This window comes from uncultured Paracoccus sp. (genome assembly GCF_937873615.1).
Taxonomy (GTDB): domain Bacteria; phylum Pseudomonadota; class Alphaproteobacteria; order Rhodobacterales; family Rhodobacteraceae; genus Paracoccus.
This window is the reverse complement of sequence record NZ_CALMYP010000067.1, coordinates 113,091-168,578: the sequence shown is the minus strand read 5'-3', so window position 1 is coordinate 168,578 and position 55,488 is coordinate 113,091. Positions and strand designations below refer to the sequence as shown.

The window sequence follows — 55,488 nt, the reverse complement described above, 5'->3', positions numbered from 1 at the left end:
GTGGCGCCCGAGGCGCTTGTCTCGATGATGTCGCGGCTGGGATCGTCGCAGCCGGTGGAACTCTTGAGCCTCGACGAGATCGCCGAGAGTTTCGATCTGTCGCATTTCGGGGCCTCGCCGACGAAATTCGACGCCGAAGACCTGTGGCCGCTGACGAGGCACCAGAACCAGTCGCTGCCCTTCGCGGCGGTGAAGGATCGCATTGCCGCACTTGGCGTGCCGGCGGATCTGGCCGAACGCTTCTGGCGGGTGGCGAGCCAGAACATCACCAAGCTGGACGATCTGGCCGAGTGGTGGGAGATTTTCAGCAAGGGGGCCGAGCCTGACATCGCCCCCGAGGATGCGGATTTCATCGCCCAGGCCATGACCCTGCTGCCCGCGCCGCCCTATTCGGATGCGAGTTGGGGCGAATGGACCAATGCCGTGAAAGAGGCCACCGGCCGCAAGGGCAAGGGGCTGTTCATGCCGCTGAGGAAAGCCGTGACCGGGCAGGCGCATGGGCCCGACATGTCCGATGTGATGCCGCTGCTGCAGGTGGTGAAGGCGCGGGGGTAGGGGGCTGTTTGGCCCCTTCAGGGTGCGCCTTGCGGGCTTGTGCCCCTGTTTGCCTCCTTGCGCGCTTTATCGCTTCGATCCAGACTGAGGCGGTTCTTCCTTGCCCGGTTTTTTCTCATGCGTATTTCACTTGCCGTCCTCTGCGCCGCGTTCTTGCCGGTGGCGGGCCTTGCCCAACAGACCGACTGGACCGAGATCATGAAGGATGGCGAGGCTGCCTGGGACTGGCAGCCGGGCGATCTGATCTTTCGCAACGGGCTGAGCGCGTTCGACGACTTGATCCGGCAGGCCGAGGGTGGCGAATGGGCCTCGGTCGGGATTCTGCGTGCGGCCAGCGGCGATCCGCGCGTGGTCTTCGTCGACGAGGCGGAGGGTGTGACCGAGCGGATGCTTTACGAATACACCGACGACCTGCCGCCGCAGGATTATGCCGTCTATCGGATAGATGCCCTGCCGGGGGTGCCGGTCGGCGAACAAATGCAGATGGGACCGGTGGCGAGCTTTGCCTTATTCACAGCATATGGTGCGCCCTATGACAGGCTGCGGGTTTTCGGCAATGGCGCCTATTACAATGCCGAATTGCCGTTCGAGGCGGCGCTGAGCGCTGGTGTGACCCTCGGCAAACCGCTGCGCTTGCGGGAACTCGGCAGTGCGGAACCGGCCCTTCGCGAAAAGCTGCTGGAGAATTGGAACGACTATCGCTTTTGCCGCTCTGCCGCTTCGGCAGAGGAATGCTGGAGCATCATGGGCGATATGGCGATCATCACGCCCGGTGCGCTGATCGCGTCGGACGAATTGCGGCAGGTCTGGCCCCAATAGGGGCCGAGCATTTGTGCCCACGGGCTTGAGCCTCGGCCAAGGTCGGTTCGGTGCCGCCGAAGAAGCGGCATATTCCCGCTGAGCGTGACAATGGGGGTGCCACATGGCGCGACCCGTCCACGCGGCGCCGGCGCTGGTTTTTCCGCCAGAATCGGCTTGACGACCTGCGCGCGCTCACTTACATCGCCTGCACCCGAAGCGGGTTGCTTGGGGCGGAGTAGCTCAGCTGGTTAGAGCAGCGGAATCATAATCCGCGTGTCGGGGGTTCAAGTCCCTCCTCCGCTACCAGATTTCCGAATGATTTCAGAATGTTTCTTCTGGTTCTCCAGGGGGCCGGGGGCAGTCGCGTCTTTTGCGTAAACCGGCTGGTGGCTGGAACCTGTCGATCTCAGCAGAAAGCGACCGCCGGGTTCTGCGCCCGAATTTGCGGCCTTTCAGGTCCGGCTAACCGAATCTTAACCTCTGCCGCGCATAACGGACTCGAATGAGGCGGAGAGGTTCCCAGATTTGTCTTCCTTCGGCAGCCCAGCCAACCCCTCCACTGCGACGGATGACGATCTGGCCATCCTCCGCCTCATTCGCTCTCGCCGGGTGGGTCCCGCGACTTTTTATCGCATGATCGCCGAACATGGCAGCGCAGGTGCCGCGCTGGAGGCGCTGCCCGAGGTCGCGCGCCGCGCCGGGGTCACGGATTATGCGGCCTGCACCGAAGCGGCGGCACAGGCGGAATTGAGTGCCGGCAGGCGTGCGGGCGCCCGGCTGATCCGCTGCGATTCGGCTGACTATCCGTTGCTGCTGGGGCAGATCGCGGATGCGCCGCCGGTGATCTGGGTCAAGGGCAATGCGGCGGCGCTGCATCACCCCCCGGTCGCGGTGATCGGGGCGCGCAACGCGTCGTCGCTGGGGCTGCGCATGGCGCGGGGCCTGGCCGGCGGGCTTGCGGAGATGGGGGTTGCGACGGTGGCGGGCCTTGCGCGCGGCATCGACACGGCCACGCATGAGGCCAGCCAGGGCTTCGGCACGATTGCGGTGATGGCGGGCGGGATCGACCAGATCTATCCGACCGAGAACCGGCATTTGGCGGCGACGATCTGCGATCGCGGCTGCCTGGTTTCGGAACAGCCGCCGGGGCTGGCGCCGGTGGCGCGGCATTTCCCGTTGCGCAACCGCATCATCTCGGGCCTTGCCCATGGGGTCGTCGTGGTCGAGGCGGCGGTGAAATCGGGCAGCCTGATCACCGCGCGCAACGCGCTCGATCAGGGGCGGGAGGTGATGGCCGTGCCCGGGCATCCGGTGGATGGCCGCGCCGGAGGCTGCAACCAGCTGCTGCGTGACGGTGCGATTCTGGTGCGCAATTCGGAAGACGTGATCGAGGCCTTGCCGGCGCTGGCCGAAGCTCTGGCCACCCGAATTGCAGAGGCAGCGCCCCCGGGAAACGATTCGGCCCCGCGACCGGGCCGCGATCCGGGCAAGGTGCCTGCGCCGCAAAAGCCCGGCCTGTCGCTTGTGCAGGGCGGCGCGCGGGGTGATGCCATGCTGCAATCGCGGGTTCTGGACCGGCTATCCCCCAACCCGGTCGAGGAGGACAGCCTGATCCGGGATCTGGACGTGCCGGCGGCGGCGCTGTCGCCGGTGCTGCTGCAACTCGAACTCGCCGGAAAGCTGCTGCGCATGGCCGGGGGGCGCGTCGCGCGGCAATAGGGGGATCGTTCGATCCACCCTGCGGAGCTTGCGCCGAAACGGGCCGGGCCGGGGGATTCTGTCCAAGCGGCACCTGCGGCGTTTGATCGCCGCCCGTTGACACCACCGGCAAGCGCCCCCATGTTCCCGGCCCAAATCCGCCATGAGGTCCCACATGCCAGTTGTCGTCGTCGAATCGCCGGCCAAAGCCAAGACGATCAACAAATATCTGGGCGACGACTATACCGTTCTCGCGTCCTTCGGCCATGTCCGCGACCTGCCGCCGAAAGACGGTTCCGTCGATCCCGATGCCGATTTCGACATGAAATGGGAGGTGGCGAGCGATTCGAAAAAGCACCTCAAGGCGATCCGGGACGCGCTGGCCGATGACAATGCGCTGATCCTCGCCACCGACCCCGACCGCGAGGGCGAGGCGATTTCCTGGCACCTGTTGGAGGCGCTGGCGCCCGCCCTGAAGAAGGGCAAGCCGGTCAGCCGGGTGACCTTCAACGCCATCACCAGGAATGCCGTGACCGAGGCCATGGCCAACCCGCGCGAGATCGACCGCGATCTGGTCGATGCCTATCTGGCGCGCCGGGCGCTGGATTATCTGGTCGGCTTCAACCTCTCGCCGGTTCTGTGGCGCAAGCTGCCGGGCGCGAAATCGGCGGGCCGGGGGCAATCGGTCACGCTGCGCCTGATCGTCGAGCGCGAGATGGAGATCGAGGCCTTCAAGCCGCGCGAATACTGGTCGGTCCATGCGCGCCTCGCGACGCCCTCGGGCGATGAATATGATGCCACGCTGGTCAGCCTCGCCGGCGACAGGCTGGAACGCTTCGATATTCCGACCGCCGAAAAGGCGCGTCTGGCGCTGTCGGCCATCGATGCGCGCGACCTGACCGTCGGCAGCGTCAGTTCCAAGCCCGCGACCCGCAACCCCTGGCCGCCCTTCATGACCTCGACCCTGCAACAGGAGGCGTCGCGCAAGCTGGGTCTTGGCGCGCGGGCCTGCATGTCGACGGCGCAGCGGCTCTATGAGGCCGGGCTGATCACCTATATGCGGACCGATGGCATCGACATGGCGCCCGAGGCGGTGATGGCGGCGCGCGACGCGATCAAGGCGCGCTTCGGGGCGAATTACGTGCCGAAAAGCCCGCGCATGTACAAGAACAAGGCCAAGAACGCGCAGGAAGCCCATGAATGTATCCGCCCGACGGATATGTCGCTGTCGCCCGACAAGCTGCGGATCTCCGAAAAGGATCAGCGCGCGCTTTACGACCTGATCTGGAAGCGCACCATCGCCAGCCAGATGGAAGCCGCGCGGATGGAACGCACCACGGTCGAGATCGGCAGCAGTGACGGCCAGGTCGGCCTGCGCGCCACCGGTCAGGTCATGGTCTTCGACGGTTTCCTGGCGGTCTATGACCAGGGCCGCGACGACGAGGATGGCGAGGACGGCGCCCGCCTGCCGGTCATCGCCCAGGGCGAGCCGGCGAAGAAGATCGCGGCCTTCGCCGCCGAGGATGGCGTGCTGGTCGATGCCCACCGGACCGCCGCCGCGCGCCAGCATTTCACCCAGCCCCCGCCGCGCTATACCGAGGCGACGCTGGTCAAGCGGATGGAGGAACTCGGCATTGGCCGGCCCTCGACCTATGCCAGCATCGTGACCACGATCCAGGACCGCGATTATGTCAGGAAGGACAAGAACCGGCTGATCCCCGAGGATAAGGGCCGCCTCGTGACCGCCTTCCTGAGCAAGTATTTCCCGCGCTACGTCTCCTATGACTTCACCGCGAATATGGAGACCGAGCTGGACGACATCTCGTCGGGCAACCGCGCCTATCGCGAGGTGCTGCGGCGGTTCTGGCGCGATTTTTCCGAGGCGCTCAGCGGGACATCCGATCTGCGCATCGGCGAGGTGCTGACCGCCATCGACGAGGCGCTGGCGCCGCATCTTTACCCGCCGCGCGCCGATGGCGGCGATCCGCGCGAATGCCCGCTCTGCCATCAGGGCCGGCTGAATCTGAAGACCGCGCGTTCGGGCGGGGCCTTCATCGGCTGCGATCGCTATCCCGAATGCCGCTTCACCCGCCCGCTGTCCGCACCGGATGGCGAGGAGGCCGTGGGCGACCGGGTGCTGGGCGAAGACGCGGGCGAGGAGATCAGCCTGAAGAATGGCCGCTTCGGCCCCTATGTGCAGCGCGGCGAGGCAACCGAGGACGTGCCGAAGCCGCCCCGCGCCAGCATTCCGAAGGGCTGGGACGCGGCGGCGCTTGATCTGGAAAAGGCATTGGCGCTGCTGGCCCTGCCGCGCCCCATCGGCAACCATCCCGAGGATGGCGAGCTGGTCGAGGCCGGGATCGGTCGCTATGGCCCCTATGTCAAGCATGGCAAGAAATACGCCAACCTGCCCGATGTGGACGAGGTCTTCACCATCGGCATGAACCGCGCGGTCGAGGTGCTGGCCTCGAAACCCACGCGCGGGCGGGCGGCGGCGGCCGCGCCCTTGAAGGAGCTGGGCGACCACCCGGACGGCGGCAAGATCGCGGTGATGAACGGTCGTTTCGGGCCTTACGTGAAATGGGAAAAGATCAACGCGACCCTGCCGCGCGATCTGGAACCGGCTGATATCACGCTGGAAAAGGCGCTGGAACTGATCGCCGCCAAGGCCGCGAAATCGCCGAAGAAAACCGCGAAGAAAGCGGCTGCGAAGCCTGCGGCGAAGAAAGCGACGACCAAGGCTGCGGCGAAAAAGCCGGCAGCCAAGAAAGCCGCTGCGAAGAAGCCGGCGAAGAAGGACACAGCCTAATAAGCCAGTGGATAGGCGTTGGACGGGGCGCGGCGATTGTGCTGCGCCCTTTCGCATTTTCCGGCATGGCTTATGATCGAGCGACCGGCTTGCAGGAGGTGCCATGATCCGTGTGCGCGTGACACAGACCTGGGGATCGACCCCACGCGAGACCGGGGCCGAGATGATCGTGACCGTGAGCGACAGCACCGGCACGATCGGCGGCGGGCGGCTGGAACATGACGCCATCGCGCGGGCCCGGGCGATGCTGGCCTCGGGCGAGGGGGAGGCGGAAATGTCCGTGACCCTTGGCCCCGAAAGTGGGCAATGCTGCGGCGGGCGGGTGGAACTGGTGCTTGACCGGTTGCCGCCGACGCCCTTGCCGCCGCCGCCTCAGGTGCTGATCTTCGGCGCCGGCCATGTCGGGCGGGCACTGGCGCGGATGCTGCGCGAACTTCCGTTCGAGACAGTGCTGGTCGACAGCCGCGAGGACGAGTTGGCGCGCGCCCGGGGCTGCGAGGCCCTGCTGACAGCCTTGCCCGAATCGGCCATCCGCAGCGCCCGGCCCGGTTCTGCCTTCGTCGTCATGACCCATGACCACGGTCTCGATTTCCTGCTGACCACCGAGGCGCTGCGTCGTGGCGATGCCGCCTATGTCGGATTGATCGGCAGCGCCACCAAACGCGCGCGGTTCGAGCGCGAGGCCCGCGCCGCTGGCCTCGATCCCGCGCCGCTTGTCTGCCCCATCGGCGCGGGCTTTTCACCCGACAAGCGCCCCGCCATCATCGCCGCCTTCGCCGCCGCCGAGATCGCCGCCGCGCTGACCGTTAACGCTACCGCCGATTGACAGCACCCGCCCCCCTTGCGACAAACCCTGCAACCATCTCGGAGGAAGTGATGAAGAAAGTCTATCCCGACGCGGATGCGGCCCTCGACGGATTGCTGTTCGATGGCATGCATATCGCCGCCGGCGGCTTCGGCCTGTGCGGCATCCCGGAACTCCTGATCGACGCGCTGGTGAAAAGCGGCGTGAAGGACCTGACCATTGCCTCGAACAATTGCGGCGTCGATGGCTTCGGGCTGGGGAAACTGCTGGACACCAAGCAGATCAGGAAGATGCAATCCTCCTATGTCGGCGAAAACGCGGAATTCATGCGCCAGTATCTGAGCGGAGAGCTGGAGCTGGAATTCAACCCGCAAGGCACCCTGGCCGAACGGATGCGCGCCGGTGGCGCCGGCATTCCCGGCTTCTACACCAAGACCGGCGTCGGCACGGTGATCGCCGATGGCAAGGAGGTGAAGGTGTTCAGGGGCGAGGAATATATCCTCGAAGAAGGGATTTTCGCCGATCTTTCCATCGTCAAGGCCTGGAAAGCGGATGACACCGGCAACCTGATCTTCCGCAAGACCGCGCGCAACTTCAACCCGCCCGCCGCCATGTGTGGCAAGGTCTGCGTGGCCGAGGTCGAGGAAATCGTGCCGCGCGGCTCCATCGACCCCGACCTGATCCACCTGCCCGGCATCTATGTCCACCGGATCGTGCAGGGCGAGCATGAAAAGCGCATCGAACAGCGCACCACCCGCAAGCGTGAGGAGGCCTGAACCATGGCATGGGACCGTAACCAGATGGCCGAACGCGCCGCGCAGGAGCTTGAGGACGGCATGTATGTGAACCTCGGCATCGGGATTCCGACGCTGGTGGCGAATTATGTCGGCGACAAGGACATCACCCTGCAATCGGAAAACGGGATGCTCGGCATGGGCCCCTTCCCCTTCGAGGGAGAGGAAGACCCGGACCTGATCAATGCCGGCAAGCAGACCATCACCGAACTGTCACGCACCAGCTATTTCGACAGCGCCACCAGCTTCGGCATGATCCGGGGCGGCAAGATCGCGGCGGCGATCCTGGGCGCGATGGAAGTGGCCGAGAACGGCGATCTGGCGAACTGGATGATCCCCGGCAAGCTCGTCAAGGGCATGGGCGGAGCGATGGACCTGGTGGCCGGGGTCGGTCGTGTCGTCGTGGTCATGGATCACACCAACAAGCACGGCGAATCGAAGGTGCTGAAGGCCTGCACCCTGCCCTTGACCGGCAAGAGCGTGGTCGACCGGATCATCACCAATCTGGGTGTGCTCGATGTGGTGCCGGGCGGTCTGAAGATCGTCGAGACCGCCGAGGGCGTGACCGAGGACGAACTTCGCGCCGCGACCGAGGCCACCATCGTCTGATCCAACGGACCGAAGACGGATCAGAAAAGGGGGCCAAACGGCCCCCTTTTTCATGCCGGGGGCAAATTTCTGCCTCGCAGCCGCCTTGATCCGGCGCGGTTTTCCCCAATTCGCGTGGCGGTCCAGATGCACCGTTGCCTTGCCACCGCCCAGTTTCTAGGCAGGCCGCCGAATGCGCGAGGCATGAATGCAGATCCTGACGACCCTGATGGGCCATCTTCACATCCGTTCGCTCGGCCCCGTCGCCTCTGTCCCCGGACATGAGGCGCTCCGGGCCGGTTGCGGGGCTTTTCTTGGCCTTCTGAGCACCGCCATTTTGGCCAGGCTTCTGGTCGGCGATGCCGGGCTGAGCCTTTATCTGATCGCGCCTTTCGGGGCCAGTTCGGTTCTGCTGTTCGCGGCGCCGAACAGCCCGCTGGCGCAACCATGGCCGGCGATCATCGGCAATACCGCCTCGGCCACCGTCGCGATTCTGGTCTGTCGCGCCCTGCCCGAGACGGCGCTGAACGTGCCGCTTTCGGTCGGCATGGCGATTCTGGTCATGGCGCTGTTGCGCGCCACCCATCCGCCGGGCGGGGCAGTGGCGATGACGGTCGCGCTCGGGGCCGACAAGATCCTGCCGCTCGGCCTTGGCTTCGCGCTTCTGCCGGTGGCAACGGGCACGCTGACGCTGGTGATCGCGGCGGCTGCCTATGCCCGGCTGACCGGTCGCCGCTATCCCTTCCGCCAGTTCGGCGAACCGAATGGCCATGGCACCCAGGACCCCGCCGCCGCCGAGCGTCTGGGCCTGACCGAGGTCGAACTGAGCGATATCCTTTCGCGCTACCGGCAGTCGCTGAACCTCGGGGTCGAGGACCTGGCCCGGCTGATCGGCGCGGCCGAGTTGCAGGCGGCAAGTCATATGGCCGGCCCCGAAACCGCCGCCGCGATCATGTCGCGCGATCTGGTCACGGTCGCGCCCGAGACCCAGCTTGCCGATATCGCCGCGCTGTTCCTGCGCCACGACTTCACCTCGCTGCCGGTGATCGACGCCGAGGGCCGGTTCATGGGCCTGATCTTCCAGTTGCAGATGATCCGTGCCGCCTATCGGGGCGATGCGCCCGCCATCGCCGCCGAAATCGTGCAGGCCCCAGCGACCGAGGCCGGCCCCGATACGCCGGTTGCAGCGCTTCTGCCGCAGCTTGCGGCCGAAGGCATGGACGCGATCCCGATCGTCGAGGGCGAGCGCATCGTCGGCGTGGTCACCCAGACCGACCTGATCGCCGCACTCGCGCGTCACAGCCTGCGCGGGACCGAGGCGGATGCCACCTTACCCGCCGCCATCCCGGCCTAGCTGTTCAGAAACCGCAGCCGATCCAGCGCGCCTTGCAGGATATAGCCCGCCGCCACCTGGTCGATGACCTCGGCCCGGCGCTTGCGCGAGGTGTCGGCCTCCAGCAGCGCGCGCTCGGCGGCGACGGTGGACAGGCGTTCGTCCCAGAAGCCGATGGGCAGATCCGTCAGCCGGGTCAGGTTGCGCGCGAAGGCCCGCGTCGATTGCGCGCGCGGGCCTTCCGAGCCGTCCATGTTGCGCGGCAGGCCCACGACCAGCCCGACCAGCCCGCGATCCGCCACGATCTTCATCAGCGCCTGCGCGTCGAGGGTGAATTTCTCGCGCCGGATCACGGTGATCGGCGAGGCCACCTGACGCAAGCCGTCGCTGACCGCGACACCGATGGTCTTGGTGCCCAGGTCCAGCCCGGCAATGGCCCCGGCGCGCGGCAGGGCGGCGGCGAAATCGGCGATATCCTCATGGATCATTGGGCCACCCCGGCCTGACGCGCGGCGGCCTCGATGGCCGCCAGTGCATCGGGCTGATCGGTGAAACGCCCCTGCGCCTCGGCATAGATCTCGCGCGCATGATCGGTCTCGCCCAGCACCCCGAGCGACGAGATCAGCCGCGCCCATTCCTCGGGCCCGCCGCCTTCATCGGCCAGTCGCGCCTCAAGCTGGCCGACCATGCTGCGAATGAAGTCCTGACGTTCCTCGGGCGACATGTCGGCGGCGGCGGCCATGGCGCCGGCATCGGGTGCGGGCATGGCATCCGCGCCGGGCGGGCGATAATCCGGCTGTCCGGCCAGCCAGGCCAGATCCTCGATCACGCCCCGGATCGCCCGGTTCCAGGGCGAATCGGGCGGCGTGTCTTCCAGCAGCGCGGCCCAGACCGGAAAGGCGCGATCCGGCCTGCCATTCTGCGCCTGCAACAGCCCGACCATATAGCGTGCCTGCGCATTGCCCGGATCGAGCGCCAGCGCCCGGCCGATCTCGGCCTCGGCTTCGGCGGTGATCAGGCCGCCGGCCGCCTCGGTCATGACCCCGGCGAGGAAGGCGTGATCCTCGGCGCTTGCGCTGTCGCCCCGGACCTCGATCAGGTGGGTCTGCGCCTCCTTCGCGGCAAGCGCATTGCCCAGCCGGGCCTCGTTGCGGGCCAGGAGCGCCAGCCCCTGCGGGTCGTCGGGATTGCGGGTGACGGCATCGCGCAACTGCGTCATCAGCTTGGCGAATTCGGGATCGGGTTCGGGCCGGGGAACCGGATTGCTTTCGGCATTGCGGGCCTCGGCCTCGGCCTGGCTCGGGCGGGCGGCATAGCGCGCCTCGGCGGCGGCGATGCGCGATTTCAGGCCCATATCCGGCTCGTCCGGGGTGCCGATCCGGGCATAAAGGCCCCAGCCCGCGCCGATCAGCAGGATCAGCGCAAGGCCAGCCACGATGGCGTGGCGATTGCGGGCTTTCGGTGTCGCGCTGTCCTGCTGCAACTGGCGGTCGGCGTCCAGCACCTTGCGACCGATCTCGACCCGCAGCCTTTCGGCATCGGCGTCCGCGATGATCCCGCGCGCAAGGTCGCGCTCGACCTCGGCCAGTTGATCGCGATAGACGCGCAGGTCATAGGCGGCGGCGGGTTCGGCGGCGGCGGAATGGGCGCGCCAGAACGGCCACAGGATCGCCAGAGCGACGGTCAGGGTCAAGGCAATGGCCAGAAGCCAGAACATGGGCGCTCCTTTTCGACTGGCCCCTAGTTAAGCGGTTTCGTGGACCGGCAAAACCCCGCCGAGCCGGGCGCTATCCGAAGTTTGATGCATCTTCGTGCGACAGATTGCTGCATCAAGGGATCTGCATGCAGAGTTGCGCATTGTAGATTCACACTGGCAAACCATAGCGGAGCATATCCATGTCGAACGGAGCCCAGAGTAAAAATCTTTACTACATCATTGGTGCGATCATTGTCGTCGTGCTGGTTGTTTTCTGGTTGATGAGCGGCGGTGACGACACCACGGCCGCGACGGGTGGCGGCGAAGAGGCTGTCGTGACCGTCGAACCCGCGGCCGATGCCCCGGCCGACCCCGCAGCCGCACCTGCCGCCGATGCGCCGGCTGATGCACCCGCCGATGCGCCTGCCGATGCACCGGCCGCAACCGAGACCGCGCCGGCCAACTGATCGCCGGACTGCTCAAGGCAAAGCCCCGAAGCATCGCTTCGGGGCTTTTGTCTTCTCTCTGCCGCATGTTAAGTCTACCCCGGAACCTGTGCAAACCAGCCTGCGTTGCATGGGTGATCGCAGCAGGGCGGGCCGATGCCCCGCCCCCGACAAAAGGATGAACACATGGCCTTCACGCTTCCCGATCTTCCCTATGCCCATGACGCCCTGGCCGCGAGCGGCATGTCCAAGGAAACGCTGGAATATCACCACGACATTCACCACAAGGCCTATGTCGACAACCTGAACAAGCTGATCGAGGGCACCGAATGGGCCGGAAAATCGCTTGAGGATATCGTCACCGGCACCTTCCAGAAGGGCGCCGTGGCCCAGAACGGCATCTTCAACAATGCCAGCCAGCACTGGAACCACAGCCAGTTCTGGGAAATGATGGCGCCGAATTCCGGCGCGATTCCGGCGGCGCTGGAAAAGGCCATCGTGGACAGCTTCGGCTCGGTCGAGAAATTCAAGGAAGATTTCGCCGCCGCTGGCGCGGGCCAGTTCGGCTCGGGCTGGGTCTGGCTGGTGAAGAATGCCGACGGCTCGCTGGCCGTGACCAAGACCGAGAACGGCGTCAACCCGCTCTGCTACGGTCAGACCGCGCTTCTGGGCTGCGATGTGTGGGAACATTCCTATTACATCGACTTCCGCAACAAGCGCCCCGGCTATCTGTCGAACTTCCTCGACAAGCTGGTCAATTGGGACAATGTCGCCTCGCGCCTCTGATCCGCAGGCTTCAAGTCGAGACCGGACCCGCCGGCATTCCGGCGGGTCTTTTCATGTTCGGCCCAGGGCGGGGCGCTTTCGGGCCGCTCAGGCCTTGCGCTCGAACCGGGCGCGGCGCAGCACCTTGCCGGAGGCGTCGACGGTCAGGCGCAGCACCTTCCTGCCGTGAAAGAAGGACAGGCGGAAGCGGCCTTCGTCGGCGCCCTCGCCGCGTTCCATGCGCGAGGTGATGGCGCCCGTGGACATGGCCCGGGCGATGGCATGTTCGGGCAGGCCCAGCCCTTCGGCGATCACCTTGGCCTCGACGGCGAAATCCTCGCCCTGTCGTGTCACGTCGCTCATTCTGCCGCTCCCCCTTGTCAAACGCGCCCTGGGAGGCGCAGCATTGCAGCGAAAGCCCTTTGCCTCAAGCCCAAGCCCGAAACCCCATGTCCGACGACGATCCCCCGCGCGATTACGCCTCGCCCGCCTGCCTCGCAGGCGAGATTGCGCCGGGCTATTTCGACCCGCTGGCCGTGGATGAGGGTGCCGCGCGCGACGCCGCCCGCTGGCGCAAGGCCGAACGCGCGCGGCTTCTGGCCGAACGTGCGGCGCTGAGCGAAGCCACCCGCCACGCCGCCGATCAATCCATCGCCACACATCTGGACCGGGTCCTGGCCGAGCGTTTCGGCAGTGCCGAAGCCCTGACCATCGCCGCCTTCTGGCCGATCCGGGCCGAGCCCGACCTGCGCGACTGGATGGCCCGCCAATCGGCGCGCGGCACGAGGATCGCGCTGCCGGTGGTCACCGCCCCCGACCGGCCGCTGATCTTTCGCCCGTGGAGCGCCGAGGCCCCCATGCGCCCGGGCCGCTGGAACATCCCCGAACCGGCAACAAGCGCGACGGTTCTGCCGCAACTGGTGCTGGCGCCTCTGGTCGGCTGGGACGGGGCGCGCTTCCGCATGGGTTATGGCGGCGGCTTCTATGACCGCACGCTGGCCGCTATGACGCCGCGCCCCTATGCGATCGGCATCGGGCTGGAGGCGGGGCGCCTGCCAACGATCTATCCGCAGCCGCATGATGAGGCGCTCGACCTGATCGTGACCGAGGGCGGGGTGTATTGAGTCCCGTCACCCCCGGAAATGGTCATAGATCTTCTGCGCCAACCCCTCGCTGATGCCATCGACCGCCATCAGGTCGGCGACCGCCGCCCCGCTGACCGCCTTGGCAGAGCCGAAATGCGCCAGCAGCGCCCGCTTGCGCGCGGCACCGACGCCGGCGATCTCGTCCAGTGGCGTGGCTGAAATGGCCTTGGCCCGCTTGGCGCGATGGGTGCCAATGGCCCATCTATGGGCCTCGTCGCGCAGGCGCTGGATGAAATACAGGACCGGGTCATTCATCCGCAGCGCGAAGGGCCGCTGGCCGATACGGTGAAATTCCTCCTTGCCGTGATCGCGGTCCTGACCCTTGGCGACGCCGATCATGGGAATATCCTCGACCCCCAGATCGGCCATGATCTCGTGCACCGCACCGACCTGCCCGGCGCCGCCGTCGATCAACAGCAGGTCCGGCCAGGCCTCGCTTTCGCGGTCCGGGTCCTCTTTCAGCAGCCGGGTGAAGCGCCGCGTCAGCACCTCTTTCATCATCCCGAAATCGTCGCCGGGCGTGATCTCGGTCCCCTTGATGTTGAACTTGCGATACTGGCTTTTCACCCAGCCCTCGGGCCCGGCCACGACCATGCCGCCGACCGCGTTCGAGCCCATGATGTGACTGTTGTCATAGACCTCGATCCGGCGCGGTGGGCCGGGCAGATCGAAGGCCTCGGCCAGCCCTTCCAGCAGGCGCAGTTGTGTGGCGCTTTCCGACATCCGCCGGGCCAGGCTTTCGCGGGCATTGCGCAGGGCATTTCCGACCATTTCGGCCTTCTCGCCCCGCTGTGGCATACCCAGCACCACCCGCCGCCCGGCTTTCGCGGACAGTGCGTCCCGCATCAGGTCCATATCCTCGACCCCATGCGACAGCAGCACCATGCGCGGCGGCACCTTGTTGTCGTAGAACTGCACCAGAAAGGCCTGCATGATCTCGTCCGCCGATTCGGCGCCACCGAGCCGCGGATAGAAATCGCGGTTCCCCCAGCTTTGATTGCCGCGGATGAAGAAGACCTGAACGCAGGCCTGCCCGCCATCCATGTGCAGCGCGACAAGATCGGCCTCGGCAATGCGGCGCGGGTTGATCGCCTGCACCGACTGCACCGCGGTCAGCGCCTTGATGCGGTCACGCAGGGCCGCCGCGCGTTCATATTCCATCGCCTCCGAGGCCGCCGCCATTTCCGCCGCCAGATCGGCCTGAATCCTGGTGCTGCGCCCCTTCAGGAACAGTTCGGCATCATGCACCAGCCCGTTGTAATCCGCCTCGGAAACCTTGCCGACGCAGGGCCCGCTGCAACGCTTGATCTGATAGAGAAGACAGGGCCGGGTCCGGCTTTCGAAGACCGCATCGGTGCAGTTGCGCAAAAGGAAGACCCGCTGCAACTGGTTCAGCGTCCGGTTCACCGCGCCCGCACCGGCGAAGGGACCGTAATAGTCGCCCTTCTCGGATTTCGCGCCGCGATGCTTCTTGATCTGCGGGAAGGGATGCGACTTGGCCACGAGGATATTCGGGAAGCTCTTGTCGTCGCGCAGCAGCACATTGTAGCGCGGCTTCAGCTGCTTGATGAGGTTCTGTTCCAGCAGCAGCGCCTCGGTCTCGGTGCGCGTGGTCAGGAACATCATCGAATGGGTCTCGCTGACCATCCGGGGGATGCGGGCGCTGTGGAACTGCCCGCGCGCATAGCTCGACACCCGCGCCTTCAGGTTGCGGGCCTTGCCGACGTAAAGCACATCGCCCTTCTCGCCCAGCATCCGGTAAACGCCGGGCGAGGCGTCCAGCGTCTTCACATAATCGGCGATCAGCGCCTGTCCGGTCAGTTTGGGCGGGGATTCGGTCATGGGCTTACAGATGGGTGATTCTGGGGGCGGGCTGCAAGTTCCGGATGCCAAAGGCAAGGAAAAGAATATCCACGGAATCTGTGGATAACTCTGTGGGCGGGCTGTGGCCCCGGGCGGATTCCTTTACATTTCATGGAGATTATCAATTCTGCCTATATTTTAGGCATATAGGTAATGGTCTGATTTTACTTATTATTTTATCTCATCCGGGCAAATGACTGAAAAACAACGGGGAATCATGACGGTTTCGTGACCTGATGGCGAAAGGTGGACAAATTGCCGCGTGAAGCTGCGTTCCACCCTTATTCCCGAACCGAAAGATCGGCAGTTCGCCAGGCGAGATGCTGGCCACCATCGACACAGATCAGTTGCCCGGTGACGGCCCGCGCGGCCAGCAGATAGCGCAGCGCCGCAACCACGTCGCCCGGATCGGCGCCACGTTCCAGAATGGTGGCGCGGCGCTGACGGGCGAAATCTTCGACCGTCTGGCGGGCACCCTGCAGGGTCGGGCCGGGACCGATGGCATTGACGCGGATCGCCGGCGCCAGCGCCTGGGCCAGCATCCGCGTCATCTCCCACAGCCCGGCCTTGGCGATGGAATAGGTGATGAATTCCGGCGTCGGTTTCAGCACCCGCTGATCGACCATATTGACGATCAGCCCCGTCGCCCGTGCCTCCGTGCCCGAAAGATCGGCAGGCGCGGCCTGCGCGGCAAAGGCCTGCGACAGGATGAAGGGCGCGCGCAGGTTCGAGCCCAGATGCCGGTCCCAACTGTCGCGGCTGGCGCTGAGAATATCGTCATATTCGAAGATCGAGGCATTGTTGACCAGAACCGACAGCCGCCCCATGCGCCGCGCCACCTCGGGCACAAGCGCCTCGGCCTGATCGAGATCCAGAAGATCGGCGGCAAAGACCTCGGCCCGGCCGCCTTTGGCGCGGATCTCTTCGGCCAGTGCCCCGGCCTCGGCATCCGAGCCATGGCAATGGATCGCCACCGCCAGCCCGTCCTCGGCCAAGGCCAGTGCCATGGCCCGGCCCAGCCGGCGCGCGGCCCCGGTGACCAGTGCCACGCTCATGCCAGAAGCCAAAGCGTATAGGCCGCATAGACCGACAGCAGCGCCGTCCCCGTGAGCCGGCCGATGGCGATATGGCGGATCAGGAACGGCCCGACCAGAAGCGTTGTCGCCAGCATGAACCACAGGTCGACGCGCAGCATTTCCGCCGGCACCGGCAGCGGGCCGAAAAAGGCGGTGATGCCCATGATGGCCAGAATATTGAAGATGTTCGAGCCGATGACATTGCCAAGCGCCATATCCGCCCGTCCGCGCAGCGCCGAGGCGAGCGAGGCCGCCAGTTCCGGCAGCGAGGTGCCGATGGCGACCAGCGTCAGCCCGATCACCGCCTCGCTGATGCCGAAGCTGCGGGCGATGTCGCTGGCCCCGGCGACCAGAATCTTGGCCCCGATCGGCAGCGCCACCAGCCCGATGACCAGCCAGAGCGCGATCTTGCGCGGCCCCGCTGCGCCGACCTCAAGCTCTGGCGCCTCGCCCTTGCCCTGCCTGGCGCGGCGCAGCTGCCCGCTCAGCAGCACCGCCAGCGCCGCCAGCAGGATGGCGCCATGCCACCACATCAACGGCCCGGCGAAGCAGAGCGCGATCAGCAGAAGCTCGGCCCCGACCGCCCAGAGCCAGCTTCGCTTCAATTCGGCATCGCTGCTCAGCACTGGGGCGATGACTGCCGTGGCGCCAAGGATCAGCAGCACATTGGCGATGTTCGAGCCGACGACATTGCCCAGCGCGATCCCCGGCTGCCCGCCAAGTGCGGCGGCGACCGATACGATCAACTCGGGCGCCGAGGTGCCGAAGGCCAGCACCGTCAGCCCGACGATGACCGGGGCGATCCCCAGCCGCAAGGCCAGCGCCACCGCGCCGCGCACCAAGAAATCGCCGCCGACAACCAGCAGCGCCAGACCGCCAAGGATCAGAAGCAGATCAGCGGTCACGATCGGGCAGCCCCAGCATCTTGGCGATGAAGCGACGCATCCCCGGCCCGGACACAAGGCCGAGCACGACGAAAAGCAGCAGGATGATGATGACGCCCTTGATCATGCGCCGAACCTCTGGAAGGCGGCGCGTTCCTCGGCCACGGCCAGCGCGTCCGAGGCGAGATCGGCCCCCGACAGTCCGACACGGCGCAGAAGCGAACGCCGCTGCCCGAAGTTCTGGAAGCGCGTCTTTTCACCGAACAGCGCCCGCATCTGCGGCACCAGATGGGCGATGCCGTCGATCAGCCCCAGTTCCTGCGCCCGCCGCGCCAGCCAGAACGCGCCGGTGAAGATGTCCTCGCTTTCCGCCAGCCGCGCCCCGCGCCGGGTCCTGACCTGGGCGATGAAAATGCCGTGCATCTCGTCCAGAAGTTTCTGCAGCCGGGCCACGTCCTCGGGGTTTTCGGGCCGGAACATGTCCAGCTGCGATTTCGAGCGTCCGGCGGTGTGCACACGCCGCTCGATCCCGTGGCGGGCGATGAAATCCTGCAACCCGAACCCGCCCGAGATCACCCCGATGGAGCCGACGACAGAACATTCGTCGGCCCAGATCTGGTCGGCCGCCGTGGCCAGCCAATAGCCGCCCGAGGCCGCCACATCCTCGACAAAGGCATGGACCGGCACTTCGTGCTTCTCGGCCAGCCGCCGGATCCGCGCCGCGATCAGCGAGGATTGCACCGGAGAGCCACCGGGCGAATTGATCGCCAGCGCCACGGCCTTGGGCTTGCCCTTGGTGAAGGCGCGTTCCAGCAGCGGGGCAAGGCCCGCATCGCTCAGCCCGGCGCCGCCGCGACCGGAGATACCGATGGCACCCTGCAGACGCAGGACATTCACACGCGGGGCGGGGTTCACGAATGGAATTCTCATGCCCCATCAGATATGCGCAAGCACCGCGCCCGGCAAGCGTCGCGCGTTGCAATCCGCGCCGACCCGCCGCATATAGGGGCCGACATGACGGGGGTGCCGGATGACCTATCTCGATTTCGAAAAGCCGCTTGCCGATATCGAAGGCAAGGCCGAGGAATTGCGCAACATGGCCGAGAAGGACAAGGCCGTGGATGTCGAGAAAGAGGCAGCCGCCCTCGACAAGAAGGCCGGCGCCCTGCTGAAAGAACTTTACGGCAGCCTCGATCCCTGGCGGAAGGCCCAGGTCGCCCGCCATCCCGAACGCCCGCATTGTTCCGATTATATCGCGGCGCTGTTCACCGAGTACACGCCGCTGGCCGGCGACCGCGCCTTTGGCGACGATCATGCCGTGATGGGCGGGCTCGCCCGCTTCAACGACCGGCCCTGTGTGGTCATCGGCCACGAGAAGGGCAACGACACCAAGTCCCGGATCGAGCGTAATTTCGGCATGGCCCGCCCCGAAGGCTATCGCAAGGCGATCCGGCTGATGGATATGGCCGACCGCTTCAACCTGCCGGTCATCACCCTTGTCGACACCCCCGGCGCCTATCCCGGCAAGGGTGCCGAGGAACGCGGCCAGTCCGAAGCCATCGCCCGTTCGACCGAGAAATGCCTGCAGATCGGTGTGCCGCTGATCTCGGTCATCATCGGCGAGGGCGGCTCGGGCGGGGCCGTGGCCTTCGCCACCGCGAACCGCATCCTGATGCTGGAACATTCGATCTATTCGGTGATCTCGCCCGAGGGCTGCGCCTCGATCCTGTGGAAGGATGCCGAGAAGATGCGCGAGGCCGCCGAGGCGCTGCGCCTGACCGCGCAGGACCTGAAGAAACTGGGCATCATCGACGGCATCGTCGCTGAACCTGTCGGCGGCGCCCAGCGCGACCCGCGGAAAGCCATGGAGGCGGTCGGCAAGGACATTGCCGCTGCGCTGAAAGACATGGAATCGAAGGACCGCAAGGCACTGATCGCGGATCGTCGCCGGAAATTCCTCGACATGGGCAAGAAGGGGCTGAGCTGAGCCGCGCCCCGGACCCGGCTTAGCCGTCACGCCGCAGCGCGGCCTGTCGAGGCGGCCCAGGCCACGCTTCAACCACCCCTCCGGGCGTCGGCACGCCGGACGCGCTGGCGGACATCAGAAGCGACGGGCAGGCTCAGCCCGCCGCCGAGCCGCCCACGGTCAGCCCGCCGATCATCAGCGTCGGCAGACCGACGCCCACCGGCACCCATTGGCCCTGCTTGCCGCAGGTGCCCATGCCGGGATCCAGCGCCATGTCATTGCCGATGGCGCGGATATGCTGCAACGCCGTCGCCCCGTCGCCGATCAGCGTGGCGCCCCGGATCGGGTCGCCGACCACGCCGTTCTTCACCCGGTAAGCCTCGGTGCAGGAGAAGACGAACTTGCCATTGGTGATATCGACCTGCCCGCCGCCGAAGCCCACGGCATGGATGCCGTCCTTCAGATCCGCGACCATGGCCTCGGGGGCGGTATCGCCGCCCAGCATGAAGGTATTGGTCATACGCGGCATCGGCGCATGGGCATAGCTTTCGCGCCGGCCATTGCCGGTCGGGTCGACCCCCATCAGCCGGGCGTTCTGGCGGTCCTGAAGATAGCCCACCAGCACGCCATCCTCGATCAGCACGTTGCGGCCCGGCGGCGTGCCCTCGTCATCGACCGAGATCGAGCCGCGCCGGTCGGGAATGGTGCCGTCGTCGATCACCGTGACACCCGGCGCCGCGACGCGCTGGCCCATCAGCCCGGCAAAGGCGGAATGGCCCTTGCGGTTGAAATCGCCCTCAAGCCCGTGGCCCACGGCCTCGTGCAGCAGGATGCCCGGCCAGCCAGGGCCGAGCACGATATCCATGACCCCTGCCGGCGCAGGCTGGGCGCGCAGGTTCACAAGCGCGATGCGCAGCGCCTCGTGGACCTGGGCCTTCCAGTGCTCGGGTTCGATCAGGCTGGCCAGCGGAATGCGCCCGCCGCCGCCGGTGCCGCCGCTTTCGCGGCGGGCATTATCCTCGACGATGACTGCGACATTCAGTCGCGCCATCGGCCTGACATCGGTCACGAGGCCGCCTTCGGGGCGCAGGATCGCGACTTCCTGCAGGCTGGTCGCCATCGAGACGCTGACCTGCACCACGCGCGGGTCGAGGGCGCGGGCATAGGCGTCGATTTCCCGCAAAAGCTCGATTCTGGTGGCGATGGCGATGCCCTCGGCCGGGTCGACGGGGGTGTAAAGCGGCGTCACCTGGCCACGCGATGGCGGGGCCAGCACATGGCCGCCATTGCCGACGGCCAGCCGCACCGTCTCGGCCGCGCGGCGAAGCGAGGGGAGGGTCAGTTCGGTCGAATGGGCATAGCCGGTGACCTCGCCCGCCACGGCGCGCAGGCCGAAGCCCTGACTGGCGGTATAGCTCGATCCGCGCAGCCGGCCATCGTCGAAAACCAGGCTTTCGGCATGGGCGCGCTCGACGAAAATCTCGCCATCATCGGCGCCGTTTGTGGCCTCGCGCAGGATGGAAAGCGCCGCCTCGCGGTCGAACTCGGTATCGAAGGGGCGGAAGGTCTCTTGGGTCATGCGCGGTCCGGCTTGTGCAATTCGTTCAAAACGATGCTGGGTTATCTGCTTACTGTGGTGACTTGTCGCAAGGGAGGTTTTATGGTTGTAAACGGAAAAAGCATGACTCGGAAGGGTGACCGGCGGGCAGCGCATCAGCGTGGCAGGCGGTCGCCATAGGCAAGGGATACTCGGATGGTGGCTCCAGCGATGATGCGCCGCATGTTTGCGGCAGGGATGGGTGCGGCGCTGCTGCTTTCGGCGGGCGTGGCGCGCGCGCAGGATGCGGCGGCGGATGTGCTGGGCGATCTGCCGGTGATCGGCACGCCACACGCGGGCGGCATCGGCTTCCAGCCGGCGTCGAGCCCCGAGGCCGTGGACCAGCAATGGCTGGATCATTATGTGCTGGTCATCATCACCGCCGTCACCATCTTCGTCTGCGGCCTGCTGCTGTGGTGCATCCTGCGCTATAACCGCCGCGTCCACCCGACGCCGGCACGTTTCAGCCACAACACCCCGATCGAGGTGACCTGGACGCTGGTGCCGATCCTGATTCTGGTCTCGATCGGCGTCTTCTCGCTGCCGATCCTGTTCCGCCAGCTGGCCATCCCGGAAAATCCGGCCGTGGTCATCAAGGCCATCGGGCACCAGTGGTACTGGTCCTATGAATATCCGAACGAAGGGCTGGCCTTCGACGCGCTGATGCTGGCCGAGGAAGACCTCGAAGCCAATGGCTACAAGCCCGAGGAATATCTGCTGGCTGCCGATAACGCGGTCGTGGTCCCGGTCGGCCAGGAAGTGCTGATGCAGTTCACCGCCACCGACGTGATCCATTCCTGGACCATCCCGGCCTTCGCCGTGAAGCAGGATGCCGTGCCGGGCCGCATCGCCCAGATGGCCTTCACCGCCACCCAGGAAGGCGTCTATTTCGGCCAGTGCTCGGAACTCTGCGGGATCAACCACGCCTATATGCCCATCGTCGTGAAGGCGGTCTCGCCCGAGATCTATGCCGCCTGGCTTGAAGGCGCGAAGGTCGAATTCGCCGCCGCCGAACTGCTGAACGCCAAGCCCATCCAACTGGCCGCGAAGTAAGCGCCGGTGGCCGATACAAGCGCATATCAGGCACCTCAGGAGGCCGAATTCCGCGATTATGTCGCGCTGCTGAAGCCGCGCGTCATGTCGCTGGTGGTCTTCACCGCCTTTGTCGGGCTGATCGTGGCCCCGAACGGGCTGCATCCGCTGGTCGCCTTCTGCTCGGTCCTGTTCATCGCCATAGGCGGCGGTGCCTCGGGGGCGCTGAACATGTGGTATGACGCCGATATCGACGCGGTGATGAAGCGCACCCAGAGCCGTCCGATCCCCGCGGGCCGGGTGGCCGGGGGCGAGGCGCTCGGTCTCGGGCTGACGCTTTCGGGGCTTGCGGTGATGATGCTGGGCCTGTCGGCGAACTGGTTTGCGGCGGGCTTTCTGGCCTTCACCATCTTCTTCTATGCCGTCATCTATACGATGTGGCTGAAACGCTCGACGCCGCAGAATATCGTCATCGGCGGTGCCGCCGGGGCCTTCCCACCGATGATCGGCTGGGCCTGCGCCACGGGCGGGATTGCCGTCGAATCGCTGCTGATGTTCGCGCTGATCTTCTTCTGGACCCCGCCGCATTTCTGGGCGCTGGCGCTGTTCATGAAGGAAGATTACCACAATGCCGGCGTGCCGATGCTGACCGTGACCCATGGCCGGCAGGTTACCCGCCGCCATATCTTCGCCTATACGCTGGTGCTGGCCCCCTTCGCCATCTGGCTGGGCCTGACCTCGATCGGCGGGCCGATCTATCTGGCTGTCGCCCTGCTGCTGAACGCGCTTTTCATCTGGCGCGGCTGGCAGGTCATGCAGCGCACGGATGAACAATCCTATGGCGATCACCACAAGGCCGAGAAGCGCTTCTTCAAGCTGTCGCTCTATTACTTGTTCGGTCATTTCGCTGCGCTGCTGGTTCAGCATTGGGTGGGCGCATGATGGCGCTTCGCACCGAACATGAACTGCATGGCCGCCGCCGGTCGCGCAATATCGGCCTGCTGGTCGTGCTGCTGAGCTTTGTCGCGCTGATTTTCGGCCTGTCGGTGGTGAAGGTGCAGAACGGCAATTCGGCCTCGTTGCAGGGCTTCGACCATCAGGTTCGCCCGCAGCTTCTGCCGCGCGAGGATGGCGTCGATATCCAGCCGAGCGACGACCCCGTCGCCGCCCCCGGCACGCCCGCCGCCGCCGCCGGCGCGAGGACCGCGCCATGAGCCTTCTGCCGAAGGACAAGAACCAGCGGGTGCTCGTCTCGCTTCTGGGCGTGGTTGTGACCATGGGCGCGCTCGCCTGGGCGGCGGTGCCGTTCTATAACTGGTTCTGCCGGGTCACCGGCTATGCTGGCACCACCCAGGTCGCGACTGCCGAGGAGGCCGCCGAGCAGGTGATCCTCGACGAGACCATCACCATCCGTTTCGACGCCAATACCGACCCGAACCTGCCCTGGACCTTCCGGCCCCTGCAGACCGAGCTGGAACTGCCCATCGGCGCGACCGGCATGGCCTTCTACGAGGCGGTGAACAATTCCGATCACCCGATCATCGGTCGCGCCAGCTATAACGTGGCACCCGAGATCGCCGGATCCTTCTTCTACAAGATCGAATGCTTCTGCTTTACCGAGCAGCTTCTGCAGCCCGGTGAACGCATCGAGATGCCGGTGTCCTTCGAGGTCGACCCGGATATCGTGACCGATCGCGACGCCTACAAGGTGCGCGACATCACCTTGAGCTACACTTTCCATCAATATGGCACGCCTGAACCGGTGGCGGGCGCGGACAATCAGGCCGCGTTGACGACCGGACCGGACGCGACCAGAATAAACTGACAAGAGAATAGCGGGGACAGCCAATGGCGCATGCTAAGAACCACGATTACCACATCCTGCCGCCCTCGCTCTGGCCGCTTCTGGGCGCGATCTCGGCCTTCGTGATGCTGACCGGCGCTGTCGCCTGGATGCATAATTCCGGCCCCTGGGCCTTCCTGATCGGCTTCGTCGGCGTGCTTTACGTCATGTTCGGCTGGTGGGCCGATGTCATCAACGAGGGCGAGACCGGCGATCATACCCCGGTGGTGCGCATCGGCCTGCAATATGGCGTGATCCTGTTCATCATGTCCGAGGTGATGTTCTTCGTTGCCTGGTTCTGGGCCTTCTTCAAGAACGCGCTTTACCCGATGGGGCCGGACAGCCCGCTGAAGGACGGCGTCTGGCCGCCCGAGGGCATCGTCACCTTCGATCCCTGGCACCTGCCGCTGATCAACACGCTGATCCTGCTTCTGTCGGGCGTGGCGGTGACCTGGGCGCATTACGCGCTCGTCCATGAAAACGACCGCAAGACCGCGATCAACGGCATCGCCGTGGCGGTTGTGCTGGGCCTCTGCTTCACGGCGCTGCAGGCCTATGAATACAGCCACGCCGCCTTCGGCCTGTCGGATACCGTCTATGGCGGCGTCTTCTACATGGCGACCGGCTTCCACGGCTTCCACGTCATCATCGGAACCATCTTCCTGTTCATCTGCCTGATCCGGCTGATGAGAGGCCAGATGAGCCAGGAACAGCATATCGGCTTCGAGGCCGCCGCCTGGTACTGGCACTTCGTCGATGTGGTCTGGCTGTTCCTGTTCTTCGCGATCTACATCTGGGGTCGCTGAGGGGGATCACCACCCGATTTGAATGCTTCGAACGGCGCAGCGACCCTGCGCCGTTTTTCCGTTTGTTTCGGTGCCGCGCGGAAAACCCGTTCGCGGCCCCTTGGTCCCGGCGGCGCGGCGCGCTATCGCAGGGCGAAGACATCAGGACATGACATGACCGCCCGCCGCTCCATCATCCCGCCGCTGATCTTCGGCATCATCACCACGGCCATCCTGATCGGCCTCGGCATCTGGCAATTGCAGAGGCTGGAATGGAAGAATGCCATGCTGGCCGAGATACAGGCCGGGATCGAGGCCGCGCCGGTCGCGCTGCCCGATCCGGTCGGTCCGGCGATGAAATACCTGCCGGTGATCGTCAGCGGCACCACCACGGGCGAGGAGATTCTGGTCCTCTCGGGGACGAAGGAAAGCGGCGGCGGCTATAATGTCATTTCCGGCTTCGTCACCGACGATGGTCGCCGCATCCTGCTGGATCGCGGTTTCATAGATCAGGATCACCGCCGCGACCCGCGCCCGGCCACCGCGCTGCGTGTCGCCGGCAACCTGCACTGGCCGCAGGACAAGGGCAGCGCCACGCCAGAGCCGGATCTTGACGCCGGGATCTGGTTCGCCCGCGACGTGCCGGCCATGGCAAGGATGCTGAAAACCCAGCCGGTGCTGGTGGTCGCCGCCGAGGTGCAGGGCGATGCGCAGGGCGTGGCACCGATCCCCGTCGCCATCGAGGGGATACCGAACAGCCATCTGTCCTATGCGGTGCAATGGTTCCTGTTTGCGGCCACCTGCGCAGGGATGACAGCATGGTTCATCTGGCGTATCAGGCAGCGGACATATTAGGGATAGGGCATGCGTTACATCTCGACGCGGGGCGAGGCCCCGGTGCTGAACTTCGAACAGGCAATGCTGACCGGGCTGGCCCGCGACGGCGGGCTGTACCTGCCCGAGACCATTCCGCAACTGCCGGATATCGCGGCGCTTGAAAGCCTTCCTTACGCCGAGGCCGCCTTGCGCGTGATCAAGCCCTTCCTTGGCGAAAGCTTCTCAGACGCGGAACTGCGGCAGGCGCTGGATGCGGCTTATGCGCATTTCGGCCATGTCGCCCGCGCGCCGCTGCGCCAGCTCGCGCCGGGTCATCACCTGCTGGAACTGTTCCACGGCCCGACCCTGGCCTTCAAGGACTTCGCCATGCAGCTGATCGGTCAGCTGTTCCAGATCGCGCTCAAGCGCTCTGGCCAGCGGATCACCATCGTCGGCGCGACTTCGGGCGATACCGGCTCGGCCGCGATCGAGGCGTTCCGGGGGCTCGACAATGTCGATGTCTTCATCCTGTTCCCGCATGGCCGGGTCAGCGAAGTGCAACGCCGCCAGATGACTACGCCCGGGGACGCCAATGTCCACGCCCTCGCGCTGGAAGGGAATTTCGACGATTGTCAGGCCCGGCTGAAGGATTTGTTCAACGACCACGCCTTCCGCGACGAGGTTGGGCTGGCCGGCGTCAACAGCATCAACTGGGCGCGGGTGCTGGCGCAGGTGGTCTATTATTTCACCTCTGCCGTGTCGTTGGGCGCGCCGGGGCGCGAGGTCGATTTCACCGTCCCGACCGGGAATTTCGGCGATATTCTGGCGGGTCTGGTGGCCAAGCGCATGGGCCTGCCCATCGGCCAGCTGGTCATCGCCACCAACCAGAACGATATCCTGCACCGCGCGCTCACGACCGGCGAATACCGGGTCGGGCAGGTGGCGCCCTCGATCTCGCCCTCGATGGATATTCAGGTCAGCAGCAACTTCGAACGGGCACTGTTCTGGGCCCATGGCAGCGATGCCGGGGCCATCCGTCAGATCATGGACGAGTTGAAAGCCGGCGGCTTCACCATCAGCCAGGGCGCGCTGCAGGCGCTGCACGAGGATTTCACCTCGGGCCGGGCCTCCGAGGCCGAAACCCTCGACATGATCCGCCTGATCCGCGACGAGACCGGCGAAATCCTCTGCCCGCATTCCGCCGTCGGCGTGAAGGTGGCGCGCGAACATCTGCGCGCGGGCACGCCCATGATCACGCTGGCCACCGCCCATCCGGCGAAATTCCCCGATGCGGTCGAACAGGCCGTGGGCCTCCGTCCGGCGCTGCCGCCGCATATGGCGGGGTTGTTCGACAGGCCCGAACGCCAGACCCGTATTGAAAATGATGTCGATGCGCTTAAATCGCTGATCCTTGAACGGAGGACTGCGTGAGCGATACCAATATCACCACCTTGCCGAACGGGTTGCGCATCGTGACCCGGAACATGCCCGGGCTGCATTCGGCGACGCTCGGCCTTTGGGTCACGGCCGGGGGCCGGGACGAGCGGGCCGAGCAGAACGGCATTGCCCATTTCCTTGAACACATGGCCTTCAAGGGCACGGCGCGCCGCACGGCCCTGCAGATCGCCGAGGAAATCGAGGATGTCGGCGGCTATATCAACGCCTATACCTCGCGCGACACGACCGCTTACTATGCCCGCGTGCTGGAGGCCGATACGGCGCTGGCGCTGGATGTGATTTCCGATATCGTGCTGAACCCGTCCTTCGATGCGCGCGAGATCGAGGTCGAGCGCGGCGTGATCCTGCAGGAGATCGGGCAGGCACTGGATACGCCCGACGACATCATCTTCGACTGGCTGCAGGAGGCCGCCTATCCCGATCAGGCCATCGGCCGCACCATCCTCGGCCCGGCCGAGCGGGTGTCGAGCTTCGGGCGCAGCGATCTGTCGGGCTTCGTGACCGAGCATTACGGGCCGGGCCAGATGATCCTCGCGGCCGCAGGCGCGGTCGATCACGATGCCATTGTTCGTCAGGCCGAGGGGATTTTCGGTCACCTGACCGGCCGTACCGCGCCCGCGCGCGACGGTGCCCGCTGGCGGGGGGCCGAGACGCGGCGGATCAAGGATCTCGAACAGGCGCATTTCACGCTGGCCTTCGAAGGGCCGGGCTATCTCTCGCCCGATTACCACGCCGCCCAGATCTGGACCGTGGCGATGGGCGGCGGCATGTCCTCGCGCCTGTTCCAGAAGATCCGCGAGGAACGCGGGCTGTGCTATACCATCTTCGCGCAATCGGGGTTCCACGACGATACCGGCATGATGACCGTCTATGCCGGCACCGCCGCCGAGGATATCGCCGAGCTTGCCACCCTGACCGTGGACGAGTTGAAGCGCTCGGCCGAGGATCTGTCGGATGCCGAAATCGCGCGGGCCAAGGCGCAGCTGAAGGCTGGAACGCTGATGGGGCTGGAAAGCAGCTCTGGCCAGGCCGAACGCATCGCGCGCTCGCTGGCGATCTGGGGCCGGGTGCCCGAACCCGCCGAGACCGCGGCACGGCTGGACGCGGTGACCCGCGCCGATATCGCCCGCTATACCGAGGCGCTGATCGCCCGGCAGCCGGCCATGGCGCTTTACGGCCCCGTCGACCGCGCGCCGACGCTGGATGCGCTGATCGAAAGGCTCGCTGCCTGATGTTCGGGCGGCGTCGTCCGATCCGGCTGGAGACCGAACGGATGGCGCTGCGCCTGCCGCAGCATTCCGATTTCAATGCCTGGACTGCCCTGCGAGAGGAAAGCCGCGACTTCCTGACCCCGTGGGAGCCGTCCTGGTCCGCCGATCACCTGTCGCGCAAGGCCTTCACCAATCGGGTCTACTGGGCGCAGCGCGCCAGCCGCAACAGCAGCGCCATTCCCTTCTTCATGGAACGGCTGGTCGATGGTGCGCTTCTCGGCGCGATCACGCTGGACAATATCCGGCGCGGCCCGGCGCAGATGGCCACCATCGGCTATTGGATCGGCGCGCGCCATGCCCGTCAGGGCTATATGGCCGAGGCCATCGGCGCGGTGGTGCGCCATGCCTTCACGGTGCTGGAACTGTCGCGGATCGAGGCCGCCTGCCTGCCCGACAACGCCGCCTCGCGCGCGGCGCTGGAACGGGCCGGCTTCAAATATGAGGGCGTGGCGCAAAGCTATCTGCAGATCAATGGCCGGTGGCGCACCCATGTGCTTTATGCCAACCTGCGCAATGACAGGCGCGGCAGGACGGATGCGGGATAGCTGAAATGGCGAATGGTGCGGAACTGAACCCGGCAGATGCGGCATTGGCAGACGCGCTGCCGGCAGGCGTGCTGCGCGAAATCGAGCCGCGCCATCTGGAAGAACCCCGTGGCCGCTATCACGGCCATGCCGGCCTGCTGGCCGCGCCGCGCAATGTCGAGGAAACCGCCGCCGTGGTCCGCGCCTGTGCCGCGCGGCGGGTGGGGATCGTCCCCCTTGGCGGCGGCACCGGGCTGGTCGGCGGGCAGGTCATGCAGGGCGGTCCGGCGCCGCTGATCCTGTCGCTGGAACGGATGCAGTCGGTCCGCGAGGTCCGCGCTGAGGAAAACGTCATGCTGGCCGAGGCCGGCGTGACCCTGCAGGCCGCCCGCGATGCGGCCGAGGCGGCGGGGCGGCTGTTCCCCTTGTCGCTCGCCTCGCAGGGGACGGCGCAGATCGGTGGGGTCATGGCGACCAATGCCGGCGGGGTGAACGCGTTGCGTTACGGCACCGCCCGCGCGCTTTGTCTGGGGGTCGAGGCGGTGATGCCCGACGGCAGCATTCTGCGCGACCTCAAGCGGCTTCGGAAGGACAATACCGGCTATGATATCCGCGACCTGCTGATCGGGGCCGAGGGCAGTCTTGGCATCATCACCGCCGCCAGCCTGAAGCTGGTGCCGCCGCCTGCCGCCAATGGCGTGGCGCTGATGGTGGTGCCGGACCCGGCGGCGGCGCTGGAACTGCTGGCGCTGGCAGGCCGGCAGCTTGGCGATTGCGTGACTGCGTTCGAGCTGATCTCGGCGCAGGGGCCGCGCTTCCAGATCGAAAACATGCCCGGCCTGCGCCAGCCCTTCGACACGCCCCCCGACTGGATGGTGCTGATCGAGATCGGCCTGCCCTCCGGCCTTGCCCCCGACACGGCGCTGGAAACCCTGTTCGAAGCCGCTGCCGAGGCGGGCCTGGTCGAGGACGGTCTGATCGCCCAATCCGGCCAGCAGGCCACCGAATTCTGGCGCCTGCGCGAGGAAATCCCCGAGGCGAACCGGCTGATCGGCTCCATCTCCAGCCACGATATTTCGCTGCCCTTGTCGGAAGTGCCGCGTTTTATCACCGATGCAGGCGCGATGCTGGCGGCGATGGGCGACATGCGCATCAACTGCTTCGGCCATCTGGGCGACGGCAACCTGCATTACAACGTCTTCCCCGCGCGGGGCCGCAACCGCGCCGAATACGACCATATCCGCAAGCGCGTGCAGGAGGCCGTGCACGAGATGGTCGTGGCGCGCGGCGGCTCTTTTTCGGCGGAACACGGGGTCGGGCGGTTGAAGGTCGCCGATCTGGAACGCTGGGGCGATCCGGCGCGGCTGGCGGCGATGCGGGCGATCAAGGCGGCGCTTGATCCGCTTGGCATCATGAATCCCGGCGCGGTGCTGGCGTGAGGGGACTTGCCCGACCGGCAGGCCGGCCCTAGCCTTCCGCCCATGCTGCGTTACCTCGCCCGCCGTATCGTCTCGCTTGCGCTCAGTCTGCTGGTCGCCTCGATGGCGATCTTCCTGCTGGTCGAGATGGTGCCGGGCGATCCGGCGACCTTCATGCTGGGGACCGGCGCGCAGCCCGACACGCTGGCCGCCCTGCGTGACCAGCTGGGCCTGAACCAGCCCTTGCCGATCCGCTATGCCGATTGGCTGGGCGCGGTGCTGAGCGGCGATCTGGGGGTGAGCTTCACCTACAAGACCCCGGTCGCCGGGATGATCGCGGATCGGATGCAGGTCTCCTTGCCGCTGGCGGTCATGGCGCTGGCGCTGGCGGTGGCGATTGCCTTTCCGGTCGGCATCTTCGCCGCCTCGCGCCGGGGGCGGGTGGGCGATACTACGGTAATGGGCCTGACCCAGATCGGCATCGCGCTGCCGAATTTCTGGTTCGCCATGCTGCTGGTGCTGCTGTTCGCGGTCAGGCTGCGCCTGCTGCCGGCGGGCGGCTTTGCCGGCTGGGATCACCCCGTCGCGGCGCTGCGTTCGCTGCTTCTACCGGCCGTGGCCCTGGCGCTGCCGCAGGCGGCAATCCTCGCGCGCGTGCTGCGCTCGGCCCTGATCGAGACGCTGGATCAGGATTATATCCGCACCGCCCGCGCCAAGGGGCTGACGCGGGGCCAGTCGCTGCGCCGCCATGCGCTGCGCAACGCGCTGATCCCGGTGCTGACCATCATGGGGATGCAGTTTTCCTTCCTGCTGGCGGGGGCGATCATCATCGAGAATGTCTTCTACCTGCCTGGCCTCGGCCGGCTGATCTTTCAGGCGATCACGCAGCGCGACCTGATCGTGGTGCAATCGGCGGTGCTGGTGCTGGTCGCGGCGGTGATTCTGGTCACCTTTCTGGTCGACATGGCCTATGCCGCCGTCGACCCGAGGCTGCGCGCAAGATGAGGTGGACCCTGATCATCGGCGCGATCCTTGCGGGCATCGCCGTGCTGGCGGCGGGGATGTCTTTCCTGTGGACCCCCTACGACATCCTGCAGATGGATGTGCCGAACAAGCTGCAGCCGCCCTCTGCCGCGCATTGGTTCGGCACCGATCAGTTCGGGCGCGACATCCTGTCGATGGTCATGGTCGGCGCGCGCACCTCGATCGCGGTGGCGCTTGTCGCGGTCGGCATCGGCATGGGCTTCGGCGTGCCCCTGGGGCTGGTCGCGGCGGCCAATCGGGGCGGCCTGATCGACGAGGTCATCATGCGCGGCAACGACCTGATCTTCGCCTTCCCCTCGCTGGTCATCGCCATCCTGATCACCGCCGCCTTCGGGCCGAGCGCGGTCAACGCCATCATCGCCATCGGCATCTTCAACATTCCCGTCTTCGCCCGGGTGACGCGCGGGGGGGCGATGCCGATCTGGACGCTGGATTACATCCGCGCCGCCCGCGTCGCCGGCAAGAACCGCGCCCGGATCAGCGTCGAACATGTCCTGCCCAATATCGCCAATCTGCTGATCGTGCAGGGCACCATCCAGTTCAGCCTTGGCATCCTGGCCGAGGCGGGGCTGTCCTATGTCGGCCTTGGCGCGCAGCCGCCGACGCCAAGCTGGGGCCGGATGCTGGCCGAGGCGCAGACCTTCGTCACCCTCGCCCCCCATGTCGCCGTCATTCCGGGCCTCTGCATCTTCCTGACCGTGCTGGGGCTGAACCTCTTGGGCGACGGGCTGCGCGACGCGCTCGACCCGCGGCTGAAGGTGATGCAGGCATGATCGAGACGCGGGACCTGTCCGTCGCCATCCATGGCCGCGCCGTGTTGCGCGACGTGGACCTGAAGCTGGAACCGGGGCGGATCGCCGGGCTGGTCGGCGAAAGCGGTTCGGGCAAGTCGATGACGGCGCTGGCGATCATGGGCTTGCTGCCGCATGGCGCGACGGCGGGGGGAGAGGTGCTGCTGGACGAACAAAACCTGCTGGACCTGCCCGAGGACCAACTGTGCCGGATTCGCGGCAACCGCATCGGCATGATCTTTCAGGAGCCGATGACGGCGCTGAACCCGTTGATGAATATCGGCGATCAGGTGGCCGAGGTGCTGCGCATCCATCACAACCTGCCGAAGGATCAGGCGCTTGCCCGCGCCCGCGACCGGCTGAACCGCGTCGGCCTGACCGAGCCGCGCTTTCCGCTCGGCCTCTATCCGCATGAACTCTCGGGCGGGCAGCGCCAGCGCGTCGCCATTGCACTGGCGATTGCCGAGGCCCCGGATCTGCTGATCGCGGATGAGCCGACCACGGCGCTGGATGTAACCACGCAGGCGCAGATCCTCGACCTGCTGCGCGACCTCGTGCGGACCGAGGGGATGTCGCTTCTTCTCATCACCCATGACCTCGCCGTGGTGGCCGGGATCGCCGATCATGTCGCGGTGATGAAGGATGGCAAAGTGGTCGAGGAGGGCGGGACCGAGGCGCTGTTTCGCACCCAGTCCCACCCCTATACCCGCGCGCTCTTCGCCGCCTCGCGCCATGCGCCGGAACGGGTGCCGGCACGGGTGGATGACACGCCGATCCTCTCGGTCCGGGATGCGCTGCGCGAATATGTGCTGCCGCGCCCCTCGACCTTCGCGCCGCATCCGGTGCTGCGGGCCGTGGACGGGGTCAGCCTGGATATTCAGGACGGCGAATCGGTCGGGCTGGTCGGCGAATCCGGTTGCGGCAAGTCGACGCTGACCCGCGCCATCCTTGGCCTCGACGCGTTGCAGGGCGGCGAGATCCGGCTGGACGGGCAGGGGGTGACGGCGGGGGCGGCGATGCCCGCCGCGCTGCGCGCCAAGCTGCAGGTGGTCTTTCAGGACCCGTTCGGCAGCTTCAACCCGCGCTGGCGCGTCGAAAGGCTGGTGGCCGAGCCCTTCTTCCTGACCGGCCGCCCGCCCGACTGGCGCGACCGCGTGGCACAGGCTCTGACCGAGGTCGGGATCGAGCCTTCCGCCGCGCGGCGCTATATCCACGAATTTTCCGGCGGTCAGCGCCAGCGCCTCGCCATCGCCCGCGCACTGATCATCCGCCCGAAGCTGATCGTTCTGGACGAGGCGGTGAGCGCGCTCGATGTCCGCGTGCGCGCGCAGGTGCTGGACCTGCTGGCCGAATTGCGTCGAAGCCACGGCATGGCCTATCTGTTCATCAGCCACGATCTCGGTGTCGTGCGCGGCGTGACCGACCGGGTGCTGGTCATGGACAAGGGCCGCATCGTCGAGGAAGGCCCGACCCTGCAGGTCATGGACGCGCCGCAGCACCCGACCACGCAGCGCCTGATGGCCGCCATGCCCGAGGTGCCGCCCGATTGGGCGCCCGAGGCGCCGCCCGGCTGAGGGCCGCTTTCCTTTGCTGCCTTGGCGCGCTAGGCAGTCGCCCATGACCCTGCCCGCCCTTTCCCCCGATCAGGCCGAAGCCTGGGATAGCCTGTCCGAGGTGCTGGAGGGCGCCGGCATCGACCTGACCGCCGAGGAAATCCTGCCGCCCCAGCCCGGCAAGGCGCGGGTGATGGCGGTGATCGGCAAGGCGGGGTCGGGCAAGACCATGATCCTCGCCGCGCTGACCAAGGCCCTGCGCGAGGCAGGGGTCGAGATAATCAGCGGCGATTACGAGGGCAAGCGGCGCAAGGATCGCCGCACCGTCGCGGTGCTGGCGCCCACGAACAAGGCGGCCTTCGTGCTGCGGATGCGGGGCGTGCCGGCGACGACCATTCACCGCATCCTTTATACCCCGGTCTATGACCCGGAATACGAAAGGATCGCCGACTGGCTGACCGGCACCGGCGACAGGCCCGTGATCGAGGGGCTGAGCGAAACCGCGCTCGACCGGGCCAGGGCGTTTTATGACCTTCATGCCTCGATCCCCGGCGCTCTGGCGGCGGCGGGGCTGCGCGGTTCGGACTTCATTCAGGGCTGGAAGCGGCGCGAGGACGGGCTCGATATCGGGCTGGTCGATGAAAGCTCGATGCTGGACGAACGCCAGTTCGACGACCTGCGCGAGATATTTCCCGTGCTGATCCTGTTCGGCGACCCGGCGCAGCTGGCGCCGGTGGGGCAATCGGGCGAAATGGTCTTCGACAAGCTGGCCGCGCCGCAGAAACTGGTCCTGAACCGCATCCACCGTCAGGCCGGGGACAGCCCGATCCTCGATCTGGCCCATGCGTTGGCCGATGATAACCTCGATTTTCAGGGCTTCGAACGCATGGTCCGCGAGGCCGCCGCCAGCGATCCCCGGGTGATCTGGGCCGAGCGCGTGGAAAGCGACCTGATGGCGCGCAGCCCGGTGCTGGTCTGGCGCAATGCGACGCGGATCCGGCTGATCACCGCCTTCCGCGCCGCCCATGGCGCGCCGGGCGATCAGCTTCTGCCGGGCGAGCCGCTGATCTGCGACGGGCTGGAACTGCCCTTGAAGCACCGCAACAAGCGCATCGACCTTGAGGCGCGGGGGCTGATCAAAGGGGCGCAGGTGGTCTATCTCGGCCCCGGCAAGAAGCCCGGATTTTCGCGCCTGCATGTGATCGGGGCCGAGGATCCGCGCCTTTCGGCGGCCAGTATCGTGAAGATCGAGACCCCGGACGAGGAAGAGCCCTTCATCCCCTTTGCCGCCCGCATGGGCGCGAGTTTCCTGCATGGCGCGGCGGTGACCATCCACAAGGCGCAGGGCTCTCAATGGCCCGATGTGCAGGTCTTCGGCCCCGATATCTCGGCTGCCGCCTGGTCCGGCCGCTCCGAGGCGGGGATTCCCCTGTGGAAGCGCCTGACCTATGTGGCGATCACCCGTGCCCAGGAGCGGCTGCACTGGGTGGTGCGGGCGCGGCTGGCGCGGCCTTCGGGGCCGCTCAGCGTGGAGGATCTGGAGGTGCCGGCGACGCCGCTGGAACTGCTGGCCGCCGAGGGGTGAGGCCGGGGCCTCAGGACGCCTTCTTCGCCGCCGGCAGCCTGTTTTCCAGCGCTTCGATGCGCATCTGCAACCGCTCGACAAGCGCCTCGCGCGGGATGCCGGTCTCGTTCGACAGGCGCAGCAGGCCGAACTGGACCCGGGCGAGCTCCTGATAGTAGCGCGCGAAGGTATAGTTGATGCCGGCCCCGGCGAAGGCGCCCAGCACCGGCACCGCCTGCGCGCCGATCTTGGTCAACATGCGCGTGGCGATCTGCGGGGCGAAGCGGGTGACCAGAGATTGCAGCGTGCGCCCGCTGATCGCAAGGCGCGCCGCCAGCAGCGCGGTATCGGTGCCGTCGTCTTCCTCCAGCGGGCCGCCGGTGGCGAAGATGCGCAGGGCCTCGGCCCGGATCTCGTCGCTTTCGGTATCGAGCCCGTGTTCGTCCGCGATCTCCAGAATGGCGCGCAGAAGGATCGTGACCGTTATCGGCAACTCGACGATGGCGCCGGTGATGCCGGCGGCACCCCCGATGGCGCCAGCCGCCGTCGTGCCCAGCCGGTTGAACCAGTCGCCGCGGTCGCGCAGCACCCCGCGCGAGGCCGAGGCCAGACGGAAGGTCCGGTTCAGGGCCGTGGCGACGGCGCCGTCTATCCGCTTGCGCATGAACTCGGGCAGGCGCTGGATCAGTTGTTCGCCGCCGCCGCCGACCCGGTCGAGGATGTCCATCGCCAGCCCGCGCGCCTCGACATAGCGCCGGGCGAGGCGGTCGACCTCCTTCAGGACGGTTTCATCCGTGATCGGGGGCAGGACGACCTGCTTGGCTTCGGCCATCGGGCGCTTCCTTTCGCGGCTCGACATCCCGGCAATCGCCGGCCCTTTCAACCTTGTCATGCGCGGGCGCGGTTTCAAGACCGCTCGCGCGCATCACCGGGCCTTCCACCCCAATCCAGGCCCCGGGTTGAAGTTCCAGCCCCAGCACCCGGTCGGGATTGGTCGGCGGCGGCATCTCGACCGCTTCCAGCTTCTGAAAGCCGAAGCGCGAATAATAGGGCGCGTCGCCCACCAGCATGACCCGCGCCCAGCCCATGGCGCGCGCCCGGCCAAGGCTTTCCTGCATCAGCCAGGCGCCAAGGCCTTCGCCCTGCGCGGTCGGGTGCACGGCGATGGGACCAAGCAGCAGCACCGGCTGGCCGCCCACCTGCACCGGCCAGAAGCGGATCGCGGCGCGGATGGCACCGTCGGCGCGCAGAAGCAGGCACAGCCCGCGCACCGGATCGACCCCGTCGCGCAACCGATAGGAGGACAGCGCCGTCCGGCCCGGCGCGAAGCACAGGTCCATCAGCGCCTCGACCTCGTGCCAATCCTCCGGCTTTTCCTCGCACAGTTCCAACCGCCTGTTCCCACCCTGTCGCGCATTCCCGGCGCGATGCGTAACACGTCCCGCGTCAGTTGCAAGAATCTGGTGGACGCTGGGGCGGGGCAGGGGCAGGATGCGCGGCGCAATCAGGAGGCGTCATGTTCTATCGACCCGAAGCCGGCCACGGCCTGCCGCATAACCCGTTCAACGCCATTGTCGCGCCGCGCCCCATCGGCTGGATCTCGACCCGGGGGGGCGACGGCGACAACCTGGCGCCCTACAGCTTCTTCAATGCCGTGGCTTACGTTCCGCCGCAGGTCATGTTCGCCTCGACTTCGGCAAAGCCGGACCGGCCGGGGATGAAGGACACGCTGGCCCATATCGCCGAGACCGGGGTTTTCTGCGTCAATATCGCCTCGGCCGCGCTGAAGGACCAGATGAACGCGTCGAGCGCACCACTGCCCGCCGGCGTCAATGAGTTCGAGGCAGCAGGGATCGAGCCCGCCGAGTGCACCACGATCAACTGCCCGCGCGTCGCCGCTGCGCCGGCGTCGCTGGAATGCCGCTCGACCCGGATCCAACGCCTGCCGGGCGAGGCGAACTGGCTGGTCATCGGCACCGTGACCGGCGTGCATCTGCGCGACGACTGCATCCGCGATGGCCGCTTCGATCTGTCGAAGGATGGCTGGCTGACGCGTCTGGGCTACAGGGATTATGCCGCCGTGCACGATCTTTTTGAAATGGAGCGCCCGGAATGACCCAGAAGACCGTCAGGGATTACATCCGCAGCATCTATGACTTCCCGCATGAGGGGATCATCTTCCGCGATGTAACCACGCTTTTCGCCGATGCGCGCGGCTTTCGCATGGCGGTGGACCAGATTCTGCACGCCTATGCCGGCCAGAAGATCGACAAGGTCGTGGGGCTTGAGGCGCGGGGCTTCATCCTTGGCGGCGCGGTGGCGCATCAGCTTTCGACCGGCTTCGTGCCGATCCGCAAGAAGGGCAAGCTGCCCGGCACGGTGATCTCGGAAGCCTATGCGCTGGAATATGGCGAGGCGGTGATGGAGATCCATGACGATGCGCTCAGTAAGGGCGAGCGTGTGCTGATCGTCGATGACCTGCTGGCCACCGGCGGCACCGCCGAGGCCGGGATCAAGCTGTGCCGCCGGCTGGGTGCCGATGTGATCGGCTGCGCCTTCGTCATCGACCTGCCGGAACTCGGCGGTCGGCGGAAGCTGGAAGCGATGCAGATGCCGGTCCATGCGCTGTGCGAGTTCGAGGGTGCGTGAACCCGCCCTTGCGACGGACGACCGCGCGAACCTGATCGGCAGCCTCTGGATGGTGGCCGCCATGGCCGTCTTCGCGGTCGAGGATGCGCTGATCAAATCCGCCGCGAAGACCCTGCCCACGGCGCAGATCTTGCTGATCTTCGGGCTTGGCGGTGCGGTGCTTTTCGCCGCTTTCGCCAAGGCCAGCGGGCAGCGGCTGGTCTCGGCCGATGTGATGTCGCGGCCGATGCGGGTCAGGATGGGGTTCGAGATCGTCGGGCGGCTGTTCTATACGCTGGCGATCACGCTGACGCCCCTCTCGGCGACGACGGTGATCCTGCAGGCGACGCCGCTGGTGGTGGTGGCAAGTGCGGCACTGATCTTCGGCGAAAGGGTCGGGCCAAGGCGGTGGCTGGCGATCCTGATCGGGCTGCTCGGGGTGCTGATCATCCTGCAGCCGGGCACCGAGAGCTTTTCGGCCATGTCGCTGCTGGCGGTGACCGGGATGCTGGGCTTTGCCGGGCGCGATCTGGCCAGCCGCGCCGCGCCGCGCGGTCTGGGCACGGCGATCCTTGGTTTCTATGGCTTTCTGGGCATCGTCATCGCCGGGGTGATCTATGGGATCTGGGACGGGACGGCATTCGTCTGGCCCAATGCGGCTGCGCTTCTGTTCATGGGCGGCGCCGTGCTGGCCGGGGTCGGGGCCTATGCCTGCCTGATGAAGGCCATGCGCACGGGCGAGGTATCCGCCGTGACCCCGTTCCGTTACTCGCGGCTGCTCTTTGGCATCGCCTTCGGGGTGATCTTCTTCGGCGAAAGCCTTGGACCGGCGATGCTGGTCGGCTCGGCGCTGATCGTCTGTTCGGGGCTGTTTATCCTCTGGCGCGGCAGACAAATGCGTCCGCGCCGATAAGCGCGCGCTATCGTGACTTGCGGGTGCTGGAACAGGGTCTTGGCGCCGAGGCCTTCACCAGCCCCGAGGATCAGGCGAAGCGCCCGGCCTGCGCGACTGGCTGCTGGAGCAGTCGCAATAGCGACGGCGCGTCACGGCACGTCGATCTTCCCGCGCAGGGGCACATCGGCATGAGAGGCGGCGTCGTGACGTTCGATCAGGCGATGCACGGGCGGGCTGCCTTCGTCACGATGCAGGCGGCGCAGCGCCTCATATACTTCGGTATCGGTGACGGTGCGGCGGCTGTTATGGCGGATGTAATCGTCCCATGTGGCGATGTGATAGCTTTCCGACCAGCAGTCGGGCTTTTCCAGATCGCGCAGCAGCACCCACGAGCGCGCGCCGTCGCGGCGGCGGATGTCGCGGCGCTTGACCATAAGGTCAAGGAACTCGCGCGTGTCGGCGGGGGCGATGTGGTAATCGACCATGACCATGATCGGGCCCGAGCGTCCGCGCAGGTCGAGGCCCAGTTCCGGCTCTCGGAAACGGTTGGCGGGCGAAAGGTCGGACTGGCTGAACTCGGGCATCGGCAGGACGAAGCCAAGCGCTGCGGCGGCCAGAAGGGCGACGCCCGCGCCGATCAGTGCCTGATCGACACCCGAAGCCTCGGCCACCGCGCCCCAGAGCCACGCACCCGCCGCCATGCCGCCGAAGGTGACGGTCTGGTAAAGCGCCAGCGCCCGGGCCACGACCCAACGCGGCGTCGAAAGCTGCACGGTGACGTTGAACAGCGACAGCGTCACCACCCAGGCAAGGCCCGCCGGGAACATGGCGGCACCGTGGATCCAGAGATTGTCGGTCGTGCCCACGAGCATCATCGCCGCCGCGAACAGCACCATGCTGAGCCGCACCACCCATTCATTGCTGAAGGTCGCGCGCAGGCGCGTATTGGTCAGCGCGCCGATGATCGCGCCGGCCCCGAAACAGCCCAGAAGCGTGCCGAACAGCAGCGAGCCGCCCTCGGGATGGGATTTCGCCACCAGCGGCAGCAGCGCCATCAGCGCCGCCGCCGACAGGCCGAACGCGCCCGCCCGGCTGAGCACCTGCACCAGATTCGGAGACAGTGCGACATAGCGCAGCCCGGCCCCCACCGCCGACAGGAACGGCTCTCGTGCGATGGTGCGGGGCGGATAGTCCGGCTTCCAGCGCGCCATGGCGATCATCAGCGGGATATAGCTGAAGGCGTTGACGATGAAGCCCATGGCCGCGCCCCAGGCAGCGACGATCAAGCCGCCCGCCGCCGGACCGACCGAGCGCATCAGGTTGAACCCGACCGAGTTCAGCGTGACCGCCTGCGGCAGGTCCTCGCGCGGGACCAGATCGCCCATGCTGGCCTGCCAGGGCGGATTGTAAAGCGCCTGACCAAGACCGATCAGGAAGGTGAAGGCCAGAAGCACCCAGGGCGTGATCGCCCCGGTCCAGGCGACGAAGGCCAGAAGCGCCGACATCAATGCCATGAAGCTGATCGCTGCCATCATGATCTGGCGGCGGTCGAAGATATCGGCAAGCGCGCCCGACACCAAGGCGAACAGCATGATCGGTAGCGTGTTGGAGGCCTGGACAAGCGCGATCAGCGTCGCGTTCGAGGTCAGCTGCGTCATCAGCCATGCGGCGCTGACCGCCTGCACAAGCCCGCCGAAATTCGACACCAGCGTCGCCGTCCAGAGGGTACGGAAGGCGGAATGCCGGAAGGGCGCGAAGGTCGAGGCTCTGGCTGACATCCGCGCTACTCTGCCCGCAATGGCGACCCCCCGCAAGCGGGATGAGGGGGGGCCGGGCATTCTGTGCCGAACGGTTCAGGTGCCGCGGTTGATCAGCCGCAGAAGCACCAGCAGGATGACTGCGCCGACGGTCGCATAGAGAATCGAGCCGATGAAGCTGCTGCCCTCGCCCGATCCCATGCCGAGCGCCGGGAAGACGAACGAGGCGATCAGCGCGCCGACGATGCCGACCACGGCATTGACCAGAAAGCCCTGGCCCTGGCCCTGCACGATCTTGCTGCCCAGCCAGCCGGCGATGGCGCCGACGATAATGGCGATGATGATGCCCATGATCTGCCTGTTCCTTTCGGTTGTTGCCTGACCGTTCAGTTCGAACGCGGCCCGGCGCAAGAGGTTCCGGGCACCGGTTTCCGGGCTTCTGCAGCGATCTGAACGCGCTGCAGGCCCCGCCTGCGGCAATCGCACCCGTTTTTTGGCCCCCGGAATCGTTCCGGCCCGAGTTGACCCTTATTCCTGCGAGGGCTAAACGGACATTAGCCCAACCCAAACGCGACCCTCACCCGGTCGTGGCACAAGGGAGCCTGACAACGTGGACTACCTGCTGTCCGAATATCTGCCGATCCTGGTGTTCATCGCCATGGCATCGGCCCTCGCGCTGATCCTGATGGCTGCGGCCGCAGTTCTGGCGGTGCGCAATCCCGACCCGGAAAAAGTCTCGGCTTATGAATGCGGCTTCGAGGCTTTCGACGATGCCCGCGCGAAATTCGACGTGCGATTCTATCTGGTCTCGATCCTGTTCATCATCTTCGACCTGGAAGTCGCCTTCCTGTTCCCATGGGCTGCGAATTTCTATCAGCTTTCGGGTGCGGCCTTCTGGGGGATGATGCTGTTCCTCGGCGTGCTGACCGTGGGCTTTGCCTATGAATGGAAGAAGGGGGCGCTGGAATGGGCGTGATGGTTGGACCCAATGTCGCCGGCCCTGACCGCGACGCTCAGGTGCGCGAACTGTCGAGCGAATTGCAGGACAAGGGTTTCCTGCTGACCACGACCGAGGACATCATCAACTGGGCCCGCAACGGCTCGATGCACTGGATGACCTTCGGTCTGGCCTGCTGCGCCATCGAGATGATGCAAAGCTCGATGCCGCGCTATGACCTCGAACGCTTCGGCACCGCGCCGCGCGCCAGCCCGCGCCAGTCCGACCTGATGATCGTCGCCGGCACCCTGACCAACAAGATGGCCCCGGCGCTGCGCAAGGTCTATGACCAGATGCCGGAACCGCGCTATGTGATCTCGATGGGAAGCTGCGCCAATGGCGGCGGCTATTACCATTATTCCTATTCCGTCGTGCGCGGCTGCGACCGGATCGTGCCCGTGGACATCTATGTCCCCGGCTGCCCGCCCACCGCCGAGGCGCTGCTTTACGGCATCCTGCAATTGCAGCGGCGGATTCGCCGCACCGGCACGCTGGTGAGGTAAGTCATGGCTCTCTATCCCGATCTCAACGCCCTGACCGACCTGTCCGAACTGGTGCAGGTCCGCTTCCCCGACGAGGTGATCTCGGCCGATCTGGCTTACGAGGAACTGACCGTGACCGTCGGCATATCGGGCCTGCTGCGGGTGCTGGAATTCCTGCAATCCGACGCGAATTGCCGCTTCTCGACGCTGACCGACATCACCGCCGTTGACCACCCGGAGCGTCCGGCGCGTTTCGACGTAGTCTATCAGATGCTGTCGATGTATCGCAATCAGCGCATCCGCCTGAAAGTCGCGGTCCGCGAGGATGAGCTGGTGCCTTCCGCGACCGGGCTTTTCCCCGGTGCCAACTGGTATGAGCGCGAAGTCTTCGACATGTTCGGCATCATGTTCTCGGGCCATCCCGACCTGCGCCGGATCCTGACCGATTACGGCTTCCACGGCTTCCCGCTGCGCAAGGATTTCCCGACCACCGGCTATGTCGAGGTCCGCTATGACGATGAGCTGAAGCGCGTCGTCTATGAACCCGTCAGGCTGACGCAGGAATACCGGCAGTTCGATTTCCTGTCGCCCTGGGAGGGCGCGAAATATGTGCTGCCCGGCGACGAGAAGGCGAAGGAGGCCGGCCAATGAGCGCGCGTCACCTGACCCCGGCCCTGCCGCCATTCGCCCCGAAAGAGGAGTGCTGAGCCATGGACGGCGATATTCGCGTCAACAGCTATGACGACGGTTCCGTGGATGCCCGCACCGACGAACAGGCGATCCGCAATTTCAACATCAACTTCGGCCCCCAGCACCCGGCGGCACATGGCGTGCTGCGCATGGTGGTCGAGCTTGACGGCGAGGTGATCGAACGCTGCGATCCGCATATCGGCCTGCTGCATCGCGGCACCGAAAAGCTGATGGAATCGCGGACCTATCTGCAGAACCTGCCCTATTTCGACCGGCTCGACTATTCCTCGCCGCAGAATCAGGAACATGCCTGGTGCCTGGCGATCGAGAAGCTGGCCGGGGTCGAGATTCCGCCGCGTGCGAAGATCATCCGGGTGCTGTTCAACGAGATCGGCCGGATCCTGAACCACATGCTGGGCGTGACCACGGGCATGCTCGACATCGGCGCGCTGACCCCGCCGGTCTGGGGCTTCAAGGCCCGCGAGGAGTTGATGGTCTTCTGCGAGCGGGCCTCGGGCGCGCGGCTGCACATGGCCTATTACCGGCCCGGCGGCGTGCATCAGGACCTGCCGCCCGAGCTGATCGACGATATCGAGGCCTGGTGCGAGACCTTCCCCAAGCTTCTGGACGACCTGCATACGCTGCTGACCGAGAACCGCATCGTCAAGCAGCGCCTGGTCGATATCGGCGTCGTGACCGAACAGGACGCGCTGAACTGGGGTTATTCCGGTGTCATGCTGCGCGGCTCGGGCCTGGCCTGGGACCTGCGCAAGTCGCAGCCCTATGACGGCTATGAGGAATACGATTTCCAGATTCCCGTCGGCAAGAACGGCGATTGCTATGACCGCTATCTGGTCCGCATGGCCGAGATGCGCGAATCCTGCAAGCTGATGCAGCAGGCCTGCGCCAAGCTGCGGGCGACGCCCGGCGATGTGCTGGCGCGCGGCAAGCTGACGCCCCCGCGCCGCGCGGCGATGAAGTCGGACATGGAAAGCCTGATCCATCACTTCAAGCTTTACACCGAAGGCTTCAAGCTGCCTGCCGGAGAAGTCTATGCCGCGGTCGAGGCGCCCAAGGGCGAATTCGGCGTCTATCTGGTCTCGGACGGCACCAACAAACCCTACCGCGCCAAGATGCGCGCGCCGGGCTTTGCGCATCTGCAGTCGATGGACTGGATGGCGACCGGGCATATGCTGTCCGATATCCCGGCCTTCATCGCCACGCTCGATATCGTCTTCGGCGAGGTCGACCGGTGAGGGCGCTTGGGATCGTGGCCGCGCTTGGCCTGTCGCTGGCCGTTCTGGCCGCCTGCCAGCGCGACCCCGAGCTTGGGCTGTCGGCGGAACGTGCCGGGCCGCAGGTCCTGAACCCGCAGGCGCCGCCGCCGGCGCAGTAGATATTCACCGGCCCCATGTCAGGCCGGAACCAGAAACGAAAGGCGCGCGCGGCAAATGCGGGCGCGGATCGCAACAGTAAGGAACGGATAGAAGACCATGCTTCGCCGCCTCAGCCCTGTCCAGCCGGACTCGTTCGAGTTCACGCCAGCGAACCTTGAATGGGCGCGGGCGCAGATGACCAAATATCCCGAAGGCCGTCAGCAATCGGCGGTGATCCCGGTTCTCTGGCGGGCGCAGGAACAGGAAGGCTGGCTGACCCGTCCGGCCATCGAATATTGCGCCGATCTTCTGGGCATGGCCTATATCCGGGTGCTGGAGGTCGCGACCTTCTATTTCATGTTCCAGCTGCAACCCGTTGGCAGCGTGGCCCATATCCAGATCTGCGGCACCACCACCTGCATGATCTGCGGCGCCGGCGAACTGATCGCCGTCTGCAAGGAAAAGATCGCCCCGCAGGCGCATATGCTGTCGGAAGACGGCAAGTTCTCCTGGGAAGAGGTCGAGTGCCTGGCGGCCTGCTCGAACGCGCCGATGGCGCAGATCGGCAAGGATTACTATGAGGACCTGACCGCCGAGAAGCTGGCCCAGCTGATCGATGCCATGGCCGCCGGCAAGGTGCCGGTGCCCGGCCCGCAGGATGGCCGGTTCTCCTCTGAACCCAAGTCGGGCGCGAATGCGCTGACCGGGCTGGTCCCGGCGGTTGAGAAATACAATGCCTCGGTCGCGCTCGCCGTCGATCTGAAGGACACGATCAAGCGCATCGACGGCACCGAAGCGCCGATCCTGACACCCTGGCTGGGTGGCAAGGCCGCCAAGGCGAAAGCCGAAGCAAAGGCCGAGGCATCGGCTGCAAGGGACGACCGGGCCGCCGGTCAGCCCGCGATCTCGGGTCGCCAGCCGGTGAAGCTGGAAGCGCCGAAGGGCGGGCAGGCCGACGATCTGAAGGAAATTTCGGGCGTGGGTCCGGTGCTGGAGAAGCTGTTGCACAGCCTCGGCATCTATCATTTCGATCAGATCGCCGATTGGGACGACGAGGAAATCGCCTGGGTCGACGAGAATCTCGAAGGCTTCAAGGGCCGCGTCAGCCGCGACGAATGGGTCCGGCAGGCACAGGTATTTGTCAAGGAACGCAAGGGCTCGAACGACTAGACTGACCGGGACCGGAACGGGGCGGAACGATGCTGAAAAACGAATGCACGCGCAATTGCTGGCTGGCCGCTGCGGTCTTCGGCCTGCTGGTGTGGATTTTCAACGGAAGCTTCATCGGCGGTCTCGTCATGGGGCTGATCGCGTTTTTCCTGCTCGGGAACCTGCTGGTCTGGCTGGTCTGTTCGGGTCGCGGCGGTGCTGCCGAGGATGCCGAGGTTCTGGGCAAGACCCCGAGCGCCGAGCCGGCGGGCGACACTGTGCTTGACCGGGCCGAGCAGGCCGTGGTCGAGGCCAGCCAGGCCTTTTCGGCGGGCACCGTGGCCGCCGTCGCCAAGGGCCGCGAGGCGCTGCAGGAGATGCGCGACAAATCCCGCGACGATGATGACGACGATGGCGATGACGACCGCCATGAAGATCACGAAGATCATGACGGCGACGACGATGACAGCATCCTCGAACGCGCCGAGGAAAAGCTGGAACAGGCCGGCGAAGCGGTCAAGGGCGCGGTGGGCGCGCTTGCCGCGCGCGGTCGTGAGGCGATCGATTCGCTGACATCCCGCGATGAGGCCGAGGAAACCCCGGTGACGCTGGCCGCCAGTGCCCCGCCGGTTAAGGAGCCGAAGGCCGAGGCACCAAAGCCAGCCGCGAAGCCGAAGGCCGATAAGGCCAAGCCCGCCAAAGCCAAGGCTGAGAAGCCGAAAGCGGCCAAGCCGAAGAAGGCCAAGGTGGCGGCGGACGATCTCAAGGAAATCAAGGGCGTCGGCCCGGCGCTTGAGGCGCTTCTGCACGAGAACGGCGTGACCGGCTTCGCCCAGATCGCCGCCTGGACCGAGGCCGACATGGACCGCTATGCCGGGCTGATCGGCCGCATGGGCAGCCGCATCCGCTCGGATGACTGGGTGGCGCAGGCGAAAGTGCTGGCGGCGGGCGGCTCGACCGAGTTCTCGCGCCGCGTCGACAAGGGCGAGGTCTATTGATGGTCGAGCGCGCGGCTCAGGATGCGGCACAGATGCGCCTGGTGGCGCTCGTCCTGGCGGGGACTGCGCTCGCCTGGCTGGCTGCGAACTGGGCCGGGCAGCATTACGGCTGGCCCTCGAAATATGCGTTCCTCGCGGATCTGGCCGCGATGGGTGGTTTTGTCTGGTCGCTGCTGGTGGCCTGGCGTATCTGGCAGCGCGGCAAGGCGCGGTCGGGCAAGGAAGGATAAGAACGGATGCTGTTGCAGGACAAGGACAGGATTTTCCAGAACCTTTACGGGATGGGTGACCGTTCGCTGAAAGGCGCGATGTCGCGTGGCTGCTGGGACGGCACCGCCGAGATCATCTCGCGCGGCCGCGACAAGATCATCGAGCAGATGAAGGCCTCGGGCCTGCGCGGGCGTGGTGGCGCGGGCTTCCCGACCGGGTTGAAATGGTCCTTCATGCCGAAGGAAACCGATGGCCGCCCGGCCTATCTGGTCATCAATGGCGACGAATCCGAGCCCGCGACCTGCAAGGACCGCGAGATCATGCGCCACGATCCGCATACGCTGATCGAAGGCGCGCTGATCGCCAGCTTCGCCATGGGTGCGCACGCCGCCTATATCTACCTGCGCGGAGAGTTCATCCGCGAGCGCGAGGCCCTGCAGACGGCGATCAACGAATGCTACGATGCCGGGCTTCTGGGCAAGAACGCCGCCAAGTCGGGCTGGGATTTCGATTTCTACCTGAACCACGGCGCTGGCGCCTATATCTGTGGCGAGGAAACCGCGCTGCTGGAAAGCCTCGAAGGCAAGAAGGGCATGCCCCGGATGAAGCCGCCTTTCCCGGCGGGCTCGGGGCTGTATGGCTGCCCGACCACGGTGAACAACGTCGAATCCATCGCCGTCGCCCCGACCATCCTGCGTCGCGGCCCGGAATGGTTCGCAAGCTTCGGCCGGCCCAACAATGCCGGCACCAAGCTGTTCGGCCTGACCGGCCATGTGAACACGCCCTGCGTCGTCGAGGAAACGATGTCGATCCCGATGCGCGAGTTGATCGAGAAGCATGGCGGCGGCATTCGCGGCGGCTGGAAGAACCTGAAGGCGATCATCCCCGGCGGCGCGTCCTGCCCGGTGCTGACCGCCGAGATGTGCGAAAACGCGATCATGGATTACGACGGTATGCGAGAGCTGAAATCCAGCTTCGGTACCGCCTGCATGATCGTCATGGACCAGTCCACCGACGTGATCGCGGCGATCTGGCGGCTGTCGAAATTCTTCAAGCATGAAAGCTGCGGTCAGTGCACGCCCTGCCGCGAAGGCACTGGCTGGATGATGCGGGTGATGGAACGGCTGGTCACCGGCGAGGCCGAGGTCGAGGAAATCGACATGCTCTTCGCCGTCACCAAGCAGGTGGAAGGCCATACGATCTGCGCCCTTGGCGATGCGGCGGCCTGGCCGATCCAGGGCCTGATCCGCAATTTCCGCGAGGAGATCGAGGACCGCCTGAAAGCCAAGAAAACCGGGCGCATGGGCGCCATGGCGGCGGAGTAAGACAGGCGATGATCGGCATTCCGGCATATGCGAACATGGTGCGGCGGGGGCGGTCTGCCTTCGCTGTGCTGTGTCTTGCCGGGCTGGCGGCCTGCGCCGCAGCGGATGGCGGCGAACCGGTCGAGACACTTATCCTGCCCGCGCCGCAGCAGGTCTCTGTCGGTGGCAAGACCTATCTGGTCGAGATGCTGGCGGTTCCGTCCGTGTTCATGCCGACGACGAATCCGGCGAAGGACGAGCAGCCCCGCGAGGTGGTCGATTACGATCTGGCGGTCAGCCGGGCGCAGGGACAATTCTCGGAAACCGCCGACGATCTGAACGATGCGCTGGCGGCGGCTGGAAGCCATTGCCGGGGACTGGGCCATACCTTCACCGACAAACGCTCGATTTCGCCGGCGCGCTTCTCCTCCGCCGCCGAGACCGGCAGCAATGCCGCGTGGAGCTTCTATAACTGGTGCCGCCCGGCGGCCGAGGGGGCCGGGGCATGAGCGTTCGGGCCGCATATCTTCTTTCGACCGGGCAGGGCATCACGGCACCCTCACCCCACCGTGTCGGGCCGGGCGCGGCGGGTCGTGCTATGGCTGCATCCATAAGCAAATGGAGGCACGAGCCATGAAGAAACTGATCGCAACCGCCCTGACCGCTGCCGTTCTGGCCCAGCCCGCCTTGGCGCTGGAGCCGCTGGCGCAGGAAAAATACGTCAATGACCGGCTGATCGCCGCGCGCGTGGCTGACCGTGTGCGCCGCGAATGCCCGTCCATCGACGCGCGTATCGTCTATGCCTGGACCCAGGCGCGCGCGCTGAAACGCTATGCGCAGGACAAGGGCTATTCCTCGGCCCAGATCGACGCATTCCTGGACAGCAAGCAGGACAAGGCCCGGATCTATGCCGCGGCCGAAGACTATCTGACCCGTAACGGGGCGGCGAAGGGGGATGCCGAATCCTACTGCCGCATCGGACGGAACGAAATCGCAAGCAAGTCGGTCGCCGGTTCGCTACTGGTGGCTAAGTAAGGACGTTGACATGGCAGATCTGCGCAAAATCAAGATCGACGGCAAGGAAATCGAGGTCGATCCGAACCTGACCCTGATCCAGGCCTGCGAACAGGCCGGGGTCGAGATTCCGCGCTTCTGCTATCACGAGCGGCTGTCCATCGCCGGCAATTGCCGCATGTGCCTGGTCGAGGTGGTGGGCGGCCCGCCCAAGCCCGCCGCCTCCTGCGCCATGCAGGTCAAGGACCTGCGACCGGGGCCGGAAGGGCAGCCCTCGGAAGTGCTGACCAACTCGCCCATGGTCAAGAAGGCCCGCGAGGGGGTGATGGAGTTCCTGCTCATCAACCACCCGCTCGATTGCCCGATCTGCGATCAGGGCGGCGAATGCGACCTGCAGGATCAGGCCATGGCCTACGGCGTCGATTTCAGCCGCTACCGAGAGCCGAAGCGCGCCGCCGAGGAACTCAATCTCGGCCCGCTGGTCGAGACCCATATGACGCGCTGCATTTCCTGCACCCGCTGCGTCCGTTTCACCACCGAGGTCGCCGGCATCACCCAGATGGGCCAGACCGGTCGGGGCGAGGATAGCGAGATCACCTCCTATCTGAACGAGACACTGAATTCGAACATGCAGGGCAATATCATCGACCTCTGCCCGGTCGGGGCGCTGGTGTCGAAGCCCTATGCCTTCACCGCCCGGCCGTGGGAGCTGACCAAGACCGAGACCGTGGACGTGATGGACGCGCTCGGCAGCAATATCCGCGTCGATACCAAGGGCCGCGAAGTGATGCGGATCATGCCGCGCAACAATGACGCGGTGAACGAGGAATGGATCAGCGACAAGACCCGTTTCGTCTGGGACGGGCTGCGTCGTCAGCGGCTGGACAAGCCCTATATCCGCGAAAACGGCAAGCTGCGCCCGGCCAACTGGGCCGAGGCGTTGTCTGCGGCCGCCTCTGCCATGAAGGGCGCGAAGAAGCTGGCCGGGCTGGTCGGCGATCTGGCCCCGGTCGAGGCCGCGTTCAGCCTGAAGCAACTGGTGGAAGGGCTGGGCGGCAATGTCGAATGCCGCACCGATGGGGCGAAGCTGCCGGCGGGCAACCGTTCGGGCTATGTCGGGACGGCGACGATTGCCGATATCGACAGCGCCAAGATGATCCTGCTGATCGGCACCGATCCCCGGACCGAGGCGCCGGTGCTGAACGCGCGCATCCGCGCCGCCTGGGCGCGTGGCGCCAAGGTCGCGCGGATCGGGCCGGCAACCGACCTGACCTATGGCTACAGCCATATCGGCAGCGACCGCGCCGCGCTGGAACGGCTGGCGGCGATGGATCACAGCGAAAAGCACGGCATCCCCGGTGTCATCATCGTCGGACAGGGCGCCTTGATGGGCGAGGATGGCGCTGCGGTGCTGGGCACGATCATGACCATGGCCGAGGCCGCACAGGCAAAGCTGATGATCCTGCAGACCGCCGCCGCCCGCGTCGGCGCGATGGATGTGGGCGCCGTGACCGAAGGCGGTCTGGATGCCGCGCTGGATGGGGCGGATGTGGTCTTCAACCTCGGTGCGGATGAGATCGACGTGGCCCCGGGTGCCTTCGTGATCTATCAGGGCAGCCATGGCGACCGGGGCGCGCATCGCGCCGACATCATCCTGCCGGGCGCCTGCTATACCGAAGAAAACGCGCTTTTCGTCAATACCGAAGGCCGGCCGCAACTGGCCATGCGCGCCAATTTCGCCCCCGGCGATGCGCGCGAAAACTGGGCGGTGCTGCGGGCGCTTTCGGCGGAACTGGGCCAGCAATTGCCGTGGGACAGCCTTGCCGGCCTGCGGCGCGCGCTGATCGAGGCGGTGCCGCTCCTCGGCGCGGTCGATCAGGTGGCCGTGAACGACTGGCAGGCGCTGCCGGCTGCGGCGATGGGCTCGGGCGATTTCCGCTATGCGGTGAAGGATTTCTACCTGACCAATTCGATCACCCGCGCCTCGCCGCTGATGGCCGAGCTTTCGGCCATGGCGGCGGCACGCGGTGCCGATGGCAAGCTGGCGGCGGAATAGGGGTAAGAGGTGGCATGCGTCACGCACAGATCATCGGGATGGGCACCATGACGGCGCTGACCGCCATGCTCAGCGCATGTGCGACGCCCGATGCCGGGCTGGCGCAACCGCCGCGGGCGAAACCCGCGACCCTTCCGGTGCAGCTTGAAGGGCCGACCGAGGATACCTCGATCCTGGCCGGCGTCTCGACCCGAAGCGGCGAGTTGCTGATTCTGGAAAATGACGGTTCGGTCACCCGGACACCGGTCGATTCGGCCAAGGGCCGGCAGACATTGCGGCAAACCGACGAGGCGATGTTCAGCCTGACCGATGTGCTGGTCGAGGATACCAGCATTCCGCTTTCGGCGCTGCCGAAGCCGCCCCGCGCGCAGGATGTCGCGATCGAGGCATTCGCCGCCCGCACCGCCTCGGCGCTGCCGAAACGTATTGCGCCGGCCCCTTCCGAGGCTTTCCTGGGCGGGCGTGTGGCGCGGGTGGTGCAGTCCGGCAGCAAGGCACCGGGCGATATGGTTTCTGTTCAGGCGCAACTGCGTCAAGGGGTGGACGAGAGCACTGCCTTTGCCTATGCCACCTGCACATTGGCTGCATGGTCGAAGACAACGAAAACGCCCTATGCGCGCCATATCCGCACGGTCTACGCCGAGGATGATGGCATCGTGACGGCGGAATCGATTTTTACCATGTCGAAGACCAAGCCCCTGGGCTTGCGGGTCATGGAACGAGAAAAGACTCTGCGCGATTGCAGGGCACATGGCATACCCGACCGCATCGAAGCGGCCGGGCCTGTGAAAGGGACGAAAGAGAATGGCTGAGTTCTGGGCATCCGGTTGGGGTCACGCCATCATCCTGCTGGCGCAGGGGCTGGCGGTCATCGCCTTCGTGATGATCTCGCTGATCTTCATGGTCTACGGCGACCGCAAGATCTGGGCCGCCGTTCAGATGCGACGCGGCCCGAACGTCGTCGGTCCCTGGGGCCTGCTACAGACCTTCGCCGATGCGCTGAAATACGTGCTGAAGGAAATCGTCGTCCCCGCCGGGGCCGACAAGTTCGTCTTCTTCCTGGCCCCGTTCCTGTCGATGGTGCTGGCCCTGATCGGCTTTGTCGCGATCCCCTTCGGGCCGGGCTGGGTGATGGCCAATATCAATGTCGGCATCCTGTTCATCTTCGCCATGTCCTCGCTTGAGGTTTACGGCGTGATCATGGGCGGCTGGGCCTCGAACTCGAAATATCCGTTCCTCGCCTCGCTGCGCTCGGCTTCGCAGATGATTTCCTATGAAGTGTCGATGGGGCTGATCATCATCGGCATCATCATCTCGGCCGGCTCGATGAACCTCTCGGTGATCGTGGAATCGCAATCCGGGGCCGGCTTCCTGTCCTGGTACTGGCTGCCGCATCTGCCGATGCTGGCGCTGTTCTTTATCAGCGCCCTGGCGGAAACCAACCGCCCACCCTTCGACCTTGCCGAAGCGGAATCGGAACTGGTCGCCGGCCACATGGTCGAATACGGCTCCACGCCCTATCTGCTGTTCATGGCCGGCGAGTATATCGCCATGTATCTGATGTGCGCGCTGATCTCGATCTTCTTCTTCGGTGGCTGGCTGTCGCCGATTCCGGGCCTGCCTGACGGCGTGCTGTGGATGGTGCTGAAGATGTGGTTCTGGTTCTGGATGTTCTCAATGGTGAAGGCCATCGTGCCGCGCTATCGCTATGACCAGCTGATGCGGATCGGCTGGAAGGTGTTCCTGCCGCTCTCGCTCGGTTGGGTCGTGTTCGTGGCGATCATGGCGCGTTATGAAGTTCTTGGCGGGTTCTGGGCCCGCGCAGCAGTCGGAGGCTGATCTCATGTCAGAGCAAACCATCGCCCATGCCCTGGCCAGTGCCAGCGAGACCGACAAGGCCGAATTCGCCCATTACCTGGCCGATCATGCCGGTCTGGACCGCGATGCCGCGCATGTCCGCGCGCTTGTCGCGGCCTTCGACCGCTTCGTCGCCGAACGCCTGAAGGAGCGCTGATCATGGCCCTCGATCTTGCCCGGGCGACGAAATATTTCCTGATGTGGGATTTCATCAAGGGCTTCGGCCTGGGGGTGAAATATTTCTTCGGACCGAAGGAAACCATCAACTACCCGCATGAAAAGGGCCCGCTTTCCCCGCGTTTTCGGGGTGAGCACGCGCTGCGCCGCTATCCTTCCGGCGAGGAACGCTGCATCGCCTGCAAATTGTGCGAGGCGATCTGCCCGGCCCAGGCGATCACCATCGACGCCGAACCCCGCGACGATGGCAGCCGCCGGACCACGCGTTACGACATCGACATGACCAAGTGCATCTATTGCGGCTTCTGCCAGGAGGCCTGCCCGGTCGATGCCATCGTCGAGGGTCCGAATTTCGAATTCGCCACCGAAACCCGCGAAGAACTGTTCTTCGACAAGCAGCGCCTGCTGGAAAACGGCGACCGCTGGGAACCCGAGATCGCCCGCAACCTCGCTTTGGACGCGCCTTACCGATGAACGACGCATTCACACGCCTGTTCCAGCAGATGCTCCAATCGGGGCAGGAGATGGCGCGTGCCTTCAATCCTGCGCTGGAACAGGTCGATACCCAGGCCTTTGAGAAGCTGGTGCCGACCATGCCGGCCGATGTGCTGGAAATGTGGTTCGGCAAGACCTTCAACCGCGAGGGGCTGGATTCGAAGACCCGGCTGCTTCTGACCATCGGCGCGATCACCGTTCAGGGCGCCCTGGCCGAGCCGCAGCTTCGCCTGACCATCCGTCAGGCGCTGGAGGCAGGCGCGACCAAGCGCGAGATCGCGGAAACCATTTATCAGATGAGCATGTTCGCGGGGCTGCCCGCCATGCAGAAGGCGCTGGAGATCGCTGCCAGGGTCTATGACGAGGAGGATGAGGCATGATGGCCTTCGCATTCTATCTGTTCGCGGTCCTCGCCTGCGTGGCCGGGTTCATGGTCGTGATCTCGAAGAACCCGGTGCATTCGGTGCTCTGGCTGATCCTGACCTTCCTCTGCGCGTCGGGCCTGTTCGTGCTGGCGGGCGCCGAGTTCGTCGCCATGCTGCTGATCATCGTCTATGTCGGCGCGGTCGCGGTGCTGTTCCTGTTCGTGGTCATGATGCTCGATGTCGATTTCGCCGAGCTGAAGGGCGAATTGGCGCGCTTCCTGCCGCTGGGGCTGGTCATTGCGGCGGTGCTGCTGACGGTCCTGGGAATGAGCTTTGCCGGCTGGCAGATCGCGCCCGGCGCCGCCGATCAACTGGCCGCGCCGATCCCGGCGGATATGGGCAATACCAACTCCATCGCCACGGTGCTTTACGACCGCTATTTCCTGGCTTTCCAACTGGCCGGCCTGATCCTGCTGGTCGCCATGATCGGCGCCATCGTGCTGACCATTCGCCACCGCCGCGACATCAAGCGCCAGAACGTGCTGAAGCAGATGTGGACGGATCCGGCGAAGCAGCTGGAACTGCGCGATGTGAAGCCGGGGCAGGGCCTGTAAGAGCGCGGCAGACTGAGACAGACCGACGCCCGGCGTTGGAAGAATGGACGATAAACCGGCTATAGCCCGGAGGGACATGAGACCATGATAGGCTTGACACATTTTCTGGTGGTGGGGGCGATCCTGTTCGTCACCGGCATCTTCGGCATCTTCGTGAACCGCAAGAACGTCATCGTCATCCTCATGTCGATCGAACTGATGCTGCTGGCGGTGAACGTCAATTTCATCGCCTTCTCGGCGCATCTGGGCGATTTGGGCGGGCAGGTCTTCACCCTGTTCGTGCTGACCGTCGCCGCCGCCGAGGCCGCCATCGGTCTGGCCATCCTGGTGGTGTTCTTCCGCAACCGCGGCACCATCGCCGTCGAAGATGTCAACGTGATGAAGGGCTGACGCATGGAAAAGTTCATCCTGTTCGGACCCCTTGTCGGGGCGCTGATCGCCGGCTTCGGCTGGCGCTTCATCGGCGAGAAGGCGGCGCAGATCCTGACCACGGGGATCCTCTTCCTCGCCTGCCTGATGTCCTGGATCACCTTCCTGGGCTTCGACGGCGTGACCCAGCATATCCCGGTGCTGGACTGGATCGTCTCGGGCGATTTCACCGCGCAATGGGCGATCCGGCTGGATCGGCTGACCGCGATCATGCTGATCGTGGTCACCACGGTCTCGGCGCTCGTGCATCTCTACTCGATGGGCTACATGGCCCATGACGAGAACTGGACTGAGGGCGAGCATTACAAGGCCCGTTTCTTCGCCTATCTGAGCTTCTTCACCTTCGCCATGCTGATGCTGGTGACCGCCGACAACCTTCTGCAGATGTTCTTCGGCTGGGAAGGGGTGGGCGTCGCCTCCTATCTGCTGATCGGGTTCTACTACAAGAAGCCCTCGGCCAATGCGGCGGCGATCAAGGCCTTCGTCGTCAACCGGGTCGGCGATTTCGGCTTCCTGCTGGGGATCTTCGGGCTCTGGTGGCTGACCGGCACCGTCGTCTTCGACGAGATCTTCGCCCAGGTTCCGGCCGTTGCCGATACCAGCGTGCATTTCCTGTGGCGCGACTGGAACGCGGCGAACCTGCTCGGGGTGCTGCTGTTCATCGGTGCGATGGGCAAATCGGCGCAGCTGTTCCTGCACACCTGGCTGCCTGACGCCATGGAAGGCCCGACCCCGGTTTCGGCGCTGATCCACGCCGCGACCATGGTCACGGCGGGCGTCTTCCTGGTCTGCCGGATGTCGCCGCTTTACGAATTCGCCCCGCAGGCGACGACCTTCATCACCGTGATCGGTGCCTGCACCGCCTTCTTCGCGGCGACCGTGGGGCTGGTCCAGAACGACATCAAGCGCGTCATCGCCTATTCGACCTGTTCGCAGCTTGGCTATATGTTCGTGGCGGCGGGTGTCGGCGTCTATTCGGCGGCGATGTTCCACCTGCTGACCCATGCCTTCTTCAAGGCCATGCTGTTCCTCGGTGCCGGCTCGGTCATCCATGCCATGCATCACGAGCAGGACA

Annotated in this window: 61 protein-coding genes and 1 tRNA gene (2 of these 62 running past the window's edge); 50 read left to right on the top strand and 12 right to left on the bottom strand. The window is 65.8% G+C overall.

Translation table 11 applies throughout. The annotated features are described in order from the left end of the window. From gltX to Q0330_RS17660, 9 genes are all read left to right on the top strand, one after another. On the top strand, nt 1–555 hold the final stretch of the coding sequence (gltX, locus tag Q0330_RS17700; RefSeq protein ID WP_299482682.1) for a glutamate--tRNA ligase. Its footprint begins 768 nt before the window's first position; 555 of the gene's 1,323 nt are visible here — the last part of the coding sequence; its start codon lies beyond the left edge, outside the window; its stop codon occupies nt 553–555. A gap of 117 nt (nt 556–672) precedes the next feature. Then, nucleotides 673–1,374 (top strand): peptidoglycan peptidase, encoded by a 702-nt coding sequence (locus Q0330_RS17695; RefSeq protein ID WP_299482679.1) that lies wholly within the window; start codon nt 673–675, stop codon nt 1,372–1,374. Nucleotides 1,375–1,585: 211 nt separating this feature from the next. Next, nucleotides 1,586–1,662, top strand: a tRNA-Met gene (locus tag Q0330_RS17690). 219 nt (nt 1,663–1,881) lie between these two features. After that, complete coding sequence (dprA, locus tag Q0330_RS17685) at nt 1,882–3,075, top strand: DNA-processing protein DprA (protein ID WP_299482676.1); 1,194 nt, start codon at nt 1,882–1,884, stop codon at nt 3,073–3,075. 154 nt (nt 3,076–3,229) lie between these two features. Beyond that, nucleotides 3,230–5,863, top strand: coding sequence for a type I DNA topoisomerase (gene topA / locus Q0330_RS17680; protein ID WP_299482673.1), 2,634 nt, complete (start codon nt 3,230–3,232; stop codon nt 5,861–5,863). Nucleotides 5,864–5,966: 103 nt separating this feature from the next. Continuing rightward, nucleotides 5,967–6,689 carry a xanthine dehydrogenase accessory protein XdhC gene (gene xdhC / locus Q0330_RS17675; protein WP_299482669.1) on the top strand — a complete coding sequence of 241 codons (723 nt, stop codon included), beginning with the start codon at nt 5,967–5,969 and terminating at the stop codon, nt 6,687–6,689. A 50-nt stretch (nt 6,690–6,739) separates the two neighbouring features. Beyond that, nucleotides 6,740–7,444, top strand: coding sequence for a CoA transferase subunit A (locus tag Q0330_RS17670; protein WP_299482666.1), 705 nt, complete (start codon nt 6,740–6,742; stop codon nt 7,442–7,444). Nucleotides 7,445–7,447: 3 nt separating this feature from the next. Continuing rightward, complete coding sequence (locus tag Q0330_RS17665; protein WP_299482663.1) at nt 7,448–8,071, top strand: 3-oxoacid CoA-transferase subunit B; 624 nt, start codon at nt 7,448–7,450, stop codon at nt 8,069–8,071. 187 nt (nt 8,072–8,258) lie between these two features. Continuing rightward, nucleotides 8,259–9,404, top strand: a complete 1,146-nt coding sequence (locus Q0330_RS17660) for an HPP family protein (protein WP_299482660.1) — start codon at nt 8,259–8,261, stop codon at nt 9,402–9,404. On the opposite strand, the gene ruvX is transcribed toward Q0330_RS17660, so the two are convergent. Both ruvX and ccmI read right to left on the bottom strand, forming a co-directional pair. Continuing rightward, nucleotides 9,401–9,871, bottom strand: a complete 471-nt coding sequence (gene ruvX, locus Q0330_RS17655) for a Holliday junction resolvase RuvX (RefSeq protein ID WP_299482657.1) — start codon at nt 9,869–9,871, stop codon at nt 9,401–9,403. The genes Q0330_RS17660 and ruvX overlap by 4 nt on opposite strands. Then, nucleotides 9,868–11,100, bottom strand: a complete 1,233-nt coding sequence (gene ccmI, locus Q0330_RS17650; RefSeq protein WP_299482654.1) for a c-type cytochrome biogenesis protein CcmI — start codon at nt 11,098–11,100, stop codon at nt 9,868–9,870. Before ccmI ends, ruvX begins: the two co-directional genes overlap by 4 nt. Nucleotides 11,101–11,279: 179 nt before the next feature. Between ccmI and Q0330_RS17645 the strand changes: the two genes are divergently transcribed. Both Q0330_RS17645 and Q0330_RS17640 read left to right on the top strand, forming a co-directional pair. Beyond that, on the top strand, nt 11,280–11,546 hold the full coding sequence (locus Q0330_RS17645; protein WP_299482651.1) for a hypothetical protein: 267 nt from the start codon (nt 11,280–11,282) through the stop codon (nt 11,544–11,546). A gap of 165 nt (nt 11,547–11,711) precedes the next feature. Further along, nucleotides 11,712–12,311, top strand: a complete 600-nt coding sequence (locus tag Q0330_RS17640) for a superoxide dismutase (RefSeq protein ID WP_299482648.1) — start codon at nt 11,712–11,714, stop codon at nt 12,309–12,311. An 87-nt stretch (nt 12,312–12,398) separates the two neighbouring features. On the opposite strand, the gene Q0330_RS17635 is transcribed toward Q0330_RS17640, so the two are convergent. Then, nucleotides 12,399–12,653, bottom strand: a complete 255-nt coding sequence (locus Q0330_RS17635) for a DUF6522 family protein (RefSeq protein ID WP_299482645.1) — start codon at nt 12,651–12,653, stop codon at nt 12,399–12,401. An 86-nt stretch (nt 12,654–12,739) separates the two neighbouring features. Between Q0330_RS17635 and Q0330_RS17630 the strand changes: the two genes are divergently transcribed. Further along, a complete protein-coding gene (locus tag Q0330_RS17630; RefSeq protein ID WP_299482642.1) occupies nt 12,740–13,414 on the top strand; it encodes a 5-formyltetrahydrofolate cyclo-ligase in 675 nt (224 codons plus the stop codon). Nucleotides 13,415–13,420: 6 nt separating this feature from the next. Here the strand turns inward: Q0330_RS17630 and uvrC are convergent, their stop codons facing one another. The 4 genes from uvrC to Q0330_RS17610 all read right to left on the bottom strand — a co-directional run bounded on the left by uvrC (nt 13,421) and on the right by Q0330_RS17610 (nt 18,188). Then, entirely contained in the window at nt 13,421–15,277 is a 1,857-nt protein-coding gene (uvrC, locus tag Q0330_RS17625; RefSeq protein ID WP_299482639.1) for an excinuclease ABC subunit UvrC, read from the bottom strand. Between the two features lie 302 nt (nt 15,278–15,579). Further along, complete coding sequence (locus Q0330_RS17620) at nt 15,580–16,353, bottom strand: SDR family oxidoreductase (protein ID WP_299482636.1); 774 nt, start codon at nt 16,351–16,353, stop codon at nt 15,580–15,582. Next, nucleotides 16,350–17,279 carry a calcium/sodium antiporter gene (locus Q0330_RS17615; protein WP_299482633.1) on the bottom strand — a complete coding sequence of 310 codons (930 nt, stop codon included), beginning with the start codon at nt 17,277–17,279 and terminating at the stop codon, nt 16,350–16,352. Before Q0330_RS17615 ends, Q0330_RS17620 begins: the two co-directional genes overlap by 4 nt. Nucleotides 17,280–17,381: 102 nt before the next feature. Beyond that, a complete protein-coding gene (locus Q0330_RS17610) occupies nt 17,382–18,188 on the bottom strand; it encodes a S49 family peptidase (protein WP_299482630.1) in 807 nt (268 codons plus the stop codon). Nucleotides 18,189–18,288: 100 nt separating this feature from the next. On the opposite strand from Q0330_RS17610, the gene Q0330_RS17605 reads away from it, so the two are divergent. Next, nucleotides 18,289–19,245: an acetyl-CoA carboxylase carboxyltransferase subunit alpha gene (locus Q0330_RS17605; RefSeq protein ID WP_299482627.1), complete on the top strand. Its 957-nt coding sequence runs from the start codon at nt 18,289–18,291 to the stop codon at nt 19,243–19,245. 133 nt (nt 19,246–19,378) lie between these two features. Here the strand turns inward: Q0330_RS17605 and tldD are convergent, their stop codons facing one another. Beyond that, the gene (gene tldD / locus Q0330_RS17600) at nt 19,379–20,803 is read right to left on the bottom strand and encodes a metalloprotease TldD (protein ID WP_299482624.1); all 1,425 of its coding nucleotides are present in this window, start codon (nt 20,801–20,803) and stop codon (nt 19,379–19,381) included. A gap of 174 nt (nt 20,804–20,977) precedes the next feature. On the opposite strand from tldD, the gene coxB reads away from it, so the two are divergent. The 14 genes from coxB to Q0330_RS17530 all read left to right on the top strand — a co-directional run bounded on the left by coxB (nt 20,978) and on the right by Q0330_RS17530 (nt 34,941). Next, nucleotides 20,978–21,874, top strand: coding sequence for a cytochrome c oxidase subunit II (gene coxB, locus Q0330_RS17595; protein WP_299482621.1), 897 nt, complete (start codon nt 20,978–20,980; stop codon nt 21,872–21,874). Nucleotides 21,875–21,880: 6 nt separating this feature from the next. After that, nucleotides 21,881–22,795, top strand: coding sequence for a heme o synthase (cyoE, locus tag Q0330_RS17590; RefSeq protein ID WP_299482618.1), 915 nt, complete (start codon nt 21,881–21,883; stop codon nt 22,793–22,795). Beyond that, the gene (locus tag Q0330_RS17585) at nt 22,792–23,067 is read left to right on the top strand and encodes a hypothetical protein (protein WP_299482614.1); all 276 of its coding nucleotides are present in this window, start codon (nt 22,792–22,794) and stop codon (nt 23,065–23,067) included. The genes cyoE and Q0330_RS17585 overlap by 4 nt, the downstream gene beginning before the upstream one ends. Continuing rightward, nucleotides 23,064–23,678: a cytochrome c oxidase assembly protein gene (locus Q0330_RS17580; RefSeq protein WP_299482611.1), complete on the top strand. Its 615-nt coding sequence runs from the start codon at nt 23,064–23,066 to the stop codon at nt 23,676–23,678. The genes Q0330_RS17585 and Q0330_RS17580 overlap by 4 nt, the downstream gene beginning before the upstream one ends. A 23-nt stretch (nt 23,679–23,701) precedes the next feature. Continuing rightward, nucleotides 23,702–24,502 (top strand): cytochrome c oxidase subunit 3, encoded by an 801-nt coding sequence (locus Q0330_RS17575; RefSeq protein ID WP_299482608.1) that lies wholly within the window; start codon nt 23,702–23,704, stop codon nt 24,500–24,502. Nucleotides 24,503–24,655: 153 nt separating this feature from the next. Next, complete coding sequence (locus Q0330_RS17570; RefSeq protein ID WP_299482605.1) at nt 24,656–25,336, top strand: SURF1 family protein; 681 nt, start codon at nt 24,656–24,658, stop codon at nt 25,334–25,336. A 9-nt stretch (nt 25,337–25,345) separates the two neighbouring features. Next, on the top strand, nt 25,346–26,728 hold the full coding sequence (thrC, locus tag Q0330_RS17565) for a threonine synthase (protein WP_299482602.1): 1,383 nt from the start codon (nt 25,346–25,348) through the stop codon (nt 26,726–26,728). Continuing rightward, nucleotides 26,725–27,987, top strand: coding sequence for a pitrilysin family protein (locus Q0330_RS17560; RefSeq protein ID WP_299482599.1), 1,263 nt, complete (start codon nt 26,725–26,727; stop codon nt 27,985–27,987). Before thrC ends, Q0330_RS17560 begins: the two co-directional genes overlap by 4 nt. Further along, complete coding sequence (locus tag Q0330_RS17555; protein ID WP_299482596.1) at nt 27,987–28,571, top strand: GNAT family protein; 585 nt, start codon at nt 27,987–27,989, stop codon at nt 28,569–28,571. The genes Q0330_RS17560 and Q0330_RS17555 overlap by 1 nt, the downstream gene beginning before the upstream one ends. A gap of 5 nt (nt 28,572–28,576) precedes the next feature. Further along, nucleotides 28,577–29,989 (top strand): FAD-binding oxidoreductase, encoded by a 1,413-nt coding sequence (locus Q0330_RS17550; protein WP_299482592.1) that lies wholly within the window; start codon nt 28,577–28,579, stop codon nt 29,987–29,989. A 42-nt stretch (nt 29,990–30,031) separates the two neighbouring features. Continuing rightward, a complete protein-coding gene (locus tag Q0330_RS17545) occupies nt 30,032–30,973 on the top strand; it encodes an ABC transporter permease (RefSeq protein WP_299482589.1) in 942 nt (313 codons plus the stop codon). Next, nucleotides 30,970–31,785 carry an ABC transporter permease gene (locus Q0330_RS17540; protein ID WP_299482586.1) on the top strand — a complete coding sequence of 272 codons (816 nt, stop codon included), beginning with the start codon at nt 30,970–30,972 and terminating at the stop codon, nt 31,783–31,785. Before Q0330_RS17545 ends, Q0330_RS17540 begins: the two co-directional genes overlap by 4 nt. Then, nucleotides 31,782–33,377: a dipeptide ABC transporter ATP-binding protein gene (locus Q0330_RS17535; RefSeq protein WP_299482583.1), complete on the top strand. Its 1,596-nt coding sequence runs from the start codon at nt 31,782–31,784 to the stop codon at nt 33,375–33,377. Before Q0330_RS17540 ends, Q0330_RS17535 begins: the two co-directional genes overlap by 4 nt. A 43-nt stretch (nt 33,378–33,420) precedes the next feature. After that, nucleotides 33,421–34,941, top strand: a complete 1,521-nt coding sequence (locus Q0330_RS17530) for an AAA family ATPase (RefSeq protein ID WP_299482580.1) — start codon at nt 33,421–33,423, stop codon at nt 34,939–34,941. A gap of 10 nt (nt 34,942–34,951) precedes the next feature. Here Q0330_RS17530 and Q0330_RS17525 read toward each other — a convergent pair whose 3' ends face one another. Both Q0330_RS17525 and Q0330_RS17520 read right to left on the bottom strand, forming a co-directional pair. Beyond that, entirely contained in the window at nt 34,952–35,752 is an 801-nt protein-coding gene (locus Q0330_RS17525) for an EcsC family protein (protein ID WP_299482577.1), read from the bottom strand. Continuing rightward, nucleotides 35,709–36,311 carry an N-acetyltransferase gene (locus tag Q0330_RS17520; RefSeq protein WP_299482574.1) on the bottom strand — a complete coding sequence of 201 codons (603 nt, stop codon included), beginning with the start codon at nt 36,309–36,311 and terminating at the stop codon, nt 35,709–35,711. Before Q0330_RS17520 ends, Q0330_RS17525 begins: the two co-directional genes overlap by 44 nt. A gap of 125 nt (nt 36,312–36,436) precedes the next feature. Between Q0330_RS17520 and Q0330_RS17515 the strand changes: the two genes are divergently transcribed. Genes Q0330_RS17515 through Q0330_RS17505 form a run of 3 tightly spaced genes read left to right on the top strand, consistent with a single transcriptional unit; the run spans nt 36,437 to nt 38,461 of the window. Continuing rightward, complete coding sequence (locus Q0330_RS17515; RefSeq protein WP_299482571.1) at nt 36,437–37,036, top strand: flavin reductase family protein; 600 nt, start codon at nt 36,437–36,439, stop codon at nt 37,034–37,036. After that, entirely contained in the window at nt 37,033–37,569 is a 537-nt protein-coding gene (locus tag Q0330_RS17510; protein ID WP_299482568.1) for an adenine phosphoribosyltransferase, read from the top strand. Before Q0330_RS17515 ends, Q0330_RS17510 begins: the two co-directional genes overlap by 4 nt. Next, the gene (locus tag Q0330_RS17505; protein ID WP_299482565.1) at nt 37,562–38,461 is read left to right on the top strand and encodes a DMT family transporter; all 900 of its coding nucleotides are present in this window, start codon (nt 37,562–37,564) and stop codon (nt 38,459–38,461) included. Before Q0330_RS17510 ends, Q0330_RS17505 begins: the two co-directional genes overlap by 8 nt. A 131-nt stretch (nt 38,462–38,592) precedes the next feature. On the opposite strand, the gene Q0330_RS17500 is transcribed toward Q0330_RS17505, so the two are convergent. Next, nucleotides 38,593–40,221 (bottom strand): MFS transporter, encoded by a 1,629-nt coding sequence (locus Q0330_RS17500; protein ID WP_299482562.1) that lies wholly within the window; start codon nt 40,219–40,221, stop codon nt 38,593–38,595. A gap of 75 nt (nt 40,222–40,296) precedes the next feature. Then, a complete protein-coding gene (locus tag Q0330_RS17495) occupies nt 40,297–40,551 on the bottom strand; it encodes a GlsB/YeaQ/YmgE family stress response membrane protein (protein WP_299482559.1) in 255 nt (84 codons plus the stop codon). A 259-nt stretch (nt 40,552–40,810) separates the two neighbouring features. Here Q0330_RS17495 and ndhC point away from each other — a divergent pair, with 259 nt between their 5' ends. The 20 genes from ndhC to nuoL form a co-directional block, all read left to right on the top strand. Then, nucleotides 40,811–41,176, top strand: coding sequence for an NADH-quinone oxidoreductase subunit A (gene ndhC / locus Q0330_RS17490; protein WP_299482556.1), 366 nt, complete (start codon nt 40,811–40,813; stop codon nt 41,174–41,176). After that, a complete protein-coding gene (locus Q0330_RS17485) occupies nt 41,167–41,700 on the top strand; it encodes an NADH-quinone oxidoreductase subunit B (protein WP_299482553.1) in 534 nt (177 codons plus the stop codon). Before ndhC ends, Q0330_RS17485 begins: the two co-directional genes overlap by 10 nt. Nucleotides 41,701–41,703: 3 nt before the next feature. After that, entirely contained in the window at nt 41,704–42,330 is a 627-nt protein-coding gene (locus Q0330_RS17480; protein ID WP_299482550.1) for an NADH-quinone oxidoreductase subunit C, read from the top strand. Nucleotides 42,331–42,389: 59 nt separating this feature from the next. Beyond that, nucleotides 42,390–43,625 (top strand): NADH-quinone oxidoreductase subunit D, encoded by a 1,236-nt coding sequence (locus Q0330_RS17475; protein ID WP_299482547.1) that lies wholly within the window; start codon nt 42,390–42,392, stop codon nt 43,623–43,625. Further along, entirely contained in the window at nt 43,622–43,765 is a 144-nt protein-coding gene (locus tag Q0330_RS17470; RefSeq protein ID WP_299482544.1) for a hypothetical protein, read from the top strand. The genes Q0330_RS17475 and Q0330_RS17470 overlap by 4 nt, the downstream gene beginning before the upstream one ends. A 97-nt stretch (nt 43,766–43,862) precedes the next feature. Continuing rightward, nucleotides 43,863–44,915 (top strand): NADH-quinone oxidoreductase subunit NuoE, encoded by a 1,053-nt coding sequence (gene nuoE, locus Q0330_RS17465; RefSeq protein WP_299482541.1) that lies wholly within the window; start codon nt 43,863–43,865, stop codon nt 44,913–44,915. A gap of 29 nt (nt 44,916–44,944) precedes the next feature. Further along, nucleotides 44,945–45,892 carry a hypothetical protein gene (locus tag Q0330_RS17460; protein ID WP_299482538.1) on the top strand — a complete coding sequence of 316 codons (948 nt, stop codon included), beginning with the start codon at nt 44,945–44,947 and terminating at the stop codon, nt 45,890–45,892. Continuing rightward, nucleotides 45,892–46,122 (top strand): DUF5337 domain-containing protein, encoded by a 231-nt coding sequence (locus Q0330_RS17455; protein ID WP_299482535.1) that lies wholly within the window; start codon nt 45,892–45,894, stop codon nt 46,120–46,122. The genes Q0330_RS17460 and Q0330_RS17455 overlap by 1 nt, the downstream gene beginning before the upstream one ends. A gap of 9 nt (nt 46,123–46,131) precedes the next feature. Continuing rightward, entirely contained in the window at nt 46,132–47,427 is a 1,296-nt protein-coding gene (gene nuoF / locus Q0330_RS17450; RefSeq protein WP_299482770.1) for an NADH-quinone oxidoreductase subunit NuoF, read from the top strand. An 8-nt stretch (nt 47,428–47,435) separates the two neighbouring features. After that, on the top strand, nt 47,436–47,915 hold the full coding sequence (locus Q0330_RS17445) for a hypothetical protein (protein WP_299482532.1): 480 nt from the start codon (nt 47,436–47,438) through the stop codon (nt 47,913–47,915). A 124-nt stretch (nt 47,916–48,039) separates the two neighbouring features. Further along, entirely contained in the window at nt 48,040–48,441 is a 402-nt protein-coding gene (locus Q0330_RS17440) for a DUF5333 domain-containing protein (protein WP_299482529.1), read from the top strand. A gap of 10 nt (nt 48,442–48,451) precedes the next feature. After that, nucleotides 48,452–50,476: an NADH-quinone oxidoreductase subunit NuoG gene (nuoG, locus tag Q0330_RS17435; RefSeq protein ID WP_299482526.1), complete on the top strand. Its 2,025-nt coding sequence runs from the start codon at nt 48,452–48,454 to the stop codon at nt 50,474–50,476. 14 nt (nt 50,477–50,490) lie between these two features. After that, nucleotides 50,491–51,288 carry a hypothetical protein gene (locus Q0330_RS17430; protein WP_299482523.1) on the top strand — a complete coding sequence of 266 codons (798 nt, stop codon included), beginning with the start codon at nt 50,491–50,493 and terminating at the stop codon, nt 51,286–51,288. Next, nucleotides 51,281–52,315: an NADH-quinone oxidoreductase subunit NuoH gene (nuoH, locus tag Q0330_RS17425; RefSeq protein WP_299482520.1), complete on the top strand. Its 1,035-nt coding sequence runs from the start codon at nt 51,281–51,283 to the stop codon at nt 52,313–52,315. Before Q0330_RS17430 ends, nuoH begins: the two co-directional genes overlap by 8 nt. Before the next feature lie 4 nt (nt 52,316–52,319). Then, nucleotides 52,320–52,490, top strand: a complete 171-nt coding sequence (locus Q0330_RS17420; RefSeq protein ID WP_299482516.1) for a hypothetical protein — start codon at nt 52,320–52,322, stop codon at nt 52,488–52,490. A gap of 2 nt (nt 52,491–52,492) precedes the next feature. Next, on the top strand, nt 52,493–52,984 hold the full coding sequence (gene nuoI, locus Q0330_RS17415) for an NADH-quinone oxidoreductase subunit NuoI (protein WP_299482513.1): 492 nt from the start codon (nt 52,493–52,495) through the stop codon (nt 52,982–52,984). Then, a complete protein-coding gene (locus tag Q0330_RS17410) occupies nt 52,981–53,385 on the top strand; it encodes a carboxymuconolactone decarboxylase family protein (RefSeq protein WP_299482510.1) in 405 nt (134 codons plus the stop codon). Before nuoI ends, Q0330_RS17410 begins: the two co-directional genes overlap by 4 nt. Next, nucleotides 53,382–53,984, top strand: coding sequence for an NADH-quinone oxidoreductase subunit J (locus tag Q0330_RS17405; protein ID WP_299482507.1), 603 nt, complete (start codon nt 53,382–53,384; stop codon nt 53,982–53,984). Before Q0330_RS17410 ends, Q0330_RS17405 begins: the two co-directional genes overlap by 4 nt. An 84-nt stretch (nt 53,985–54,068) precedes the next feature. Further along, nucleotides 54,069–54,374 (top strand): NADH-quinone oxidoreductase subunit NuoK, encoded by a 306-nt coding sequence (nuoK, locus tag Q0330_RS17400; RefSeq protein ID WP_299482502.1) that lies wholly within the window; start codon nt 54,069–54,071, stop codon nt 54,372–54,374. Between the two features lie 3 nt (nt 54,375–54,377). Further along, a protein-coding gene (nuoL, locus tag Q0330_RS17395) for an NADH-quinone oxidoreductase subunit L (protein WP_299482499.1) crosses the window boundary here: on the top strand, nt 54,378–55,488 show its 5' portion. 1,004 nt of this gene lie beyond the right edge of the window; the window shows 1,111 of its 2,115 coding nt (coding positions 1–1,111); the start codon lies at nt 54,378–54,380; the stop codon falls past the right edge of the window.

Coding starts and splice junctions, on each gene's coding strand:
- nuoK (WP_299482502.1), top strand. CDS start 54,069: ATGATAGGCTTGACACATTTTCTGGTGGTGGGGGCGATCCTGTTCGTC.
- Q0330_RS17545 (WP_299482589.1), top strand. CDS start 30,032: ATGCTGCGTTACCTCGCCCGCCGTATCGTCTCGCTTGCGCTCAGTCTG.
- Q0330_RS17510 (WP_299482568.1), top strand. CDS start 37,033: ATGACCCAGAAGACCGTCAGGGATTACATCCGCAGCATCTATGACTTC.
- nuoH (WP_299482520.1), top strand. CDS start 51,281: ATGGCTGAGTTCTGGGCATCCGGTTGGGGTCACGCCATCATCCTGCTG.
- ccmI (WP_299482654.1), bottom strand. CDS start 11,100: ATGTTCTGGCTTCTGGCCATTGCCTTGACCCTGACCGTCGCTCTGGCG.
- Q0330_RS17660 (WP_299482660.1), top strand. CDS start 8,259: ATGCAGATCCTGACGACCCTGATGGGCCATCTTCACATCCGTTCGCTC.
- Q0330_RS17670 (WP_299482666.1), top strand. CDS start 6,740: ATGAAGAAAGTCTATCCCGACGCGGATGCGGCCCTCGACGGATTGCTG.
- Q0330_RS17540 (WP_299482586.1), top strand. CDS start 30,970: ATGAGGTGGACCCTGATCATCGGCGCGATCCTTGCGGGCATCGCCGTG.
- Q0330_RS17640 (WP_299482648.1), top strand. CDS start 11,712: ATGGCCTTCACGCTTCCCGATCTTCCCTATGCCCATGACGCCCTGGCC.
- xdhC (WP_299482669.1), top strand. CDS start 5,967: ATGATCCGTGTGCGCGTGACACAGACCTGGGGATCGACCCCACGCGAG.
- tldD (WP_299482624.1), bottom strand. CDS start 20,803: ATGACCCAAGAGACCTTCCGCCCCTTCGATACCGAGTTCGACCGCGAG.
- Q0330_RS17535 (WP_299482583.1), top strand. CDS start 31,782: ATGATCGAGACGCGGGACCTGTCCGTCGCCATCCATGGCCGCGCCGTG.
- Q0330_RS17555 (WP_299482596.1), top strand. CDS start 27,987: ATGTTCGGGCGGCGTCGTCCGATCCGGCTGGAGACCGAACGGATGGCG.
- Q0330_RS17475 (WP_299482547.1), top strand. CDS start 42,390: ATGGACGGCGATATTCGCGTCAACAGCTATGACGACGGTTCCGTGGAT.
- Q0330_RS17500 (WP_299482562.1), bottom strand. CDS start 40,221: ATGTCAGCCAGAGCCTCGACCTTCGCGCCCTTCCGGCATTCCGCCTTC.
- Q0330_RS17570 (WP_299482605.1), top strand. CDS start 24,656: ATGACCGCCCGCCGCTCCATCATCCCGCCGCTGATCTTCGGCATCATC.
- Q0330_RS17455 (WP_299482535.1), top strand. CDS start 45,892: ATGGTCGAGCGCGCGGCTCAGGATGCGGCACAGATGCGCCTGGTGGCG.
- thrC (WP_299482602.1), top strand. CDS start 25,346: ATGCGTTACATCTCGACGCGGGGCGAGGCCCCGGTGCTGAACTTCGAA.
- Q0330_RS17620 (WP_299482636.1), bottom strand. CDS start 16,353: ATGAGCGTGGCACTGGTCACCGGGGCCGCGCGCCGGCTGGGCCGGGCC.
- Q0330_RS17445 (WP_299482532.1), top strand. CDS start 47,436: ATGATCGGCATTCCGGCATATGCGAACATGGTGCGGCGGGGGCGGTCT.
- Q0330_RS17585 (WP_299482614.1), top strand. CDS start 22,792: ATGATGGCGCTTCGCACCGAACATGAACTGCATGGCCGCCGCCGGTCG.
- Q0330_RS17580 (WP_299482611.1), top strand. CDS start 23,064: ATGAGCCTTCTGCCGAAGGACAAGAACCAGCGGGTGCTCGTCTCGCTT.
- nuoI (WP_299482513.1), top strand. CDS start 52,493: ATGGCCCTCGATCTTGCCCGGGCGACGAAATATTTCCTGATGTGGGAT.
- coxB (WP_299482621.1), top strand. CDS start 20,978: ATGGTGGCTCCAGCGATGATGCGCCGCATGTTTGCGGCAGGGATGGGT.
- Q0330_RS17420 (WP_299482516.1), top strand. CDS start 52,320: ATGTCAGAGCAAACCATCGCCCATGCCCTGGCCAGTGCCAGCGAGACC.
- Q0330_RS17405 (WP_299482507.1), top strand. CDS start 53,382: ATGATGGCCTTCGCATTCTATCTGTTCGCGGTCCTCGCCTGCGTGGCC.
- Q0330_RS17480 (WP_299482550.1), top strand. CDS start 41,704: ATGGCTCTCTATCCCGATCTCAACGCCCTGACCGACCTGTCCGAACTG.
- ruvX (WP_299482657.1), bottom strand. CDS start 9,871: ATGATCCATGAGGATATCGCCGATTTCGCCGCCGCCCTGCCGCGCGCC.
- Q0330_RS17460 (WP_299482538.1), top strand. CDS start 44,945: ATGCTGAAAAACGAATGCACGCGCAATTGCTGGCTGGCCGCTGCGGTC.
- Q0330_RS17610 (WP_299482630.1), bottom strand. CDS start 18,188: ATGAGAATTCCATTCGTGAACCCCGCCCCGCGTGTGAATGTCCTGCGT.
- Q0330_RS17635 (WP_299482645.1), bottom strand. CDS start 12,653: ATGAGCGACGTGACACGACAGGGCGAGGATTTCGCCGTCGAGGCCAAG.
- Q0330_RS17695 (WP_299482679.1), top strand. CDS start 673: ATGCGTATTTCACTTGCCGTCCTCTGCGCCGCGTTCTTGCCGGTGGCG.
- Q0330_RS17440 (WP_299482529.1), top strand. CDS start 48,040: ATGAAGAAACTGATCGCAACCGCCCTGACCGCTGCCGTTCTGGCCCAG.
- Q0330_RS17530 (WP_299482580.1), top strand. CDS start 33,421: ATGACCCTGCCCGCCCTTTCCCCCGATCAGGCCGAAGCCTGGGATAGC.
- Q0330_RS17665 (WP_299482663.1), top strand. CDS start 7,448: ATGGCATGGGACCGTAACCAGATGGCCGAACGCGCCGCGCAGGAGCTT.
- Q0330_RS17630 (WP_299482642.1), top strand. CDS start 12,740: ATGTCCGACGACGATCCCCCGCGCGATTACGCCTCGCCCGCCTGCCTC.
- Q0330_RS17550 (WP_299482592.1), top strand. CDS start 28,577: ATGGCGAATGGTGCGGAACTGAACCCGGCAGATGCGGCATTGGCAGAC.
- uvrC (WP_299482639.1), bottom strand. CDS start 15,277: ATGACCGAATCCCCGCCCAAACTGACCGGACAGGCGCTGATCGCCGAT.
- Q0330_RS17605 (WP_299482627.1), top strand. CDS start 18,289: ATGACCTATCTCGATTTCGAAAAGCCGCTTGCCGATATCGAAGGCAAG.
- Q0330_RS17575 (WP_299482608.1), top strand. CDS start 23,702: ATGGCGCATGCTAAGAACCACGATTACCACATCCTGCCGCCCTCGCTC.
- topA (WP_299482673.1), top strand. CDS start 3,230: ATGCCAGTTGTCGTCGTCGAATCGCCGGCCAAAGCCAAGACGATCAAC.
- Q0330_RS17645 (WP_299482651.1), top strand. CDS start 11,280: ATGTCGAACGGAGCCCAGAGTAAAAATCTTTACTACATCATTGGTGCG.
- Q0330_RS17515 (WP_299482571.1), top strand. CDS start 36,437: ATGTTCTATCGACCCGAAGCCGGCCACGGCCTGCCGCATAACCCGTTC.
- nuoG (WP_299482526.1), top strand. CDS start 48,452: ATGGCAGATCTGCGCAAAATCAAGATCGACGGCAAGGAAATCGAGGTC.
- Q0330_RS17430 (WP_299482523.1), top strand. CDS start 50,491: ATGCGTCACGCACAGATCATCGGGATGGGCACCATGACGGCGCTGACC.
- nuoE (WP_299482541.1), top strand. CDS start 43,863: ATGCTTCGCCGCCTCAGCCCTGTCCAGCCGGACTCGTTCGAGTTCACG.
- Q0330_RS17525 (WP_299482577.1), bottom strand. CDS start 35,752: ATGGCCGAAGCCAAGCAGGTCGTCCTGCCCCCGATCACGGATGAAACC.
- Q0330_RS17485 (WP_299482553.1), top strand. CDS start 41,167: ATGGGCGTGATGGTTGGACCCAATGTCGCCGGCCCTGACCGCGACGCT.
- Q0330_RS17495 (WP_299482559.1), bottom strand. CDS start 40,551: ATGGGCATCATCATCGCCATTATCGTCGGCGCCATCGCCGGCTGGCTG.
- Q0330_RS17410 (WP_299482510.1), top strand. CDS start 52,981: ATGAACGACGCATTCACACGCCTGTTCCAGCAGATGCTCCAATCGGGG.